The 51,521-nt window shown below is 72.4% G+C and carries 43 protein-coding genes (1 of these 43 cut by a window edge); 14 read left to right on the forward strand and 29 right to left on the reverse strand.

Annotated elements, in window-relative coordinates; all coding sequences use genetic code 11:
• The 5 genes in view from ACZ61E_RS00250 to ACZ61E_RS00270 are tightly spaced (at most 48 nt apart) and all read left to right on the forward strand, a layout consistent with a single transcriptional unit that may run on beyond the window.
• On the forward strand, nucleotides 1-3,674 hold the 3' portion of the coding sequence (locus ACZ61E_RS00250) for a beta-ketoacyl synthase N-terminal-like domain-containing protein (protein ID WP_469696215.1). 871 nt of this gene lie to the left of the window's left edge; the window shows 3,674 of its 4,545 coding nt (coding positions 872-4,545); the start codon falls outside the window, past its left edge; the stop codon is at nucleotides 3,672-3,674.
• Entirely contained in the window at nucleotides 3,671-3,982 is a 312-nt protein-coding gene (locus ACZ61E_RS00255) for an acyl carrier protein (RefSeq protein WP_469696217.1), read from the forward strand. The genes ACZ61E_RS00250 and ACZ61E_RS00255 overlap by 4 nt, the downstream gene beginning before the upstream one ends.
• Nucleotides 3,983-3,986: 4 nt before the next feature.
• On the forward strand, nucleotides 3,987-4,799 hold the full coding sequence (locus ACZ61E_RS00260; RefSeq protein WP_469696219.1) for an alpha/beta fold hydrolase: 813 nt from the start codon (nucleotides 3,987-3,989) through the stop codon (nucleotides 4,797-4,799).
• Nucleotides 4,796-5,980 carry a glycosyltransferase gene (locus tag ACZ61E_RS00265; protein ID WP_469696220.1) on the forward strand — a complete coding sequence of 395 codons (1,185 nt, stop codon included), beginning with the start codon at nucleotides 4,796-4,798 and terminating at the stop codon, nucleotides 5,978-5,980. The genes ACZ61E_RS00260 and ACZ61E_RS00265 overlap by 4 nt, the downstream gene beginning before the upstream one ends.
• 48 nt (nucleotides 5,981-6,028) lie before the next feature.
• Nucleotides 6,029-7,957, forward strand: a complete 1,929-nt coding sequence (locus ACZ61E_RS00270) for an ABC transporter ATP-binding protein (RefSeq protein ID WP_469696221.1) — start codon at nucleotides 6,029-6,031, stop codon at nucleotides 7,955-7,957.
• An 84-nt stretch (nucleotides 7,958-8,041) separates the two neighbouring features.
• On the opposite strand, the gene ACZ61E_RS00275 is transcribed toward ACZ61E_RS00270, so the two are convergent.
• Complete coding sequence (locus tag ACZ61E_RS00275; RefSeq protein WP_469696223.1) at nucleotides 8,042-8,812, reverse strand: SGNH/GDSL hydrolase family protein; 771 nt, start codon at nucleotides 8,810-8,812, stop codon at nucleotides 8,042-8,044.
• A gap of 195 nt (nucleotides 8,813-9,007) precedes the next feature.
• Here ACZ61E_RS00275 and ACZ61E_RS00280 point away from each other — a divergent pair, with 195 nt between their 5' ends.
• Nucleotides 9,008-9,364 (forward strand): DUF779 domain-containing protein, encoded by a 357-nt coding sequence (locus ACZ61E_RS00280; RefSeq protein WP_469696225.1) that lies wholly within the window; start codon nucleotides 9,008-9,010, stop codon nucleotides 9,362-9,364.
• Between the two features lie 36 nt (nucleotides 9,365-9,400).
• Here ACZ61E_RS00280 and ACZ61E_RS00285 read toward each other — a convergent pair whose 3' ends face one another.
• The 12 genes from ACZ61E_RS00285 to ACZ61E_RS00340 form a co-directional block, all read right to left on the reverse strand.
• On the reverse strand, nucleotides 9,401-9,595 hold the full coding sequence (locus ACZ61E_RS00285; protein WP_469696227.1) for a hypothetical protein: 195 nt from the start codon (nucleotides 9,593-9,595) through the stop codon (nucleotides 9,401-9,403).
• A 101-nt stretch (nucleotides 9,596-9,696) separates the two neighbouring features.
• Nucleotides 9,697-10,551: a phosphatidylinositol-specific phospholipase C/glycerophosphodiester phosphodiesterase family protein gene (locus tag ACZ61E_RS00290; protein ID WP_469696228.1), complete on the reverse strand. Its 855-nt coding sequence runs from the start codon at nucleotides 10,549-10,551 to the stop codon at nucleotides 9,697-9,699.
• A 111-nt stretch (nucleotides 10,552-10,662) separates the two neighbouring features.
• On the reverse strand, nucleotides 10,663-11,325 hold the full coding sequence (locus tag ACZ61E_RS00295) for an ABC transporter ATP-binding protein (protein ID WP_469696229.1): 663 nt from the start codon (nucleotides 11,323-11,325) through the stop codon (nucleotides 10,663-10,665).
• The gene (locus ACZ61E_RS00300) at nucleotides 11,318-12,346 is read right to left on the reverse strand and encodes an ABC transporter ATP-binding protein (protein ID WP_469696230.1); all 1,029 of its coding nucleotides are present in this window, start codon (nucleotides 12,344-12,346) and stop codon (nucleotides 11,318-11,320) included. The genes ACZ61E_RS00295 and ACZ61E_RS00300 overlap by 8 nt, the downstream gene beginning before the upstream one ends.
• Nucleotides 12,343-13,260: an ABC transporter permease gene (locus ACZ61E_RS00305; protein WP_469696232.1), complete on the reverse strand. Its 918-nt coding sequence runs from the start codon at nucleotides 13,258-13,260 to the stop codon at nucleotides 12,343-12,345. The genes ACZ61E_RS00300 and ACZ61E_RS00305 overlap by 4 nt, the downstream gene beginning before the upstream one ends.
• Nucleotides 13,253-14,218 carry an ABC transporter permease gene (locus ACZ61E_RS00310; RefSeq protein WP_469696234.1) on the reverse strand — a complete coding sequence of 322 codons (966 nt, stop codon included), beginning with the start codon at nucleotides 14,216-14,218 and terminating at the stop codon, nucleotides 13,253-13,255. The genes ACZ61E_RS00305 and ACZ61E_RS00310 overlap by 8 nt, the downstream gene beginning before the upstream one ends.
• Nucleotides 14,219-14,241: 23 nt before the next feature.
• Complete coding sequence (locus ACZ61E_RS00315) at nucleotides 14,242-15,840, reverse strand: ABC transporter substrate-binding protein (RefSeq protein ID WP_469696235.1); 1,599 nt, start codon at nucleotides 15,838-15,840, stop codon at nucleotides 14,242-14,244.
• 110 nt (nucleotides 15,841-15,950) lie between these two features.
• Nucleotides 15,951-17,162, reverse strand: coding sequence for an acyl-CoA dehydrogenase family protein (locus ACZ61E_RS00320; protein WP_469696237.1), 1,212 nt, complete (start codon nucleotides 17,160-17,162; stop codon nucleotides 15,951-15,953).
• Nucleotides 17,159-18,403 (reverse strand): acyl-CoA dehydrogenase family protein, encoded by a 1,245-nt coding sequence (locus tag ACZ61E_RS00325; RefSeq protein WP_469696238.1) that lies wholly within the window; start codon nucleotides 18,401-18,403, stop codon nucleotides 17,159-17,161. The genes ACZ61E_RS00320 and ACZ61E_RS00325 overlap by 4 nt, the downstream gene beginning before the upstream one ends.
• On the reverse strand, nucleotides 18,400-19,386 hold the full coding sequence (locus ACZ61E_RS00330) for an NADPH:quinone oxidoreductase family protein (RefSeq protein ID WP_469696239.1): 987 nt from the start codon (nucleotides 19,384-19,386) through the stop codon (nucleotides 18,400-18,402). Before ACZ61E_RS00330 ends, ACZ61E_RS00325 begins: the two co-directional genes overlap by 4 nt.
• Before the next feature lie 45 nt (nucleotides 19,387-19,431).
• Nucleotides 19,432-20,571, reverse strand: a complete 1,140-nt coding sequence (locus ACZ61E_RS00335; protein ID WP_469696240.1) for a PP2C family protein-serine/threonine phosphatase — start codon at nucleotides 20,569-20,571, stop codon at nucleotides 19,432-19,434.
• Nucleotides 20,572-20,669: 98 nt separating this feature from the next.
• Nucleotides 20,670-21,410 carry a PIG-L deacetylase family protein gene (locus tag ACZ61E_RS00340; protein WP_469696241.1) on the reverse strand — a complete coding sequence of 247 codons (741 nt, stop codon included), beginning with the start codon at nucleotides 21,408-21,410 and terminating at the stop codon, nucleotides 20,670-20,672.
• Nucleotides 21,411-21,608: 198 nt separating this feature from the next.
• Between ACZ61E_RS00340 and ACZ61E_RS00345 the strand changes: the two genes are divergently transcribed.
• Complete coding sequence (locus tag ACZ61E_RS00345) at nucleotides 21,609-22,394, forward strand: VOC family protein (RefSeq protein ID WP_469696242.1); 786 nt, start codon at nucleotides 21,609-21,611, stop codon at nucleotides 22,392-22,394.
• On the opposite strand, the gene ACZ61E_RS00350 is transcribed toward ACZ61E_RS00345, so the two are convergent.
• A complete protein-coding gene (locus tag ACZ61E_RS00350; protein ID WP_469696243.1) occupies nucleotides 22,381-23,208 on the reverse strand; it encodes a M55 family metallopeptidase in 828 nt (275 codons plus the stop codon). The genes ACZ61E_RS00345 and ACZ61E_RS00350 overlap by 14 nt on opposite strands.
• Before the next feature lie 108 nt (nucleotides 23,209-23,316).
• Complete coding sequence (locus ACZ61E_RS00355; protein WP_469696244.1) at nucleotides 23,317-24,615, reverse strand: alpha/beta fold hydrolase; 1,299 nt, start codon at nucleotides 24,613-24,615, stop codon at nucleotides 23,317-23,319.
• A 147-nt stretch (nucleotides 24,616-24,762) separates the two neighbouring features.
• Between ACZ61E_RS00355 and ACZ61E_RS00360 the strand changes: the two genes are divergently transcribed.
• Nucleotides 24,763-25,926: an ATP-binding cassette domain-containing protein gene (locus tag ACZ61E_RS00360; RefSeq protein ID WP_469696245.1), complete on the forward strand. Its 1,164-nt coding sequence runs from the start codon at nucleotides 24,763-24,765 to the stop codon at nucleotides 25,924-25,926.
• A 72-nt stretch (nucleotides 25,927-25,998) separates the two neighbouring features.
• Here the strand turns inward: ACZ61E_RS00360 and ACZ61E_RS00365 are convergent, their stop codons facing one another.
• From ACZ61E_RS00365 to ACZ61E_RS00390, 6 genes are all read right to left on the reverse strand, one after another.
• Entirely contained in the window at nucleotides 25,999-27,099 is a 1,101-nt protein-coding gene (locus tag ACZ61E_RS00365; protein ID WP_469696247.1) for a hypothetical protein, read from the reverse strand.
• A gap of 27 nt (nucleotides 27,100-27,126) precedes the next feature.
• Entirely contained in the window at nucleotides 27,127-28,407 is a 1,281-nt protein-coding gene (locus tag ACZ61E_RS00370; protein WP_469696249.1) for a TRAP transporter large permease, read from the reverse strand.
• 4 nt (nucleotides 28,408-28,411) lie between these two features.
• On the reverse strand, nucleotides 28,412-29,065 hold the full coding sequence (locus ACZ61E_RS00375; RefSeq protein WP_469696251.1) for a hypothetical protein: 654 nt from the start codon (nucleotides 29,063-29,065) through the stop codon (nucleotides 28,412-28,414).
• Nucleotides 29,062-31,191 carry a hydantoinase/oxoprolinase family protein gene (locus ACZ61E_RS00380; protein WP_469696253.1) on the reverse strand — a complete coding sequence of 710 codons (2,130 nt, stop codon included), beginning with the start codon at nucleotides 31,189-31,191 and terminating at the stop codon, nucleotides 29,062-29,064. The genes ACZ61E_RS00375 and ACZ61E_RS00380 overlap by 4 nt, the downstream gene beginning before the upstream one ends.
• Nucleotides 31,192-31,327: 136 nt before the next feature.
• Nucleotides 31,328-32,941, reverse strand: a complete 1,614-nt coding sequence (locus ACZ61E_RS00385) for an FAD-dependent oxidoreductase (protein ID WP_469696255.1) — start codon at nucleotides 32,939-32,941, stop codon at nucleotides 31,328-31,330.
• A 114-nt stretch (nucleotides 32,942-33,055) separates the two neighbouring features.
• Nucleotides 33,056-34,156 (reverse strand): LacI family DNA-binding transcriptional regulator, encoded by a 1,101-nt coding sequence (locus tag ACZ61E_RS00390; RefSeq protein WP_469696257.1) that lies wholly within the window; start codon nucleotides 34,154-34,156, stop codon nucleotides 33,056-33,058.
• 207 nt (nucleotides 34,157-34,363) lie between these two features.
• On the opposite strand from ACZ61E_RS00390, the gene ACZ61E_RS00395 reads away from it, so the two are divergent.
• Entirely contained in the window at nucleotides 34,364-35,335 is a 972-nt protein-coding gene (locus ACZ61E_RS00395; protein ID WP_469696259.1) for an acetylxylan esterase, read from the forward strand.
• A gap of 23 nt (nucleotides 35,336-35,358) precedes the next feature.
• Here the strand turns inward: ACZ61E_RS00395 and ACZ61E_RS00400 are convergent, their stop codons facing one another.
• The 4 genes from ACZ61E_RS00400 to ACZ61E_RS00415 form a co-directional block, all read right to left on the reverse strand.
• Nucleotides 35,359-36,360 carry an ABC transporter substrate-binding protein gene (locus tag ACZ61E_RS00400; RefSeq protein ID WP_469696261.1) on the reverse strand — a complete coding sequence of 334 codons (1,002 nt, stop codon included), beginning with the start codon at nucleotides 36,358-36,360 and terminating at the stop codon, nucleotides 35,359-35,361.
• Nucleotides 36,357-37,031 (reverse strand): ABC transporter permease, encoded by a 675-nt coding sequence (locus ACZ61E_RS00405; RefSeq protein WP_469696262.1) that lies wholly within the window; start codon nucleotides 37,029-37,031, stop codon nucleotides 36,357-36,359. The genes ACZ61E_RS00400 and ACZ61E_RS00405 overlap by 4 nt, the downstream gene beginning before the upstream one ends.
• Nucleotides 37,028-37,717, reverse strand: a complete 690-nt coding sequence (locus tag ACZ61E_RS00410) for an ABC transporter permease (RefSeq protein ID WP_469696264.1) — start codon at nucleotides 37,715-37,717, stop codon at nucleotides 37,028-37,030. Before ACZ61E_RS00410 ends, ACZ61E_RS00405 begins: the two co-directional genes overlap by 4 nt.
• Before the next feature lie 156 nt (nucleotides 37,718-37,873).
• Complete coding sequence (locus ACZ61E_RS00415) at nucleotides 37,874-39,202, reverse strand: aminotransferase-like domain-containing protein (RefSeq protein ID WP_469696630.1); 1,329 nt, start codon at nucleotides 39,200-39,202, stop codon at nucleotides 37,874-37,876.
• A 177-nt stretch (nucleotides 39,203-39,379) separates the two neighbouring features.
• On the opposite strand from ACZ61E_RS00415, the gene ACZ61E_RS00420 reads away from it, so the two are divergent.
• The 5 genes from ACZ61E_RS00420 (at nucleotide 39,380) to ACZ61E_RS00440 (ending at nucleotide 45,273) form a co-directional block, all read left to right on the forward strand.
• Complete coding sequence (locus tag ACZ61E_RS00420; RefSeq protein WP_469696266.1) at nucleotides 39,380-40,297, forward strand: alpha/beta fold hydrolase; 918 nt, start codon at nucleotides 39,380-39,382, stop codon at nucleotides 40,295-40,297.
• On the forward strand, nucleotides 40,294-40,743 hold the full coding sequence (locus ACZ61E_RS00425) for a hypothetical protein (RefSeq protein ID WP_469696268.1): 450 nt from the start codon (nucleotides 40,294-40,296) through the stop codon (nucleotides 40,741-40,743). Before ACZ61E_RS00420 ends, ACZ61E_RS00425 begins: the two co-directional genes overlap by 4 nt.
• 70 nt (nucleotides 40,744-40,813) lie before the next feature.
• Nucleotides 40,814-41,257, forward strand: a complete 444-nt coding sequence (gene cynS, locus ACZ61E_RS00430) for a cyanase (protein ID WP_469696269.1) — start codon at nucleotides 40,814-40,816, stop codon at nucleotides 41,255-41,257.
• An 83-nt stretch (nucleotides 41,258-41,340) separates the two neighbouring features.
• Nucleotides 41,341-43,509 (forward strand): alpha-galactosidase, encoded by a 2,169-nt coding sequence (locus ACZ61E_RS00435; protein WP_469696270.1) that lies wholly within the window; start codon nucleotides 41,341-41,343, stop codon nucleotides 43,507-43,509.
• Between the two features lie 51 nt (nucleotides 43,510-43,560).
• Nucleotides 43,561-45,273 (forward strand): glycoside hydrolase family 13 protein, encoded by a 1,713-nt coding sequence (locus ACZ61E_RS00440; RefSeq protein WP_469696272.1) that lies wholly within the window; start codon nucleotides 43,561-43,563, stop codon nucleotides 45,271-45,273.
• Here ACZ61E_RS00440 and ACZ61E_RS00445 read toward each other — a convergent pair.
• From ACZ61E_RS00445 to ACZ61E_RS00460, 4 genes are all read right to left on the reverse strand, one after another.
• Nucleotides 45,215-45,916: a GntR family transcriptional regulator gene (locus tag ACZ61E_RS00445; RefSeq protein ID WP_469696273.1), complete on the reverse strand. Its 702-nt coding sequence runs from the start codon at nucleotides 45,914-45,916 to the stop codon at nucleotides 45,215-45,217. The two genes, ACZ61E_RS00440 and ACZ61E_RS00445, sit on opposite strands and share 59 nt — an antisense overlap.
• 157 nt (nucleotides 45,917-46,073) lie before the next feature.
• The gene (locus ACZ61E_RS00450) at nucleotides 46,074-47,801 is read right to left on the reverse strand and encodes a ThuA domain-containing protein (RefSeq protein ID WP_469696632.1); all 1,728 of its coding nucleotides are present in this window, start codon (nucleotides 47,799-47,801) and stop codon (nucleotides 46,074-46,076) included.
• 20 nt (nucleotides 47,802-47,821) lie between these two features.
• The gene (locus ACZ61E_RS00455; RefSeq protein ID WP_469696275.1) at nucleotides 47,822-50,701 is read right to left on the reverse strand and encodes a carbohydrate-binding protein; all 2,880 of its coding nucleotides are present in this window, start codon (nucleotides 50,699-50,701) and stop codon (nucleotides 47,822-47,824) included.
• 532 nt (nucleotides 50,702-51,233) lie between these two features.
• On the reverse strand, nucleotides 51,234-51,512 hold the full coding sequence (locus ACZ61E_RS00460; RefSeq protein ID WP_469696634.1) for a tetratricopeptide repeat protein: 279 nt from the start codon (nucleotides 51,510-51,512) through the stop codon (nucleotides 51,234-51,236).
• Nucleotides 51,513-51,521: the final 9 nt, after the last annotated feature.

Raw genomic sequence — 51,521 nt, forward strand, 5'->3', positions numbered from 1 at the left:
GTGACGGCGACCGGGTGTACGCGGTGGTCTCCGGTACCGGGGTGGCCAGTGACGGGCGTTCGGCGAGTCTGTTCAATCCCGATCCGGGCGGGCAGGTCCGTGCCGTACGGCAGGCGTGGGACGCGGCGGGTCTCGATCCGCGGGCGGCCGACGCGATCGGTCTGCTGGAGGCGCACGGTACGGCGACACCGGCCGGCGACCGCGCCGAACTGACCACGCTGGCCGAGGTGTTCGGCCCGGCCGTGGGCGCGCGTGCCGCGATCGGTTCGGTCAAGTCGATGATCGGCCACACGATGCCCGCGGCGGGTGTCGCGGGTCTGATCAAGGCGGCGCTCGCGCTCCATCACGGAGTGCTGCCGCCGACGCTGCACTGCGACGAGCCGAATCCCGCCCTGGAGGCGACGAGGTTCGCCCCGCTGGCGCGGTCCGCGCCGTGGGAGGACCCGGGCACGGGCGCGCCGAGGCGCGCGGGTGTGAACGCGTTCGGTTTCGGCGGGATCAACGCGCATGTGGTGCTGGAGCAGGCGGCGCCGGCCGCCTCCGTACCGGGCCCGGCCGGTGGGGGCGTAGCGGTCGGCCGGCGTACGGCGCGGGCGACGGCGACCGTCACCGAGCCGGAGCGGGTGCTGCGGCTGGCGGCTTCCGACCGGGAGTCGCTGGCGGCGCTGCTGGACGCGGACGACTCGGCGGTCCTGGCGGCCGGTCTGGACGAGCGCGACACCGCGGACGGGCCGGTCAGGCTGGGCATCGTCGACCCGACGGCCCGCAGGCTGAAGCTGGCCAGGAAGGCGGTCACCAAGGGCGCGGCCTGGCGCGGGCGAAGCGACGTGTGGTTCAGCCCGCGTCCGCTGCTCGGGCCCGGCGGCGGCACGACGGCTTTCGTCTTCCCCGGTCTCGAAGCGGAGTTCGAGGCCCGGGTGGACTCGCTGGCCGAGCGGTTCGGGCTGACATGGTCGCCGGGGCAGGACGCCAGGGTGGGCGATGTGGGCCGGCACGGCACGGCGGTGTTCCAGCTCGGGCGGCTCCTCGACACGGCGCTGCGCCGGCTGTCGGTGGTGCCGGACTCGGTCGCGGGGCACAGCGTCGGTGAGTGGACGGCGATGGCGTGCGGCGGGATCCACGCCTCCGACGAGGTCGACACGTTCCTCGCGGGGTTCGACCCGGACGCGCTGCGGGTGCCCGGTGCGGCCTTCGCCGTGCTCGGAATGCCGGCCGACCGGGTGCTCGCCGCGCTGGCGGGCCGCGACGACGTCGTGCTGTCGCACGACAACGCGCCGAACCAGTCGATGATCTGTGGTCCGCAGGAGGCGGTCGGCGAACTGGTCCACCGGTTCCGGACCGAGGGCGTGATCGGGCAGGTGCTGCCGTTCCGTTCCGGCTTCCACACCCCGATGCTCGCCCCGTTCCTGGACCCGATCAGGCGGGCCGCCGAGACGTACACGCTGCATCCGCAGTCGACGCCGGTCTGGTCGGCGACGACCGCCGCCCGCTACCCCGGGGACCCGGCGGCGGTACGGGAGTTGTTCGTCCGGCATCTGCTCGAACCGGTGCGGTTCCGGCAGTTGGTCACGGCGATGCACGACGCGGGTCACCGCGCGTTCATCCAGCTCGGCGCCGGTCAGCTCGGCTCGCTGATCGACGACACGCTGGCGGGCAGGGACCGGCTGGTGGTCTCCGCGCACTCCTCGGCGCGCGACGGTCTGGCGCAGCTGCGCCGGGTCGTCACCGCACTGTGGGTGGAGGGCGCGGCTCCGGACGCGGGCCCGCTGCTCGGGACCGGTTCCCCCGCCACCGGGGCGGCGGCTCCGGCGGGCGCGGGGCGCGGACGGCCCGGCGTGCGGCTGGACCTCGGCGGGGCGCTGGTGTCCCTGCCCGAGCAGGCCAGAAAGCTCCTCGCCGACAGCATCGGCCATCCCCCGGCCGCCCGCTCCCTCGGTGACGGCGGCGCGCTGGCACGGCTGGAGGCGCTCGGCCGGGACGGTGCCGGGTTCCCGATCGCCGCGGAGCTGTCGGCGCTGATGAACGACACGGCGGCCGTCGCGGACGAGCTGATCGCGGCACGTCGCGCGGGGCGGGCCGGACTTCCGGCGTGGCCGGCGCCGCCGGCCCCGGCCCCGGCGCCTCCCGCCGTGCCGGCCTCGCTGCGGGTGGACGTCGCCACGATGCCGTACCTGCTGGACCACTGTTTCTTCCGGCAGCGTCCCGGCTGGCCCGACGAGGGCGACCGCTGGCCGATCGTCCCCGCGACCACCGTCATCGGTCATCTGATGGGGATCGCCGAACGCGTCGTGCCGGGCACCCGCGCGGTGGCGGTCCACGACGTGCGCCTGCTGAAGTGGATCGAGGCGATGCCCGCCGCCGACGTGCCGGTGGAGGTGCGGCGACTGGCGGCGGACCGGGTCGAGGTGTCGCTCACCGGCTACTCGCGCGCGGTGGTCGAACTGGCCGCCGCGTACCCCGCGCCGTCCGTGCCATGGCCGGTGGACACCTCCGCCGAACGGGTGCCCGAACTGAAGGCCCGGCAGCTCTACGACGAGCGGTGGATGTTCCACGGACCGCGTTTCCAGGGCGTCAGCGAGCTGTCGGGGGTCGGCGACCGGTGGGTGCGGGGTGTGCTGACCACTCCCGCGGCTCCGGGCGCCCTGCTCGACAACGTCGGCCAGCTGCTCGGTTACTGGATCATGGCGACGCTCACCGAGCGCACGACCGTCTTCCCGGTCCGTATGGAGCGCATCCGTTTCCACGGGCCGCACCCGGGGCCGGGCGAGCGGCTGACCTGCCTGATCCGCATCACCGAGGTCACCGATCTCACGCTCACGGCCGACATGCAGCTGATCGGTCAGGACGGCGCCGTGTGGGCCGAGTTCACGGGCTGGCAGGACCGGCGTTTCGACACGGACGCCAACATCCGTGCGGTGGACCGTTTTCCGGGCGACAACACCCTGTCCACGGAGCGGCCGGGCGGCTGGACGATGGTCCACGAGCGCTGGCCGGATCTCGCGACGCGTGAGCTGATCATGCGCAACATGCTCGGCAGCACCGAGCGGGCCCGTTACGACGAACTTCCGCCGGTGCACCGCCGCCAGTGGCTCCTGGGGCGCATCGCGGCCAAGGACGCGGTGCGCGGGCTGCTGTGGCGGGAGGGCGCGGGCGAGATCTATCCGGCCGAGATCGCCGTACGCAACGACGGGACGGGGCGCCCGGTGGCCGAGGGGGTACACGGCCGTGAGCTGGGCGGACTGACGGTCTCGATCGCGCACCGCCGCGAGACGGGGGTGGCCGTCGCCGCACGCGGGAGCTGTGGCATCGACGTCGAGGAGATCGCGGACCGGCCGCGCGCCACGGTCGAGACCTCGTGCGACACCAGCGAACTGGCCCTGCTCGACGGGCTGGTGGCGCGTGCGCCGGGGAGCGGCGCGCTCTGGTTCACCCGGTTCTGGACCGCGAAGGAAGCCGTCGCGAAGGCGCGCGGCACGGGTCTGCGGGGCCGCCCGGCGGAGTTCCGGGTGGTGTCCGCGGACGAGCGGCGCGTACGTGTGATGGCCGGGGGCCGGCTCTACGAGGTGCGTGTGGAGGAGACAGCCAATCCGCCGGGGCTGCCGGATCGGCGGTACGTCGTCGCCTGGACGACGACCGAGCACAACGAGACAGACCAGACAGGAGATCCGACATGACCACCGAAACGATCGCGGGTACGGCGGCGGCCGTGCAGAGCGACATCATCGCGATGCTGCGGACGATGCTGGAGGAGGACGGTCTCGACGACGCGGAGATCACGCGCGAGACCAGCTTCCACGACGATCTCGAACTGGAGAGCATCGATCTGGTGACCCTGGCCGGTTCGCTGCGCGAGCACTACGGCGACCGGGTCAACCTCGCCCTGTTCATCGCCGATCTGGATCTGGAGGAGATCATCGCGCTCACGGTGGGCGAGCTGATCGACTACGTCGCCGCCTCCCTGCACGCCGACGGGAAGGTCTGATCCGATGGCGAAGATACGCACCGGGGAGATCACCACCCATGTCCAGCGGCTGCCCGCGGCGAACCCGCCGGCCGACGGCGGCGAGCCGCCGGTCGTCGTGTTCGTCCACGGGCTGCTCACGGACAGTCTGGCCAGCTACTACTTCACGCTCGGACCGGCGTTCGCGGCGGCGGGCATCGACGTGATCATGTACGACCTGCGGGGCCACGGCCGCAGCGAACGCCCGCCCACGGGCTACCGGCTCGAATCGTTCGTCGGGGACCTCGTCGGCGTTCTCGACGCGCTCGGCGAGACGCGCCGGGTGCACGTGGTCGGCAACTCCTTCGGCGGCACGATCGCGACCGCGTTCGCCGCCTGGCACCCCGACCGGGTCGCCACCGTCACCATGATCGAGTCGGAGCCGCCGGTGGCCGAGTGGACCCGGCACATGGCCGACGGGCTCGGCGACGCGAAGAGCCAGCTGGCCCGCGAGGAGGTCATCGGCTGGATCTCGGCCAACCACGGCGCCCACACGGCCCGGCTGTCCCGGGGAGCGAGCCGCATCCTGGCCACGACCACCCTCGCCGAGGACGTCCCGGCCGGGCGGATCATCGACGACGGCCTCGACGCCCTCGACGGCTGCCCGGTGCTGGCGATCTTCGGCGACGAGTCCGGTCTGAGCGCGCAAGTGCCGGACCTGGAAGCCAAGTTGATGTCGTGCCGCACGGTGGTCCTGGCCGACCAGGGCCACTCGGTGCTGGTGGAGCGCACCGAGGAGACCCAGGAACTGATCCTGCGCTGGGTGCGGGAGCACACCCTGACCGAGGCCGTGCGGTGACACGGTTCCTGCTGGTCGGCCCCCCACTGGTCGGGCACACCAACCCGCTGGCCGCCGTCGCCGGTGAGCTGCTCCACCGGGGCCATGAGGTGGCGTGGGCCGGCTACGGCGATCAGATCCGGGCGCTCGCGGGCCCCGGGGCCGAGGTGTTCGAGTGCGCCATGCCGGACAGCGGGCTGAGCCGGCCCCCGGGCCTCGCGGGGCCCGCGGCCTTCCAGCACCTCTGGGAGAAGTTCTTCATCCCGCTCGCTGATCTGATGGCGCCCGGTGTCGAGGCGGCGATCGACGCGTTCCGGCCCGACGCCGTGTTCACCGACCAGCACGCCGTCGCGGGCGCGCTGGTCGCCGAACGGCGCGGGATCGTGCATGTCACATCCGCGACCACCTCGGCCGAACTCGTCGACCCGCTGGCGGAGTTGCCCAAGGTCGGTGCCTGGCTGGACGGTCTGCTCGGCGGGCTGCGGGCCCGTGTCGGCGATCCGTCGCTGTCGGGCGACCCGCGCTTCTCACCGCACGGGGTGATCGCGTTCACCGGACGGGAGCTGGTCGGCGACACGCCGCTGCCGGGCGGGCACGTCCATCTGGTCGGCCCCGCCGTCGCCCCCCGCGCGGGCGGTCCGGACTTCCCCTGGGAGCTGCTCGACCCGGCCCGCCGCCTCGTTCTCGTCTCGCTCGGCACGGCCAACGCGGACGCCGGGGGTCGCTTCCTCACCGAGGCGGTGGCCGCGCTCGACGCCCTCGGCGACGGTGTGCAGGGGGTCGTGGTCGATCCCGGCGGCACCCTCGGAGCCGTGCCGCCCGGGGTGATCGTGCGCCCGCACGTGCCCCAACTCGACCTGCTGGCACGGGCCGACGCCGTCGTCTGCCACGCCGGGCACAACACGGTGTGCGAGACGCTGTGGCACGGCCTGCCGCTGGTGCTCGCCCCGATCCGCGACGACCAGCCCATCGTCGCCGGGCAGGTGGTCGACGCGGGCGCCGGTGTGCGTGTCCGCTTCCGCCGCGTGGACGCCGCCCGGCTCGGCTCGGCGATCCGGACCGTGCTGGACGACACCGGCGGCCACCGGACCGCCGCCGAGTCCATCGGCCGCTCGCTGCGCGCGGCCGGCGGCAGGTCGGCCGCCGCCGACCACCTCGAACGGATCGCGGCACGGCACGCGCCCGTCCCCGCGTCCGGCTGAGCCCTCCGCCTCCCGCCGAACTCCCCCACCGCTACCACGGGACCCCCCATGACATCGGCATCCGCCCCCACCGAATCCCCCGCCGGACCCGCCGGCGGGACCCGCGCCACTGACGACCCGTCGGGGAGAACTCCCCTGCGGGTCCTGCTGGGTTACGCCCGGCCGCACCGGCTCGTCCTGTGCGCCACCCTGTTCCTCCTCCTCGCGGCGAGCGGGGCCGGTCTCGTACAGCCGCTGGTGGCGCAGCACGTACTGGACGGACTGGCCGACGGCGACGGGGTCATGGGGCCGGTACTGCTCCTGGCCGCGCTGGTCGTCCTCGGTGCCCTGCTCACCGGGCTCCAGTCCTGGTGGCAGCAGCGCACCTCGGAGCGGGTGGTCCGGCAGATCCGCCGGGACCTGGTGTTCCGGCTGATCCGGCTGCGGGTGCCGGAGCTCGACCGCCGCGCGCCGGGCGACCTCATCTCCCGTGTCACCTCCGACAGCACCCTCGTGCAGAACGCCGCGACCGAGGGCCTGGTGATGGTCGCCAACGGGGTGCTCAGCATCCTGGGGGCCGTGGTGCTGATGGGGCTGGTGCATCTGGGACTGCTCGGAGTGACGGTGGGGGTGCTGCTGGCGGTCACGCTGGTGATGGTGCTCATCCTGCCCCGGATCCGTGAGGCGGTCGCCCGCTCGCAGGAGTCGATCGGCTCCGTCGGCGCGGCGCTGGACCGGGCACTGGGCGCGGCCAGGACCGTGAAGGCCAACGGCGCCGAGGGCAGGGAGACGGCGCGCGCGGGCGAGGCGGTCGACGGCGCCTACCGGGCGGGACTGACCGGCGCGCGGTACGTGGCGATGGTCAAGGTGCTGTCGGGTGTCTCCATCCAGGCGGCGTTCCTCGCCGTGCTCGGGGTGGGCGGCGCGCTGGTCGCCTCGGGAGGCCTGGAGGCTTCGGCGCTCATCGCGTTCCTGCTGTACGTGTTCTATCTGGCGAGTCCGATCGGCTCGCTCGTGGCGGGGCTCGGCATGCTTCAGCAGGGGCTGGGCGCGGTGGGGCGCATCGAGCAGGTCGGGCGGATGCCGATCGAGGACGACGTCGACACCGATCGTGACGGTGGAGCCGACAGTGACGGGCGTGCGGGCGGGGGCCGTTGGGACGGGACGAACGCGCCGCCGGTCGAGTTCCGGGACGTCCACTTCTCCTACCCGGACCGGTCCCCCGCGCTGCGCGGCGTCTCGTACACGGTGCGCGGTGGCACCCAGACCGCGCTGGTGGGTCTGTCGGGAGCGGGCAAGACCACGATGTTCGCCCTGCTCCAGCGGTTCTACGAGCCCTCGGCCGGCCGGATCCTGATCGGCGGTGCGGACATCGCCACGCTGCCCCGCGCCGAGGTGCGCCGCCGGATCTCCTACGTCGAGCAGGAGTCACCCGTCATGGCGGGGACGATCGAGGACAACCTCACGTACGCGGCGTCGGACGTGTCGGCCGGGGAGGTGGCGGAGGTCCTGCGGCTGACCCGGCTCGACTCACTGATCGAACGGCTGCCGGACGGGCTGCGCACGGAGGTCGGCAGCCGGGGTGTCGCGCTGTCGGGCGGTGAACGGCAGCGGCTCGCCATCGCGCGCGCCCTGCTGCGCGGTCCCGAGGTTCTGCTGCTGGACGAGGCGACGGCGCAGCTCGACGCCAGCAACGAGCGGGCGCTGCGGGAGGCGGTCGAGCAGGCGGCGCGGCGCTGCACCGTCATCCTGATCGCGCACCGGCTCTCCACGGTGACCGGGGCGGAGCAGATCGTGGTGCTCGAACACGGCCGGGTCCGTGGCACGGGGACGCACGAGGAGCTGGTCGAGGCCGATGTGCTGTACCGCGAACTCGCCGCCTCCCAGATGCTGGTCGGCGACGGCGGTGACAACGGTGCCGGCGACCTCCCGGAGGTCGCGGGCTCCCCGGTCGCCGGCAGCGGCCCGGCCGGGGGGCCGGTGCCGGTGATCCGGTGAGAAGCGGTGAGGGCATTCCGCTCGGAAGCGGAATGCCCTCACTTATCTCAGCCGTTCTCAGCGTTCTCGATCAGTGCGACCGAGTCAGCCGGTAATGGCGTTCAGGGACGCGAGATATCCGTCCCTGTGTCCTTCCACATTCGGGTGGTAGGACTCATTGATCTTGTCCCATTCCAGACTCGTCACCCATTCCGACCCGCCCGAGCAGAGCGCGTGCTGGTCGAATGAGGGGCGCGGGTCGAGGAAGGTGAATCCGGCCTCGGATGCCCGGCTCGACATAATGTCGTTCAGTACGTCGGCCGCTGAATTCATGGCCGCACGCTCCGCGTCGCTGAGACCGAGGATTCCGCAGTTCCCGCCGATCTTGTAGAGGCGCGGGTAGCCCACGACGACGACCTTGGCCGACGGCGCGGCGGCCCGCACCGCGCCATAGGTCTGCGCGAGCGCGGGAGACAGGGCGCCCTGCGCGGCCTGCTTCGCGAGCTCGACGCCGGCGATGCAGTCCGCGTCGTCGATCGTCAGGATGCAGTTGGTCAGGACATCGACGAAACCGACGTCGTTGCCTCCGACCTGCACCGTTACCAGTGTGGTGTCCGCCGTCAGCTGCGGTATCTGGGTGCTGGCGACATCGGCCGTGGTGGCGCCGGAGCACGATGCCTCGACGAAACCGACGGACGGGTGCTGGGCGGCCCAGAGCCGGGGGTAGGTCAGCGGACCGCGCCGGCACGGGTCGTCGGGGTTGTCGTAGGTACGCGTACCGGGAGCGACGGCGTAGGAGTCGCCGATGGCGACGTACTTACCGTCCGCCTTCGGGGCCGCGGTCGCTGTGGGGGCGATGGTTGCGGCTACGACCATTGCCAGAAGTGCGGCGATGATTGGTCTTTTTGAGCGCACGAATACTTCTCCGATGAGTGGGGTCATGGACTCTATATAAATAGCACCGGCGGACACTCTGCGGAATAGGTAGCCATAAATTAACTGATGGCATTTCAGGGACGGCCGGTCAGGCACGCAACCTTCATGCAACGTTGCGTCCTGTTCACTGGCGGGATGAGTCAAGAGGAGACCGCGCGCGTGGAGGTGACACCCGCGGCCGCCGATCTGATACGGCGGCTGCGGGCGGACCACGGACCGCTGATGTTCCACCAGTCGGGCGGCTGCTGTGACGGCAGCGCGCCGATGTGCTACCCGGACGGCGAGTTCCGTACGGGGAACTCGGACGTGCTGCTCCAGTCCCTGGAGGTGGAGGGCGTCACCGAGCCGGTGCCGTTCTGGATGTCGGTGAGCCAGTACGAGGCGTGGCGGCACACCCGGTTGATCGTGGACGTCGTGGAGGGACGCGGCAGCGGCTTCTCGCTGGAGGCGCCGGAAGGGGTGCGGTTCCTCATCCGCTCACGGCTGGCCTGAGCCCCGCCGATCATGGCCGGTCCCCGGGGCGTCTCCTCATGGCTGGAGGCTGCTCACCACGTTCGCCGTGGAGTTGATCCCGTCCTGGATCGTGGGGGCCATGCTCGTGCCCGCGAGGAAGAACCCGAGCAGCACGCAGACGATCGCGTGCCCCATCTTGAGTCCGCCGTTGCGCACGAAGATCACGGCCAGTAGCAACAGAAGCAGGACCAGTGAGATCGAAATGGCCATCGTCAACCTCCTCCGCCGCGCCGGAATTGCGGCATTCGGCCGTCAGTCTGGCGGAGCGGAGGGGCTGTTCGGGCAACTGGCGTGTAGGCCGTACGGGTTGACTACCGGTCGTTCGCGGTCAGGAAGCGCTCCAGGCCGGCGAGGTCGTCGGTGTTGACGTGGTCGACGCCCACGTCGAGCAGCTCGGTCCAGACGGCGTCGCGGGCGGGCCCGGCGAGGTCGGGGGTGGCCCAGAAGCGGACGCGCTGTCCCCGCCGGTGGGCGGCGCGGACGATGCGGTGCAGCTCGGCGCGTTCGGTGGCGGGGAAGGCGCCGACTCCCTGCCAGGTGAAGCTCGTTGTCCAGTTGCTGCTGATGAGCGGGATGAACGAGGCGCGTGCCGTGCTGCCGAGGTCGTCCAGCCGGCCGTCGTAGAACGCGTGGCGCACCTGCTGCGCCTCCATCGGGACGCGGGCGGCGCGGTCGCCGGAGATGACCGGGGTGACGGCTCCGTACCGCACCGAGCCGTGGGAGTAGGTGCTCAGCATCGAGCGGTGGGCGCGCAGTTGGCGGTGGAGCTCCAGATAGGCGGCGGCGCCGTCCGCCTTGATGTCGATGAGCAGTTGCACCGGCCGGTGGTGGCCCCGGTAGACGGCCCCGCCGTTGGCCCGCACCCGCTCGCGCAGCGGGTCGAGGTAGAGCGAGCGGAGCGTACGTGTGGGGTCGAGCGTCTCCGGCTCGTGGGCGACCAGCAACTCCCCGTCGACCAGGAAGACATCGGCCTCGACGCTGGTGAAGCGGTGCGACAGCGCGTCGTGGAGGGGCCGCTCGTGCAGGTAGTCGTTGTGCGCGTGGGCGCGTCGAAGCGGCGCGGGACCGCCGCGCTCCGTCGCCCGCGCGTACGAGGGGACGGCGACTGCTCCGGCGAACGCGGCGGCGAGGGTGGTCACCGCTCTGCGTCGGGTGGTGAGGGCCATGATGCCTCCGGGGTGTGAGGGGCGGACGACTGGAGCCTGGGCGAGTATCCGCCGCCGACGGCCTCAAGGGGCAGGGGGCCAACCAGAGTTCGGCGACCCGACGGCTGTGGTTCAGACAGCCCCGGTGATCTCCGGCCAGCCGACCGTACGGTCGCACCAGCGCTCCAGCAGCACCCGGTCGTGGCCGACGGCCAGCAGTCCGGCGCCCTGGGCGCGCCGGTACTCCTCGACCACCGTGACCAGTGCGGCCGTGGTCGACGCGTCGAGCATCGCGGTCATCTCGTCGCAGACCAGCCAGCGCGGGCGCAGCACCAGCGCGCGGGCCAGACAGGCACGTTGCAGCTGACCGTCGCTGACCTCGTGGGGCCGGCGGCCGAGCAGATCGTCCGTGAGCCCGACGGTGCCCGCCAGCTCCCGCACCCGGTCGGCGGCCTCGTCGCGCCTGCCGCCCGCGCGCAGTGGTTCGGCGATCAGGTCGCGCAGCCGCATCCGGGGGTCGGCCGACAGCCGGGGCTGCTGGAAGACCACACCGATCGCGGTGCGTCGCGCCCTCGGCGCGCGGTGGCGCCAGCCGGTGACGCGCTCGCCGTCGAGGGTGACGGTGCCCGCGTCGGGCCGGTGGAGCAGGGCGGCGACGCGGGCGAGAGTGGACTTGCCGCAGCCGCTGGGGCCGAGGAGTCCCACCGACTCACCGGGGGCGACGGTGACGGACGCTCCCCTGACGACGGGGGCGCCCCGCCCGTATCCGGCGGTGATGCCGAGGAGTTCAAGCATCGACGCGCTCCTCGGCGTGGTGGCAGGCGACGGACGAACCGTGACCGGGTGTCAGGACGGGGAGCACGGCGCAGCTCTCGGTGGCCCGGGGGCAGCGGGCCGCGAAGGCGCAGCCGTCGGGGAGGTCGCCCAGCTCCGGCGGCATCCCGGGGATGGCGGTGAACTCCCGCTCGGGCAGCGCGTCGAGCAGACCGCGCGCGTAGGGGTGGCGCGGTCCGGGGGCGCCGAAGAAGCGTGCGGCGGGGCTGAGTTCGACGATCCGGCCCGCGTACATGACGGCGACGCGGTCGGCGATCCGTTCGGCAGCCGCCAGATCGTGAGTGATCATCAGCAGGGCGCGGCCGTCGTCGGTGTGGCGTCGCAGTTCGTCGGCGGTGCGGTCGACCAGTTCGCGGTCGAGTCCGGTCGTCGGCTCGTCCGCCAGCAGCAGCGGGGCGTCCCCGATGAGCGCGAGGGCCGTCGCGGCGCGCTGCGCGAGACCGCCGGAGAGTTCGTGCGGGTAGCGGTCGAGATGGTCGGCGGGGAAGGCCGCGCGTCCGGCCGCGGTCTCGGCGGCCTTGGTGAGCGCGGGGCCCCGGACGCCTGTCAACTCGCGCAAGACTTCTACGAGTTGGGAGCGCACGGTGCGTACGGGGGTGAGGTGTGCGGCGGGGCTCTGCGGTACGAGGCCGATCCGCCGGCCGCGTACGGTACGGGCCAGGGTCCGTTCGTCGGCGGCGAGCAGATCGGTGGGCGCCGCCGGGCCGGGACCGGCGAGCAGGGCGGCTCCGGTGGTCTGCGCGTTGCCGGGCAGCAGGCCGAGCAGCGCCGACGCGAGGACGGACTTCCCGCAGCCGCTCTCACCGACGAGCACGAGGCATTCGCCCGCGGCGAGGTCGAAGGTGGCGTCGGTGACGGCCGCGATGTGCCGTCCGCCGCGCATCCGGAAGCGGACGCCGAGGCCCCGTACGGACAGTACGGGTGACGTCCCGGCCGAGGGGGCCGGATCCGGCGTCCGGGCCGGGGACGAGGGGGTGGTCACAGCATCAGCTCCGATCGGCGGCGCGGATTGATCCGTTCCCGCCACACCCCGGCGAGGCCGGCGATGGCGAGCGTCGGGACGATCAGGAACAGACCGGGGAACAGCGTCGGCCACCAGTCCCCCGCGAGCAGCGAACCGCGCGCCGTCTGCACCAGGTTGCCGAGGCTCGCCTGGTGGCTGGGCAGTCCGAGGCCGAGGAAGGAGAGCGCCGACTCGTGCCACATGGCGTGCGGCACCATCAGCACGGCGGCGAGCCCCGCCTGCGGCAGGACCCCCGGCAGCAGATGGCGCACGGTGACCCGCCACCGCGATGAGCCGCCGGAGACCGCGGCGTCCACGTAGGGCCGCGAGCGCAGCGACAGGACCTCGGAGCGGACGATCCTGGCGGTGGAGAGCCAGTGGGTCAGCGCGACGGACACGATCACCGGCCAGACGCCGGGCCGGAACATCGCGACGATGAAGATCCCGAGGAGCAGGTGCGGCACCGAGGAGAAGGTGTCGACGAGACGCATGACGACGCGGTCGGTCCAGCCGCCGAAGGCCGCGGCCGCGGCCCCGACGGCGGTGCCGATGACGGTGGCCACGAGGGCGGCGACCAGCCCGACGAGGAGGGAGACGCGGAGCCCGTACACACAGCGCAGCAGCAGATCGCGGCCGACGTCGTCGGTGCCGAACGGGTGGGCGAGGGACGGTGGCTGGAGTTTGAGCGCGAGGTCGACGGCCTGTTCGTCGAGCCGGACGACCGGCGGGACGATCAGGACGGCCAGCACCACCGCGGCGACGATCACGGCCGAGGTGGCCGCGCGGACGTTCCGGGTCGAGCGGCGGCTGCGCCCGCGTGAGCGCCACAGCGGGTCGCCCGCCGTCTTCGGCGCGTTCCCGGGACGCGGCGTGCGCGTGGTGGTGTCAGCCATCGAAGCCCACCCTCGGGTCGGCGAGTCCGTACAGCAGGTCGGAGAGGAGGTTGCCGATGAGCACGGCGACCGTGGCGAGCACGGTCAGCGCGGCCAGCAGCGGGAAGTCCACGGAGGTCGCCGCCTCGACGGTCGCCGCGGCGATCCCCGGCCAGCTGAAGACCGTCTCGATGAGGAGCGCGCCGGTGATGAGTTCGGGGACGCGGGAGCCGATGAGGGTGAGCATCGGCAGCATGCCGGAACGCCAGGCGTGGCCGAGCAGTACGGTGCGTTCGCCCAGTCCGCGGGCGCGCGCCCCGCGTACGGGGTCCTCCTCCAGCGCGTCGGCGACGCCCTGCCGTACGTAGAGGTAGAACCACGGCATCTGCGAGACACCGAGCACCGCGGCGGGCAGCACCAGGTGCGAGGCGACCTGGCCGAAGGTGACGGTGTCGCTCCCGGAGTCGGTGAGCCCGCCGGCCGGCAGGACACCGAGCCGCAGGGCGAAGAACCAGATGGCGAGCAGTCCGAGCCAGAAGGCGGGCGCGGCCTCCAGGGTGTACGCGGTGGAGCTGACGCAGCGGTCGAGCCAGCCGCCGGGGCGCCGGGCCGCGGCCACCCCGAGCGCCGTGCCGAGGAGGATCGCGAGGACGAAGGCGGAGGTGGCCAGGAGCACTGACCAGCCGAGGCGTTCGGTGATCACGTCGGCGACCGGCCGGCGCATGACGCCGGAGTCGCCGAGATCGCCGGTGACGGCCGATGTCAGCCACTCCCACCAGCGTGCGACGAGCGGCCGGTCGACGCCCAGGTTGGCGCGCAGCTGGTCGAGGGTCTCCTGCGAGGCGGTGAGGCCGGCGGTGCCGGCGTACGCCTTGACGGGGTCGAAGGGTGAGGCGGCGGCGACGGCGAAGACGCCGAAGGTGACGACCAGCAGGACGGGGGCGGCGAGGAGCAGCCGCCGCCCCGTCATTCGGGCCATCGCCCCCCACGGGAGGCGTCGGTTCACGGTGTGCGGGCCCACTTCTCGACGTTCCACCACGGGCCGGACGCGAGTCCGTGGTCGTGCGGCTCGACCTGGGTGGTCAGGGTGCCCCAGGTGTCGTCGACGACGTACACGTGGTCGACGTGGGTGAGGAAGGTGTAGCCGGGGTCCTTCGCCAGCTCACGCTGGACGGTGTCGTACGCGGCCTTGCGCTCCTGCTTGTCCCCGCTCTCGCGACCGGCGTCGAGGGCCTTGTCGACGGCCGGGTTGTCGTACCAGGCCATGTTGTTGAAGCCGTCGCCCGCGAGGCCGGAGTTGAGCAGGCCGAACTGGTCGAAGTCCGGGTCGCCGGGGGCTCCGCCGCCCGCCAGGACCGCGTCGGTCTTCATCCGCGGCTCGATGACCTCCCAGGTGCCGGCCTGGGTCTTGATGTCGATGCCGGCCTTCCTGGCGTCGGAGGCGTAGGCGAGCGCGTGGTCCTGGCGGAGTTTGTCGCCGGTCAGGTACCAGAGCGGGAAACCGGCGCGCACCCCGTCCTTGCTGCGCACGCCGTCCCGGCCGGTCCGCCAGCCCGCCTCGTCGAGGATCCGCTCGGCCTTCGCGAGGTCGTGTGCGCGCTCGGTGCCCTTGGTGAACCACTCGCTGCCGGTGGGGACCGGGCCGTAGGCGGCCCGGCCGGCACCGTCGAGGATCTTGTCGACCATGGTGTCGCGGTCGACGGCGACATCCAGCGCGCGGCGTACCGCGTTGTCGCCCGCGACCTTGTTGTGGGTGGGGAGGGTGACGGTTCGGTAGTCGTAGGACGTGGCCGAGTAGGTCCGCCTGCCCTTGTCGTTCTCGAAGCCCTTGGCGAGGTTGGGCGGCAGGATCGCGCCGTCGAGGTCTCCGGCGCGCAGCCGGGTGGCGCGGACGTCGTCGTCCTTGATGATCGCCATGGTGAACTTCTCCACCTTGGGCGCGCCGTCCCAGTAGTCCGGGTTGGCCTTGAAGCTGATCTTCTCGCCCTTGGACCAGTTGGTGAGGACATAGGGCCCCGTACCGACGGGCTTGGTGGTGAACGGGCCGGTGTTGACGTCCTGTCTGCCCGCGAGATGCTCCGGCGCTATCGGCAGCACGGTCCGCTGGGCGAAGGGCGCGTAGGGGTACTTGAGGGTGAAGACGACGGTGTGCTCGCCCTTGGCCGTGACGTCCTCGATCGCCGCCAGCTCGGTCTTGGACGGGTTGTTGGTCTTCGCGTCGAGGATGGTGCGGTAGGTGAAGACGACGTCCGCGGCGCTGAAGGGCTTGCCGTCGCTGAACTTCACGTCGTCGCGCAGCCGGTAGGTGTAGGTCGTGCCGTCCGCGCCGACCTCGGGAAGCGCGGAGGCGAGCGCGGGCTTGAGGTTCATGTCGCGGTCGACCGCGAGCAGCCCGTCGAAGAGCTTGGAGTTGCCGTCCTTGCCGAAGCCGAGCAGCGGGCTGAGGCTGTCCGGCTCGTAGGCGATCCCGACGACCGCGGACTCCTGGTCCGCGCCGTCGGGGCCGGAGCCGCTGTCCGGGTTCGAGCAGGCCGCGGCGGCGAAGGCCAGCGAACCGGCCAGCGCCGCCGCGGCCGTGCCGCGTATCGAACGGGCGGTCATGGATTCCACACCCCTACTGAAGATCACACGTTATTGCGAACGACTCGCAATTAAACAGTATGTAAAGGGGTGCTTGTCCAGGGCGCGGGGGAGCCGGCCGGCGGCCGGAACTACGGTGCCGGGGCGCCGGGCGCGGGCAGCGCGGCCAGGGTCGCGACCCTCTCTTGGTGCGATCCGGTCGAACCCAGCGCGATCTCACCGGACTTGGCACGCTTGAGAGACAGATGCGCGGGGTGCTCCCAGGTCATGCCGATGCCGCCGTGGAGCTGGACGCACTCCTCGGCCGCGTGCACCGCGACCCGGCCGCAGTACGCCTGGGCCACCGCCACGGCGAGCGGCGCCTCCGGGCTGTCGGCGGCGAGCGCGTCGGCGGCGCTCCGGGCGGCGGCGCGCGCCGACACGACCTCCAGCCAGAGCTGGGCCATCCGGTGCTTGAGCGCCTGGAAGGAGCCGATGGGCCGGTTGAACTGGTGCCGTTCGCGGGTGTGCCGCACCGTCTCCTCCAAGCACCACTCCGCGAGCCCGAGTTGCTCCGAGGCGAGCAGTCCCGCGCCCGCGAGCAGTCCACGGCGTACGGCGGCCTCCGCTGCGCCGGGACCGGTCCCCCGGTCTGCGAGCCGTGTCCCGGCGGCGAGGGCGGCGGGGTCCACGGTGACGGTGGCCAGCGGGCGCGTGAGGTCCAGCGGGGTACCGGGGCGGACGGTGACGCCGGGCGCCGACCTCTCGACCGCGTACAGCCCGTCGTCGCCCGGGACGAGCAGGACGTCGGCGATCGTGGCGTCGGCGACGGCCCTGACGCCGCCGCTCGCGGTGGCGGTGGGGAGCGGGGCGTCCGGACCGGTGGAGAGCGGGACGGCGAGCACGGCGACCTTACGGCCCGTGGCCAGCGCGCCGAGCAGCTCCGCAACGGCAGCGCTCCCCGCGCTCCCCGGGTCCAGGGCGAGCAGCGTCTGCGTCGCGATGACTGAGCTGGTCAGATAGGGCGCGGGCGTGACCGCCCGGCCCAGCTCCTCCAGCACCACCGCCGCCTCGCGGTGGCTCGCCCCCTGACCGCCGAGGGCTTCGGGGACGAGCAACCCGGCCGCGCCGATCCCGGCGGCCAGCGACGTCCAGAGGGCGGTGTCGTAGGGCGCGCCCGATTCGGCGCGGGCGAGCGCGCCGGGGAGGTCGGCGCGGTCGGTGAGCAGGGACCGTACGGCGGCGCGCAGGTCGTCCTCGGCCTCGGAGTACAGCAGGTCGGGCGCGGGCCCGGCCGTCCCGGTCCCGGTCGCCGCGTCCGCGTCCGCGTTCGTATCCGTCTTCGTGTCGTTCACCGTGCTCATCGGGCGAGGTCCTTCCATGCGACGTCCTTGTCGTCGCGCGGCTCTGCGGGCAGCCCGAGGACGCGTTCGGCGACGATGTTGAGCAGTACCTCGCTCGTACCGCCCTCGATGGAGTTGCCCTTCGAGCGCAGATAGCGGTAGCCCGCCTCGCGGCCGGTGAAGTCGACCAGCTCCGGGCGCCGCATCGTCCAGTCGTCGTACAACAGGCCCTCGTCGCCGAGAAGTTCGACTTCCAGTCCGCTGATCTCCTGGTTGAGCCGGGCGAACGACAGCTTCAGGCCCGAGCCTTCGGGTCCGGGCCTGCCCACGGCGAGCTGCTGGCGCAGGCGTTCACCGGTCAGCCGTGCGACTTCGGCCTCCACCCAGAGCGTGAGCAGACGCTGGTGGAGGTCGTGGGTGCGCAGTTCGGGACGCTCGCGCCAGGTCCGGGAGACCGGGCCGATCATGCCGCCCTCACGGGGCAGGCGGGCGCCCCCGATGGAGACACGTTCGTTCATGAGGGTGGTCCGCGCGACCTTCCAGCCGTCGCCGACCGGGCCGAGCCGGTGCGCGTCGGGGATGCGGACGTCGGTGAGGAACACCTCGTTGAACTCGGCCTCGCCGGTTATCTGGCGCAGCGGCCGGACCTCGACGCCGGGGGCGGTCATGTCGCAGATGAAGTAGCTGATGCCCCGGTGCTTGGGCAGGGCGGGGTCGGTACGGGCTATGAGGATGGCCCAGCGGGCGAGATGGGCGCTGGAGGTCCACACCTTCTGCCCGTTGACGATCCAGTCTCCGCCACCCGGACCGTCGGCATCGCCCGCGCCACCGCCCACACCGTCCTGACCGCCCGCGCCGTCGCGTACGGCGCGGGTCGCGAGCGCGGCGAGGTCGGATCCGGCGCCGGGTTCGCTGAAGAGCTGGCACCAGACCTCCTCGCCGACCCACAGGGGCCGCAGGAAGCGGCGCTTCTGCTCGTCGGTGCCGTACGCGAGGATCGTCGGCGCGGCCATGCCCAGGCCGATGCCGATACGGCGCGGGTCGTTGTCGGGGGCGCCCGCGGCGGCCAGTTCGGCGTCGACGACCGACTGGAGCGAGCGCGGGGCGCCGAGTCCGCCGAGTCCGGCCGGGAAGTGCACCCAGGCGAGCCCGGCGTCGAAGCGGGCCTTCAGGAAGTCGCCCGGTGCCGTGCCGGTCGGCGGGTGCGCGGCGAGCAACTCCTCGGTGCGGCGGCGCAGTCCGGCCGCGTCGGGCGCGGTCACCGGGCGCCCGCCCCGGGTGCGGCGGCCAGGCCGGGGAGGACGACCAGTCGCCCGGTGGTGGTGCCGTCGGCCACGCGCTGGACGGCCGAGGCGCCCTCGGCCATCGGCACCCGCTCGCTGATCAGGGGCTTGACGACGCCCTTGGCGGCCAGTTCCGTCAGTTCCCGGTGGCAGCGGAGGATCGCGGCGGGATCCTTCTGGTTGTACAGGCCCCAGTGCAGCCCGACGATCGAGTAGTTCTTCACCAGCGCGTGGTTGAGTGCGGGAGCCGGGATGGTGCCGCTCGCGAAGCCGATGACGAGGATGCGCCCCTCGAAGGCGACGCACTTGGCGGACTTGGTGTACGCGTCGCCGCCTACCGGGTCGTAGACGACATCGGCGCCGCGCCCGCCGGTGAGGTCCTTGACGGCGATGACGATGTCGTCGGTGCGCCGGTCGATGACATGGTCGCAGCCCAACTCCCGCGCCACCCGCACCTTGTTGCGCCCGCCGGCCACGCCGATGACGGTGGCGCCCGCGGCCTTGCCCAGCTGGACGGCCGCGCTGCCGACGCCTCCGGCGGCGGCGTGCACGAGCAGCGTCTCGCCCGCCTGGAGGCGGGCCCTGCGGTGCAGTCCGAACCAGCCCGTCTGGTAGCCGATGTGCAGGGCCGCCGCCTCCGCGTCGTCGAGCGCGTCCGGCGCGGGGAGCACGGCGGCCTCGTCCGCGACGACGTACTCGGCGAGTCCGCCGTCGGGCAGCGCGGGTGTCGCGATGACGCGCCGCCCGTCCGGCGTCTCGCCGCAGACCTCGACGCCGGGTGTGAAGGGCAGCGGCGGCCGGACCTGGTACTGCCCCCGGCAGAGCAGGGCGTCGGGGAAGTTGACGTCCGCGGCGAGGACCTTCAGCAGGAGCTGACCGTCGCCGGGCGTCGGCCTGTCCACCTCGTCCAGCCGCATCACCTCGCCCGGCTCGCCGTTCCGGTGCACTCGCCATGCCTGCATTCGGGGGCCTCCACAGCTGGGGGTCGGTACGCGCTCCCTCGCATACTAAGCGGTCGCTTGCCCTGGGGGAACAGGCTCGTCGGTGTCGTGACGCGCGACCGCGAGCACCGCCACGTCGTCGTCGCGCCCGCCCTTGGCCCACCGGCCCACCGACGAGAACAGGGCCCCGATCAGCCGCTCCGGGTCCGCGTCCGGGACCGGCTTCAGATCGGTGCGGGGGTCGTAGAAGGTCCCCTCCGCGTTCCGCGCCTCCGTCACCCCGTCCGTGACACAGAGCAGGGTGGCGCCGGCGGGGAAGTCGTACGAGCGGGTGCCGCCGATGCCGGGCGCGAGGTCGCGCATACCCAGCGGAGGCGTCGGCTGACCGGTGTCCAGCCGGCTCACCTCACCGTTCCGTACGAGATAGGGGGCGGGGTGGCCGCAGCTCAGCAGCCGCATCGTGGTGCCGGGCCGGTCGATCTCGACGAGCAGCGCGGTGGCGAATGCCTCGGCGGCGTCGACGGCGAACGGGTCGGCGTACTGCTCGACGGAACGGACGATGGCGCGGTCGAGCCGTTCGGCGAGTCCCACCAGGTCGGGCTCGGACTCGGCGCGCTCACGGAACGCGCCGACGATGATGGAGACGGCGGACACCGCGCCGAGCCCCTTGCCCCGTACATCGGCGATGAGCAGCCGCAGCCCGAAGGGCGTCTCCTCCACGGCGTAGAGATCACCACCGATCCTGGCTGCGGCGTCCGCCGCCTCGTAGCGGCAGGCGACGGTCAGCGGGCCGACGATCCTGGGCAGCGGCGGCAGTACGGCGCGCTGCAACTGCTCTGCGGTGGATCTCACCCGGGAGAAGCGCGCGCTCTGGCTGTCGAGCATGCGCCGGACGGCCAGCGCGAGCGCCGAGGCGATCACGATCTCCAGCAGCTGCACGGTCGCCGACGCGTAGCCGTGGTGACTCTGGATCGCGGAGACGCTGGTGAGCCCGATACCGATGGCCACGATCAGCAGGGTGTAGCGGAACGTGCCGCTGATGGCCGCCGCCATGGCGGCGACGGCGATGAGCGCGGCGCCGCTGACGATCTTGGGCGTCACCAGTTCGAGGCCGACGGAACCGACGAGCAGCACCGGGGGCAGCCAGGGATACTGCTGGAGGCGGGAGTGCCGCTCGTCCATGTCACCGGTCGTTCCGCGCCGCACCCGTCTCTCCATCCGGTAACCACATCACGGGAGCGATGCGCTCGCCGTGCTGCGAAACCACCAAAAACCGTCGGGACGGCCGCGTGCGGGGTGCCGGGTCAGCGGCCGAAGACCTCGAAGGCCACCGCGGGCCGACCGCCGAAGCGCGCGGCCACCTCCCGCGCGTTGGCCATGAGGAACGTACGGCAGTACGCCTCGGGGTCCTCGTCCGTCAGCACCTCGATATAGCTGCGGTGTTCGAGCAGCGACTGTACGGAGCGCTCCAGCCCGGCCGTCGCGTCGACGGCGTGCGTCGGGGTGGCGGATCCCGCGACGGCCACCCAGCGCACCCCGTCCCACGGCTGGAGCCCCTGCTCCGCGAGTTCGGGGAAGATCCACCGGTTGCCCGCGTCCCCGGCCGCGTCGAGGGTCGCGCGCCCGACGGCACGGTGGTCCGGGGTGTTCCAGGCGGCGGCGCCCCAGGTGTCGCGGTGGTTGAGGGTGATGACGAGTTCGGGCCGGTGGCGGCGGATGGCCGCGGCGATGTCGCGGCGCAGCGCGAGCCCTTCCTCGATCACACCGTCCCTGTGGTCCAGGAAGACCACCTCGGACACACCGACGACGGCCGCGCTCGCCCGCTGCTCCCGCTCGCGCAGCGGGCCCGCGGCGGCGGGGTCGATCGTGTCGATCCCCGCCTCGCCCCGGGTCGCGAGGAGATACGTGACCTCGCGGCCCTCATCGGTCCAGACGGCGACGGCGGCCGAGCAGCCGTACTCCAGGTCGTCGGGGTGGGCGACCACCGCGAGGGCGCGTCGCCAGTCGGCGGGCATGGGCGCGAGCTGTCCGGTCGAATCAGTCATGCCCGCAGGTTAGGTCCTGTCAGACGCCCGACGGGTGACGCCGGCTGACGCACCGTGCCGTTCGGCAGGCGCGTCGTCTCGGGGCGTCCGGGGGCTCCTCCGGGGCCGGAAACCCGGATGCGGTGCCGTACGGCTGCCCCTAGGCTGCGCCCGCGGGCGGGGCGTGCCGGCCGTCGGCGGATCGGAGAGACACGGGGTATGACCAGTCAACTGTTCGCGATCTGTTTCAACGCGACCCGGCCGCCGGACCTCGCGCGGTTCTGGTCCGGTGTCCTGGGCTGGGAGCCGGCTGCGGGTCCGGACGACGGCATCGCGCTCCTGCCGCCCGGCTCCGCGGGGTTCCGGATCCGCTTCCTGCCGAGTCAGGAGCCGAGGACCGGGGAGAACAGGGCGCACTTCGACCTGACGAGCACATCGCCGGAGGATCAGCGCCGGACGGTGGCCAGGGCCCTGGAACTGGGCGGGAACCACATCGACGTGGGCCAGCTCCCGGAGGAGGGGCATGTGGTGCTCGCCGACCCGGACGGCAACGAGTTCTGCGTCATCGAGCCGGGCAACGAGTTCCTCGCCGGCACCGGTTTCATCGGTGCGCTGGCCTGCGACGGTACGCGGGAGGTCGGTTACTTCTGGAGCGAGGCGCTGCGGTGGCCGCTGGTGTGGGACCAGGACGAGGAGACCGCGATCCAGTCGCCGGACGGCGGGACGAAGATCACATGGGGCGGTCCGCCGGTGGCGCCGAAGACGGGCACGAACAGGCTGCACTTCGAGCTGACGCTCCCCGCCGACGCCGACGCCGACCCGGGCAGTGGAACCGACGCGGGCTCGGGCGCCGGTCTGGAGGCGGAAGTCGACCGCCTGGTCTCGCTCGGCGCGACACGCACCGACACCGGCGGGGACGACGGCGACCGGGTGTCGATGCTCGACCCCGACGGCAACGAGTTCTCGCTGAGGCGGCCCCGCCGGACAGGGCCTACGGGGGCGTGACGCGGGCGAGCTGCACGAGCAGCAGGACGAGCCGGTAGGCGTCGGCGAAGTCGGCGGCGGTGAAGCCGACCGTCCGGCCGCCCGCGGCGCGTGAGACACCCGGCACGAGTGTCGCCAGGTCGACCGTGTGGGCGCCGTGGAGGTCGATCTCGACGGCGAGCGGCCCGTCGAGGACGAACGGCTCGACCCGCGCCCGCTGTTCGACGGCGACCGCGGCCGCCTGCCGCAGCCGCTCCCGGGCCTCCTGCGGATGCAGCGCCACGGCGGCGGACTGACCGAGGGCCTGTTTGACCGCGACGGTGACCGCCGGGGGCACCAGTTCGGCGAGTTCGGCGCAGGCCGCGTCGTCGCCGCTGAGCAGCAGGACCGGCGCACCCGCGTGCCCGGCCATGGCGGCGTTCAGACCGATCTCGCCGAGGGAACGCCCGCCCACCCGTACGTCCAGTACGGCGTCGCTCATGGTGTGGGCCAGCACGGCCGGGCCGCCGCCGGCCCGGGCGTGGTAGCCGACGAACATCACCGCGTCGGTGTGCTCGTCGAGCCCGCCGAGCATGCCCATGGGACGGGGTTTCCCGCGGACCAGCCCGACCCGCCGGTCCAGCTCCTCGGGCAGCAGGTTACGGAACGGCCCGTGCGCGTCGGCGACCAGGATCTCGGCCGCCGGGTCGGCGTCCAGGACGCCCGCGATCACGGCGTTCACCTCGGCCGTCATCAGAGCGCGGCCCCGCTCGTAGTCGTGGCGATCCGGATTCGTCTCGGCGGAATGCACGATTCCCGAGACGCCCTCCATGTCGACGGAGATCAGAACCCTCATGAAGCCGGGAGCTTATGCGCTGTGCGGGCGGACCGACAGTGCGCGCGGGACGCCCGGCCGGGGGCGTCCCGCGTCGGAGGCGTCCCGCCGTTCCCGCCGTCCCCGCCGTCAGATCTCGTCGCGCGCCAGTGCCAGCAGTCGGTCGAGCACCCGGGGGCCCGAGGCCCGGACGCCGTCGTGCTCGTACTCGTCGGTGACCCAGGTGCGCAGTCCCCGGACGGCGCGTGCCGTCTCCAGCGAGTGGGCCGTGTCGACGTACATGTCGTCGTGGTAGACGGCGGCGGCGACCGGGACCTCGTTGGCGGCCAGCCGGTCCGGGTCGTACAGCGCCGGCCAGTCCTCGCGGGCGGCGAGCAGCTCCGCCGTCTCGCGCAGCGGTCGCAGCGCGGGGTCGGCGGTGAAGTGCCAGGGATGGATGGTCTCGCCGGTGAAGACCAGCGGGGTGTCGCCGGCCAGGGTCCGCGCCGCGTCGAAGCGGGGGAACTCCGCGCGCACCCGCTCGGCCGACCAGGCGGTGGGCCGGTCGCCGTGGGCGTAGATGGCCTCGTGGACGAGTGCGTACAGCGGGTGCCCGGCGAACGAGAGCTGGGCGGCGACGTTCTCCTGGAAGGTGTCGGAGAGTTCGGGGCCGCCGGGGGTGGGGACGAAGGCGTTCTCCAGCAGGTGGTGCAGCTGGTGGGTGCCGTCGCCGACGCCGAGGAGGATGCCGAGGGACTGGAACGCCTCGGGTGTGAGGGTGTAGCCGTTCGGCAGGACGGGGTGGTGCTCGGTGATGTGTCCGGCGATCCGCCTGGCCTGTTCGACGTCCTGCGGGTAGCGGGCGTAGTGGGCGGCGACCTTGCGTTCGATGCGCGGGTAGGCGGCGCGGTAGACGTCGTCGGGACCGCCGTCGAGGGCGGGCAGCCCGCCGGTGATCAGCACGGTGCGCAGGCCCTCGGGCGCGACGGAGAGATAGCGGACGGCGCAGAAGCCGCCGAAGCTCTGGCCCAGGAGGGTCCACGGGGCGCCGCCGGTGACCTCGCGCCGGACGGCCTCGCAGTCCCGCACGATGTTGTCGGACCTGAAGTGGGCGAGGTAGCCGGCCTGTTGCCGGGCGTCGCCGCGCGCCGGGAGTGTCTGGCGGTTGGCGGGCGTGGAGAGGCCGGTGCCGCGCTGGTCGAGGAAGAGCACCCGGAATTCCTCCAGGGCGCGCCCGAGCCATGCCTGCCGGCCGATGAAGCGGCGGGCTCCGAAGCCGGGTCCGCCCTCCAGATAGAGCAGCCACGGCAGGTCGTCGCCGGCCTTCGCGGTGGCCACGGCCTCGCGCCCGTACAGCTCTATCCGCTCCCCCGCCGGGTTCGCGTGGTCGAGCGGGACCGAGAAGCGGTGGTCGGTGAGGGTGACGCCGGGCTGGCGGTAGCTGGTCAAGGGTGCTCCAGGTTCGGTGCGGTGGTCGGTCAGGTCCGGATCCGGGGCCGGGGCCGGGGCGGTGGTCGGTCACGGGTCCGTGGTGGTCCGCGACCGTTCGGCCGCGGACCGTGTGCGGGCGCCCCCGCCCGCTTCTAGCGTGAGCCCATGATCCGGTTCGAGCAGGTGAGCAAGGTCTACCCGGACGGTACGGCAGCCGTCGACGACCTGTCCTTCGAGGTCGGCGAAGGCGAGCTGGTGACCCTGGTCGGCCCGTCCGGCTGCGGCAAGACGACCACGATGATGATGGTGAACCGGCTGATCGAGCCGACCTCGGGGCGTGTCTTCCTGGCCGGGGAGGACATCTCCACCGTGGATCCGGTGCGACTGCGCCGCCGTATCGGCTACGTCATCCAGCAGGTGGGGCTCTTCCCGCACCGCACGGTTCTCGACAACACCGCGACCGTGCCCGCACTGATGGGCTGGAAGCGGTCGGTGGCGCGCGGGCGGGCGGCCGAGCTGCTGGACCTGGTGGGGCTCGATCCGAAGCTGTACGGGCCGCGCTACCCGGCCCAGTTGTCGGGCGGGCAGCGCCAGCGGGTGGGCGTGGCACGCGCGCTGGCCGCCGATCCGCCGGTGCTGCTGATGGACGAGCCGTTCGGCGCGGTGGACCCGGTGGTGCGCGAGCGCCTCCAGAACGAGTTCCTGAGGCTCCAGGCGACCGTCCGCAAGACGGTGCTGATGGTGACGCACGACATCGAGGAGGCGGTGCGGATGGGCGACCGTATCGCGGTGTACGGGGAGGGGCGGGTCGAGCAGTACGACACCCCGGCCGCCGTGCTCGGCGGGCCGGCCACCCCGTACGTCGCGGAGTTCGTCGGCGCCGACCGGGGGCTGAAGCGGCTGTCGGTCACCACGATCGAGCCGGCCGACCTGGAACAGCCGCCGGTGGCACGGCTCGACGAGCCGGCCGCGGGCGCCGCGCGGCGGCTGCGCGAGGGCGGCGCGCGCTGGGCGGTGGTGCTGAACGGCGGGGGCGAACCGCACGGCTGGGTGTCGGCGGAGGCGCTGGAGGCGGCGGGCGGGAGTGGCACGGTGGGCGAGGCGGCGCGCCGTATGGAGGCGTGGGTGCCGGTCGGGGCGCCGCTGAAGCGGGCGTTCGGCGAGATGCTCCAGCACGACGCGGGGTGGGTGGCGGTGGTGGACGGTCCGCGGTTCGCGGGTGTGCTGACGCCGGCGAAGCTGCACGAGGCGCTGCGCCGGTCGGTCGGCGCGGACGCGCACGGGGTCGCGCGCGGCGAGGTCGAGTTCGAATCGGTGTCGGACGCCTGAATCGTGTCCTGCCGGTCGGGCCGGGCCGCCGGGCGGGGCGCCTGGGAGGTGCTCCCGCCCGGCGGCGGTGGCTCAGCCGCGGGCCACGGCGATCGAGCCCTGGAGCCGTTCACCCGCCTCGTAGACCATGTACGGCACACCCCGGTCGGTGCCGAAGGAGGGTGAGGCGCTGCGCCCGTTGTCGGGCGGTGTGGTGGCCGAGTCGTAGAAGATGCCGAGGTGGTTGCGGCGGCTGAAGTCGTTGCCGACCTCGGTGATCAGCAGATTGCCGCCGTTCTCCTTGCCGGTGTTGTAGACGACATAGGTGCTGCCGTCGCGGCTGAGCAGGTGCGGGCCGCCGATGTTGTTCGCGCCGACGTCGGAGTGCCGGACCAGCGGTGTCCGGTCGAACGTCCAGTTGCGGCCGTCGCCCGACCAGCCCCAGGCGATGTCACGGTGGTTGGACTGGTTGTTGAGCATGAAGAGCATCACGTAGTGCGCGCCGCGTGAGGGCAGTTCGTGCGCGAACACGCGGGCGTACGAGGTCTCGGTGCTGCCCGCGGGCATCATGGCGGTGGTGAGGACCACCTTGTCGTACGTGAAGGTGATCCCGTCCTTGGAACGGGCGAGGCGGGTCGTGCCGTTCTCGCCGTGGAAGTAGAGCCACAGCTCCTTGAGGTCCGCCCGCCAGATGACGTGCGGCGAGGCGACGTGGCTGACCTTGTAGTGCGGCTGCCAGTTGTTGGAGACGATCGGGTTGGCGGGGTACTCGGTGAACGGCCCCTCCAGTGAGTCGCCGTAGGCCAGGCAGATCCCGCCGGGCGCGTCGTGCGGACCGTAGTAGAGGTAGTAACGGCCCAGCGGATTGGCCAGTTTGTCGTAGACGCCCCGGACGCACGGGAAGATGATCTCGCCGGTCGGGTTGTACTTGAGCTGAGACGGCGTCAGAAGCGTCTTCAGATAACGGTAGTTCGGGAATCCGCCGGGCGCCGCCGCCACCGCCGGGGCGGCGGGTGCTCCGGCGGTGGCCGCGGCGGCGCTGCCCGCCGCCGCGCCGGTGGCCACCGCTCCGGACGCCACCGCGGCGGTCGCCGCCGCCGCGCGCAGGAACATCCGCCGGCCCGGATCGCGCGGCTCGTCGGCGGCGCGCCGCCGCCCGTCGTCGTGCTGCCCGTTCGTGTCGTGCTGTGTCATGTCGTTCTCCGTCCCGGGAGTGAGAGATCACAGATAGGTCGCGGCGGTGACGCAGAATCCGCCGAGGGCGACGGCCCAGACGTACGGCAGGGTCCGCAGCATCACCTGCTGCGGTGTGACCCCCGCGTACTGGGCGCTCCATACGGTCTGGGTGCTGGTCGGGTCGGACACACCGAAGACCTGGTTGTACGAGGTGGCCAGCCCCAGTACCGCGACGGCCGGGTAGATGCCGGCGGCGATGAGGACACCGGCGATTCCGGCGCCGAGGCCGAAGACGTTCAGCGGTCCCCGGTAGAGGCAGAGCGGTACGAGGAGGGTGAAGACCGCGACGAACAGCACCGGGTTCTGCGGGCTGACCGCCTTGATCAGCGGCTCCAGGGCCTCCACCGCGCCGGGCAGCTTCACCGCGGCGAGCAGGATGCCGATGGCGATGAACAGCACGATCGGCGCCGCCGCGATCTCGAAGCCGCCGTACAGGGTGCGCAGCAGCCGCTTGTTCATCTCGCCCGGCCGGGTGGTGGTGAACAGCGCGTACAGGACACCGGCCAGCATCGACGGCAGGATCGGGATCTCGAAGCCGAGGGCGAGGACCAGCGGCACGAGCGGGGTGAGCAGCGCGTACCACGGTGCGTCGCCGAGCTGCTTGCGGCGTGGAACGGGCTTGGCGGAGGCGGACTTGAGCGACCACGCGTGTTCGACGCCCCGTCGCCGCGTCTCCACGAGGACGAAGACGACGGCCGCCGCCAGGGCGAACGGGAACAGCTTCAGCATGAAGCCGCGCACCGTCTCGACGGGCAGTTCCAGCGCGGTCGAGAAGAACTGCCAGATGGGCAGTTCGAAGGGCATGCCCGCGGCGATGCCCATCAGGATGGTGCCGGCGGCGGTGACCTTGGGGATGCCGACGGCGATCATGGCGGGGATGCCGATGATTCCGGCGAGCATCGCGGCGGGTGCCGAGCCCGTGACCGTGCCGACGAGGGTGGAGACGCCGAGGACTCCGAGGGCGACCACGACCGGGCGGTCTCCGCCGAATTCGACGATCTTGCGGACGAGGGTGCCCGCGATGCCGGTCTCGTCGAGGAGTTTGCCGAGCCAGGAGCCCAGCAGGATGGCGATCATCGTGGCGGCGAGGGCCGGGGCGCCCTCCTGGACGACCGTGTCCAGGACGCTGTTCTCGCCGGTCAGCGGGGCACCGGCGAGGAAGGCGATGGCGACGGCCAGGATGACGAGGGCGAAGGCGGTGGGGAGTCTGCGGGTGAGCATCGCGGCGACACCGGCCGCCATGACGAGAAGGATGACGACGCCCATGGCGTTACTTCTTTCTTCCGTGCGGGGGCCTGTGCGGGGCCCCGTGCTGCGGTTCGGCCACGGCGGCGAGGGCGGCCGTCAGCATGAGCGGGCTGCGGCCGAGGCCGCAGACGGTGCGGGCGTAGGCGTGGGCGGCTATCTCGTCGGCGCCCGCGACATGGCCGTGGAGGCGGTGGCGTCCCGCGCGCAGCACGACATGGCCGAGGGACCGTTTCAGCGCCGTCTTGGCCGGGCCGTGGTGGAGCCGTTCGTGCACGGCCTCGTGGGCGATCGCCGCCGCCCGCAGCGAACCGGCGGGATACCAGTGGCGCCAGCCGAGCCGGTCGGTCAGCTCCTCGGCCAGGGCCAGGGTGTCGGTGAACAGTTCGACGGTCGGCACCGGCCGGGAGGTGTAGCGGGCCAGGAGGCCCTTCGCCAGGCCGTCGCCGCTCTCCACCACTCGGGCCGTGGCGGCGGGGGGCTCGGGTCCGAGCGCGAGCGCGGCGCCGAACTCGTCGGCGGTACGCGCCCATCGGCGCAGCCGCTCGGGGTCGCGGCCCTCGTGGGTGGGGGTGTTCGCGAGCAGCCGGACGCCGAACTCCGTGTCGTCGGTCGCCACGAGCGCGCCGAGTTCCTCCAGCGTCCCCGGACTCACGCGGCCGAGCGGGGAGGCGGTCATGACCGCACCTCCAGCACGGCGACGACCGGTTCGTCGGCGGCGCGTGCGCGCAGTTCGCTGCGGGCGAGCGCCAGCAGGGGCCCCGGGTCGAGCACACCGGAGAGGTCGGCGATCCGGGAGCCGAGCAGGAGCCGCAGGGCGGGGGCGCGGACGCCGCCGTCGCCGTACGACGTGGCCTCCTTCACCAGCCCGGCGAGGACCTCGGGGGCGCGGCCGACGGTCGTGGTCTCGACCCGGGCGTCCGGCGCGTGGAGCCGTACGACCCCGTCGGCGTCCACGACCCGTACGGGGTGCCGGTCCGCGCGGAACCGCCGGCGCACGTCGGTGCCGTACACGGTGTGCGCGGGGGTGCCCGCGAGGACGCGCACCGACGCCGGGTCGGTCCTGAGGCTGTCGGCGGCGGCCCGGAGCCGGTCGGCGTCGTCGGCCCGGTGGGCGCGGTCCTGCGTGCGCAGTTCGGTGGCGCCGGTGGCGACGGCCCGTACGGTGCTGGTCTGCGGGTCGACGGTGACCTCCACCTCGACACCGTCGGCGGCGGCGCCCTGGGCGACCACGGCGGCCTCGGCCTCGGCCCGTACGGCGAGGATCTGTTCCTGTCCGGCGCCCGGGATGATGCGTTCGACCTGCTCACGGATGAGGGCGAGGGCGACACCGATGGGGCTGATGACCTCGTTGTGGCGGGCGATCCTGCCCTCCTGGCCGGAGACGGCCGCCAGGTGCGGGGTGACGGAGGCCGCGCCTCCGCCGCCGCCGACGAGCACGGCGGTGTCCTTGTCGAGGCGGTAGTCGCGGATCATCGCGTCGACCACGGACTTCACCTGGTCGGTGCCGGCGTCCAGGACGCGGGCCGCCGCCGTGGCGACGTCGGTGCCGAGCGTGGCCGCCAGGGGTTCGATCGCGGCCTTCGCCACGGCCGGGTCGCAGTGCGCGAAGTCGCCTTCGGGGACCCGGCCGAGCGCGTTGGCGGCGCAGGTCATGGTGATCGCGAAGCGTCCGCCGGCGGCGTCGAGGACCGCGTAGTCGGCGGGGTCGTCGTCCATGGGCCGGACGGTGGTGACCTTCGCGTCGCGCAGGTCGTCGAGCGTCGCGTAGCAGGCGTACGGGAGCCCGGCGATGTGCGCGCTGCGCGGTCCGGCGCCGGTGACCTTGCCGCCGCCGATCCGGACCATGGAGCCGCCGCCGACGCCGACGGTCCGTACGTCGAGCGCGGACAGGTACGACGTCCTGCCGAGGATGGTGGCGTGCCGGACGGCGACCTTGCCGCGCCGTACGACGCTGATGTCGGTGGACGTGCCGCCGGTCTCCAGGAACAGGCCCTCGCTGATGCGCTCCTGCATGAGCGCCCCGGCGACACCCGCCGCCGGGCCGGACAGCACGGTGAGCAGCGGCCTGCGCCGCATCTCGTCGAGGGACATCACTCCCCCGTCGCAGCGCATCACCATCAGCGGCGCGCTCACGCCCGCCTTGACGACGGAGGCGTCGACGAGGTCGGCAGTGGCGAGCATGCGCGGCAGGATCGCGGCGTTCACGACCGCGGTGCGGGTGCGTTTGTGGAGCCCGTACAGGGAGGTGATCTCGTGCGCGGCGGTGGTGGGCAGCCCCCGCTGCGCGGCAGCGGCGGCGACGGTGTCCTCGCCCTCGGGGCGGTCGACGCTGAACGGCTGGCTGGTGACGACGACTTGGGCGCCCTCCTGGACGACCGCGTCGAGGGCGGCGCGTACGGCGGGCGCGTCGTCCGGGTCGGGCACGTGCGCGTAGGCGAGCGGAAGCCGTTTGCCGGGGGTGAGTTCGAGCTTGCGGAAGGCGGCGAGCCTGCGGGTGAACGCGGCGCTCGGACCGGTGCCGATGCCGATCAGACCGACGGTGGCGACGTCGCCCTCCAGCAGGGCGTTGGTAGCCTGGGTGGTGCCGTGGGCCAGGAAGGCCACGTCCTGCGGGGCGTGTCCGGTCTGTTCCAGCAGGCGGTCGAGAGCCTCGACGATGCCGTGGGCGACGCCGTCCTCGTGATGGTGGCTGGTGGGGACCTTCACCTGCCCCAGAAGTCGCAGGGTCGTGGCGTCTACGGCCACGGCGTCGGTGAAGGTTCCGCCCACGTCGATGCCGACGCGGATGCGGTGGGTGTTCATGGCTTGGGCACCTCCTTGTGCAGGGTGGGCATGGCGCGGGCGGTGAGGCCGGGCGGGGCAGGTGGAGCTGCTCCTGCCCGGCTGTCCGCCGCCGTTGTGGTGCGCTGGGCGGCCGCTTCGCCGGCAGCCGCTTCCGTCAGTAGCCGCGTACGTCCGGCCAGTGGCGCTGAACTCCTTCACGGTCGAGCAGCCGGGCGAACCGGTCGAACCGCTTGTCCTCGGCCTGGACCTGGTGGGGTTCGACGCCCTCGGCGACGCAGTGCGCGGCCAGTGCGCCCGCGACCTCGCCGATGTTCCATTCCACCGGGTGGAGCCGGTAGCAGCCGTTGGTGATGTGGGTGGTGCCGATGTTCTTTCCGGCGGGCAGCAGATTGCGGACGCGGCGCGGTACGAGGGCGCCGAGGGGAATCTCGAAGGGCACCGATCCGATGTCGATGTAGTTGTCGCCGCCGGTCGAGGGGTGCAGGTCGATGCGGTAGTTGCCGACGCCGACGGAGTCCCGGTAGCGGGTGCCGCCGTAGGGTCCGACGATGTCGATCGCGACGTCGTGCTCGGTGACGGTGGTGACCGCCTTGATACGGCGGGACTCGCGGACGTACGGCGCCTTGGCCAGCCCGTCGGGTGTGCCGGTGACGTCGGGGCGCGGTCGCAGCCCGGGGAATCCCTTGCCCCCGTCGGGGCGGGGCGCCTCGGTCTGGAGCCAGTAGAGGACCGACAGCGACAGCTGGCGGGCCTCGGCGAGGGCGGCCGCCGACGTCTCCTCGCCGGCCCCGATCAGGGGCTTGAGCCAGTAGTCGTTCAGGGGCCAGTTGACGAGCGTGATGTCGGAGTCGAACGCGCCGGGCCGGTGCAGCTTGCGGGCGAGGATCCGGCGGAAGCCGAACAGTTCCTTGTCGCCCGCGTCGGCGGACTGGTCGGCGGTGACGTCGAGCGGGTCGAGGTCCGGATTGGGGACGAAGGTGCGCGGTACGGCCTCCAGGGTGCGGGGGTCCGGCGCGAGGAAACCGAGGAGCGGTCCGGGCCAGAAGTCCGGCTGGTAGCTCCGCCAGAAGTCGTAGTCGGCCGGTCGCTCGATGGTGTGGTCCTCGCCCTCGTGGTGGGAGAGCGCGAAACACACGGTGATGCCCTGCTGGTTGAGGGGCTGGGCCTCGTCGGGGGCGTGCGGCTCGTCGAACTCGCTGCGCGCCTCGGCGCCGATCACGTGCTCCACACCGGCGAGTTCGAGGAGTTCACCGGTCTCCGTCGCGTCGATGACGTAACGGGCGGTGATCGTACGGCACCCGCCGTCGCGCAGATCGGTGAGCGTGACGGAGCGTACGGTGTCGTCGTCGCCCGCCTCGGCGGCGACGGGACGGTGCTCGGTCAGGAGCGTGAGCCGGCCCGACGAGCGGTGCGGCGCGAGCATCGCGTCCAGCACCGCGAGCGCGACGCGCGGTTCGTGGCAGAGCTTGCTGACGCGGCCCGCGCCCGGGTTGAGGTCGGTGAGGGCCAGCGCCTCGGAGCGCAGCGGATACCACTGCCGGTAGTGGTCCCTGATGGAGTCGCGCAGGGTGCGGTAGGAGGCGGTGGTGCCGAACTGCTCCACCCACGGGTGCTCGTCCGGCGGGACGGCCTGGGAGGTGAGCTGGCCGCCGATCCAGTCCGTCTCCTCGGTGAGGACGACGGTGCGTCCGGCACGGCAGGCGGCGAGGGCGGCGGCCACGCCGCCGAGCCCGGAGCCCACGATGAGGATGTCGGGTGCGGATGTCACGGGTCTCCTTGAATGGCTGGGTGGTACCTGGTGCGGTGTTTCGTTCGCCGGGGCGGGCCCCGGACGATCGCCGGGGCGGGCTCCGGACCGGCCCGTTCGCGGGTGCGGACCGGGTCAGGGGTGGGCGGGTGGCGGTCCGGCCGTCGTGCCGGGTCTGAAGGCGCAGGCGACGAGCGGTTCCATGGCCTGCTCCCCCGCGACCAGCGCGGCGAGCATCCGCACGGCGGCGGCGCCCAACTGCGGTCGGGGGATGTCGAATCCGGTGGGTGTCGGCCCGTCCGACAGGTCCGGCGGCGGGCTGCCGAGCAGCGCGAGCGAGGCGTCGCGCGGACAGTCGATGCCGACGAAGTGCGCGGCGCCGTACAGCGCCCGCCAGGCGTCGCCGGTGTCGGTCTCCTCGGCGACGAACGCGGTCACGCCGTCGTCGAGCCAGCCGCGCAGCCGGGCGGCGGTGAGGTCGTGCTCCGGGTCGGCGGAACGGAAGACGGCGTCCGGGCCGCCGGGCAGCCCCGCCTCCTCCAGCCCTTTGAGGAAGCCGTGCTCACGGTCGGTGGACGCGGGGGCGTCGTCGTCCTCGCGTACGAGCACGATCCGCCGGTGGCCGAGTTCCGCGAGGTGCGCGACGACCTCCCGGCTGGCGCTGATGTAGTCGGCGCCGACCCAGGCCAGCCCTTCCAGCTCGTCCCTGCGGCCGAGGTGGACGACGGGGAAGCCGTCGGCGACCAGCCGCAGCAGGTCGTCGGCGGGCGCGTGGCGGCCGAGGAAGAGGCAGCCGTCGGCGAGCCGCACACGGCCCAGGGCGTGCGGTCCGGCGGCGCCCGCGCCGCCCGTGCTGGAGCCGGTGAAGAGCACCAGGTCGTAGCCGCGGGCCGCCGCCTCCTGCTCGACGCCGACGAGGAACGGGTAGTACGAGTGCTGCACGTCGGTCGGGAAGGTGGACGTGAAGCTGAAGACCCCGAGCAGGTTGTTGCGCGCGGCGGCCAGCCGGCTGGCCGCCGGGTCGGGGACGTATCCGAGGATCCGCACCGCGTCGAGCACCTTGCGCCGGGTCTCCTCGGAGATCGTGGCGCCCTGCTTCCGGGCCCCGAGCACCAGCGAGACCGTGGCCTGCGAGACCCCGGCGAGCCTGGCGACCTCGGCCTGGCGGGGCCGTGACGTCCGGCCCGCGGGCGCGGGGGTCCGGCCCGGCCGGGCCCGCTTCCTGGGTTCCTCCACCGTGTTCCTCCGGATCGTTAATGCGTATTACTAATGCGCATTAGCGAGTACTGTGGACCCTTCGGACGGCACCGGTCAATAGATCGAGCCGGACTTCTTTCGCCCACGTCCGCGCCTCCCCTCCGGTCCCCCACCGGCTCTTCTGCGACGGTGGGACGGGCCGTACGGTGTGGTCGTCCGCCCGCGAAACCAGAGGTGATCCCGCGCATGGCCCTGTTCGATCTGCCCCTCGACGAGCTGCGGAACTACCGCAGCCGGTCCGTGGAACCGGCCGACTTCGACGCCTTCTGGGCGACGACCCTCGGCGAGGCCCGCGGCCACGATCTGGACGCCCGTTTCACACCTGTCGCGACGGGACTGTCGACCGTGGAGGTGTACGACGTGACCTTCGCCGGCTTCGGCGGCCACCCGGTGAGGGGCTGGTTCGTGGTGCCGGCCGGGACGAGCGAACCGCTGCCCCTGGTGGTCGAGTTCGTCGGTTACGGCGGCGGGCGCGGTATGCCGTTCGCCCGGCTGCTCTGGGCCTCCGCCGGGTTCGCGTACTTCGTGATGGACACCCGGGGGCAGGGCGCGGGGTGGGGCGGCGGTGACACCCCCGACCCGGTCGGCAGCGCGTCGGCGTTCCCCGGTTTCCTGACCCGGGGCATCGAGGATCCCTACGAGTACTACTACCGCCGTGTCTTCACGGACGCGGTCCGCGCGGTGGAGGCCGCCCGCTCGCATCCGCTCGCCGACGCCTCCCGGACGGCCGCGATCGGCCGCAGCCAGGGCGGCGGGATCACGCTGGCGGTGGCCGGGCTGATACCGGATCTGGTGGCGATCTCACCCGACGTGCCGTTCCTCTGCGACTTCCCGCGGGCGACGACGCTCACCGACCGCGACCCGTACCGCGAGGTGGGCAGGTACCTCAACACCTACCGGCGCCGGGGCGAGCAGGTCCGGCGGACGCTCAGCTACTTCGACGGAGTGCATTTCGCGGCGCGCGGCCGGGCGCCGGCGCTGTTCTCGGCGGCGCTGGAGGACCAGACCTGTCCACCGTCGACGGTGTTCGGGGCCTTCAACGTCTATCCGCACGCGGACCGGACGATCGAGGTGTACGAGTTCAACGGCCACGAGGGGGGCCAGGCGTACCAGGAGGAGCTCCAACTTGCCTGGCTGCCGCCTCGTCTGACGGGGTGACAGGTCGGCGTTCCGGGCGGCCCTCAGCCGGCGGGGATCAGCCCCTGACTCCTGAGATAGTCCTCGGCGACGTCCTCCGGCAGCCGCCGCCAGCTGTCGACCCGCTGGTTCATCGCTGCCAGGTCCCGGGTGGTGAGCACGGTGTTGAGCTTGTCGAGCGCGTTCCGTACCCGTGCGGCGCCCGCCCTGGACCGGTTGACGACGGGCACGACGTGGTCGGCGTTCTGGAGTCTTCTGTCGTCGGTCAGGATGACGAGCCCGAACTCGTCGAGCGTCCCGTCGGTGGTCGTGGTGACCACCATCTGGTCCCGCCCGTTCCGCACGGCCTGTTTGGACGGTGTGGTGCCCACGCCCTTGGGGTCGACGGAGGTGATACGGATGCCGTACGTCTTCCTCAACCCCGGTGCGCAGTAGGGGCGCCGTACACACTCGTCCCCCGCCGCCAGCCGTACGGGCAGCTTGGACCGCCCGAGGTCGGAGAGGGTCCTGAGCCGGTGCTCGCGCGCGTAGGCGGCGCTGACCGCGTACGCGTTCTGGTCGACGGCGCGGCCCGGTCTCAGCACGTCGAGCCCGCGCCTGCCCGCCAGTTCGCGCAGCACCTTCATGGTGGCGGCCAGGTCCGGTGAGCCGACGGTCGCCGCGTCGGCGCCGTTGGCCTTGGCGTTGAGCCAGTCGGCGAAGGTGGCGGCGTACTCCGGCACGACGTCGATCTGACCGCTCTCCAGGGCGGGTTCGTAGAGTTCGCGGTTGGTGACGGAGAGGACGCGGGTGCGGTAGCCCTCCCGGCCGAGGAGGATCGCGTACATCCGGGCCAGCAGGTCGCTCTCGGTGAAGCCGGCGGATCCGATGGTCAGATCCTGGCTGTCGCCGGGGGACGCGGTGACCGCGCCCCGGTTCTCCAGGGACGGTCCGGTGGCGCAGCCGCCGGCGGTCGCGGTGCCGGTCAGCGCGAGGAGCAGGGCGAGGGCCGGCGCGACGGGAGCGCGGAAGACCCTTCGGCGCGGGCCCGTCCGGCGCGGGCTCATCCGGCGCCCCCTCTCAGCCACCGCGGCCCCAGCCGCCGCGCCACCTCGAAGACGGCTTCCGCCAGGAGCGCCAACACCGCCACGAGCACGGCGCCGGCGACGACCATCGGCGTGGACGCCAGGTTGAACCCCGCGGTGATGATCCTGCCGAGCCCGCCGCCGCCCACCAGCGCGGCGATGGTCGCGGTGGCCACGAGTTGGACGGCCGCGATCCGTACCCCGGTGAGGATCAGCGGTGCCGCGAGGGGCAGTTCGACCCGCCACAGCGACTGACGCCCCGTCATGCCCATTCCCCGCGCGGCTCTCACCACGTCGGGGTCCACACCGCGCATCCCGACGTAGGCGTTGGTGAGCAGCGGCGGGACGGCGAAGAGGACGAGCGCGACGACGGTCGGCCAGACACCGTGCCGCCCGATCGGGGTGAGGAGCAGCAGGACCAGTACGGCGAAGGTGGGGACGGCCCGGCCCACGTTGGAGATGTTGACGGCGAGCACGCCGCCCCTGCCGAGATGGCCGAGGACGAGGGCGACGGGCAGCGCGACGGCGCAGCTGATGAGCAGGCAGACGACGGTGAGGAAGAGATGTTCGCCGAGGCGGTTCCAGATGCCGTCGGAGCCGGACCAGTGGGAGCCGCTGGTGAGCCAGGACCAGGCGTCGGACAGGGTGTTCACGCGCTTCGCTCCCCCGGCCGTCTCGTCCACGGGGTGAGGACCCGCTGGATCGCGAGCAGCAGCAGGTCGGCGGTGATCGCGATGAGCACGCAGAGGACGGACGCGGTGAGCACCTGCGCGCGGAAGAAGGTGTTCATCCCGGCGTAGATGAGATTGCCGAGTCCGCCGTGGCCGACGATCGCTCCGATGGTGACGAGGGAGACGGCCGAGACGGTGGCGATGCGCAGGCCCGCCATGACGGCGGGCAGCGCCAGCGGCATCTCGACCGCGAGCAGCAGTCTGACCGGGCCGTATCCCATGCCGCGCGCCGCCTGCCGGGTCTCCTCGGGTACGGCGCGCAGTCCGGCCAGGATGTTCCGTACGAGCAGGGTGAGCGAGTAGAGGACGAGCCCGGCGACGACGAGCGAGGCGGAGAGCCCGTACACGGGCAGCAGCAGCGAGAACATCGCGAGCGAGGGGATCGTGTAGAGCACGGTGGTGCCGCCGAGTACGGGGGCCGACGCCCACCGCCACCGCCGGGCCGCGACGGCGAGGGGTACGGCGAGCGCGAGCCCGATGAGCACGGCGGCGGCGGTGAGCTGGAGGTGCTGGAGGACGGCGTCCCAGAGGAGCTCCCGGCGGCTGGTGAGGTAGGCGCCGCAGATCCAGTCGTTGCGGGCGAGGCAGTCGTCGGGGGGTGCGGTCACCCGCCCATTCCAGCGCTGTTCCGGGGGTGCCGCGCGTGGGGTTGGCCCGTACGTGCGGCCCGGCTTCCGGGGCGGGGCGGGTGCCCGGCGTCGTATCTGAACCGGGGGTCCGGGACCGCGGTCGCGCTCGGGGAGGGGTGGCCGGTAGGCCGGGGGTCATTCGGGCGCGGCGTCCTCGGGGGTGCCCCGGGCCAGGCCCGCGAGCAGGTCCAGGGCGTCGGTGAGGGTGCGGTGGGAGGGGGTGCCCAGGGCGAGCCGGACGGCGTTCGGGGCGCGGCCGGTGCCGACGGTGAACGCGGCGCCGGGCGCGATGGCGATGCCCTGGCGGGCGGCCGCGGCGACGAAGGTCTCGGCGCGCCAGCGCTCGGGCAGCTCCCACCAGCAGTGGTAGCCGTGGGGGTCGGCGCGCACGGTGGAACCGGCCAGGCTCCGGGCCCTGATCCGCTGGCGCTCCAACGCGTCGGCCCGCTTGGCCCGGCCGATCGCCGCGGCGGTGCCGTCGGCCATCCACTGCGTCGCGGCGTCGAGGGCGAACCGGCCCGCGGACCAGGCGCCCGACCGCAGGGCGGAGGCCAGACGCTGCTCGAACGCGGGCGGGGCGACGGCGAAGCCGAGCGTCAGACCGGGCGCGAGCCGCTTGGACATGCTGTCCAGGACGATGGTGCGTTCGGGGGCGAGAAGGGCGAGCGGCGGCACGTCGTCACGGAGGAATCCGTAGATGGCGTCCTCGATGATCCACAGGTCCGACGCCCGGATCGTCTCGACGAGTCGCGCCCTGCGGTGCGGGGGAATCGTCATGCCCAGCGGGTTGTGGAGCGTGGGCTGGAGATAGACGGCCCGCAGCGGCGGGGCGTCCGCCAGGGCTTCGGGCAGGAGTCCGTCCTCGTCCATGGCGAGCGGGACGAGGGTGATGCCGAGGTGGGCGGCGATGCCCTTGACGACGGGGTAGGTGTACTCCTCCACGCCGAGCCGCTCCCCGGCGGGGACGGAGGCGGCGAGGGCGGCGGCGATCGCCTGGCGGCCGTTTCCGGCGAAGAGGATCCGGTCCGGTCCGGGCGTCCAGCCGGCCCGTGCGAGGAGGGGCGCGGCGGCCTCGCGGGCGGCGAGGGCGCCGGACCGGCCGAGGGGCCGCAGGCTCGCGGCGAGCACGTCGGGACGCTGGAGGCGCGCCATCCCAGCGGCGAGCATCCCGGCCTGCTCGGGCAGTACGGGGAAGTTGACCTCCAGATCGACCCTGGCCTCGCTGGGCTCGGTGAGCACGGGCTGCGGTCCGGGCGGCGCGGCGCGCACGAACGTCCCCCGGCCCACCTCGCCGACGGCGAGTCCGCGCCGGACCAGCTCGCCGTAGACCCGGGCGGCCGTGGAGTTGGCGATGTGCCGGCTCCGGGCGAACGAGCGCTGCGGCGGCAGCCGCTCGCCGGGGCGCAGCCGGCCGGCCCGGATGTCGGCCGCGAGCTGATCGGCGATCAGCCGGTAGTCCTCCATGGCGCCCCTCTCCCGCGGCAGCTCGTGGCCGCTTGCCACTTGCCGCACGACATTGCACCGAGCTCAATTCCATTATTGCATCGAGATATTGCACCACTTAGCATCGAGAAAGCAAGAGGGACCGCACGGACCCGAGCACCCGGGCCGAGCACGGGACGAAGGACGGAGGACGCGCACATGAGCACCATGACGCTGCACGACATCACCCTCGCGTACGACGACGAGGGCGGGAAGGCGGGTGCGGGCGGCGAACGGAACGGGGGCGGCGCCGAGGTACTGGTGCTCGTGCACGGCCACCCGTTCGACCGCTCGATGTGGCGCCCCCAGATCGAGACGTTCGCCGGCCCCAGGCGGCGCGTGATCGCCCCGGATCTGCGCGGCTACGGCGGCTCCACCGTCCTGCCGGGCAAGACGACACTCACCACCTTCGCGTGGGACGTCGCCGCCCTGCTCGACCGGCTGGACGTCGAACGGGTGGTGCTGGGCGGACTGTCCATGGGCGGCCAGATCGTGCTGGAGTTCTACCGGCTCTTCCCGGAGCGGGTCCGGGCCCTGGTGCTGGCCGACACCTTCGCCGCCGCCGAGACGGAGCAGGGCCGGGCGGCGCGCAACACCACGGCCGACCGGCTGCTGCGGGAGGGGATGGGACCGTACGCGGACGAGGTGCTGACCAGGATGGTGGCGCCGCACAACGTCGAGGCCCTGCCCGAGGTGGCCGCGCACGTACGGGAGATGATGCGCGGCGCGCCGCCCGAGGGCGCGGCGGCGGCGCTGCGCGGCCGGGCCGAACGGCCCGACTACGTCGGCATGCTGGCGCGTGTGGCGGTCCCGGCGCTCGTCGTGGTCGGCAGCGAGGACACGTACACGCCGGTCGCCGACGCGCGCGTGATGAGCGACGGGATACCGGACGCGACGCTCGCCGTGGTCGAGGGCGCCGGGCACCTGCCCAACCTGGAGCGGCGGACGGAGTTCGACGCGGCGCTCTCCGCGTTCCTCGACTCCCTGCCGCCCCTTACCTCCGGGGTAATCGACCGGGCCGGCGGCTTGGAGAACCATCAGGGGGGTCGAGCCGCTTCCCCGAGGAGGAACCCATGAGTTCATCGGATTCGTTCGGTGTCCCCGCGCCGGCCACCGATTCCGGGGTCGTGCGCGGTGACACCGGTCTGCTGCGTCTGGCGCTGCGGCTCGACGCCGTGGCCACCGGAGCCGTGGGTGCCCTCGCGCTGACCGGCTGCGCCGCGCTCGGCCCGGTGCTCGGCCTGCCCGTCGCCCTTCTCGCCGGGGTCGGCGCGTTCCTGGTGCTCTACGCGCTGTTCGTGGCGCGGGTCGGTGCCGCCCCGGTCCCGAACCGGAAGGCGGTAAGGGCGGTGGTGGGCGGCAACCTGGCGTGGTTCGCGCTCAGTGCCGTGACGGCCGCCGCGGGCTGGCTCGATCCGACCGGTTCGGGCACGGTGATGATCGTGGTCCAGGCGGTGGCGGTGCTGGGATTCGCCGACATCCAGCTCTACGGGCTGCACAGGGCGCGCAGGTCGGCGGCCTGACCGGCGGGGTGTGCGTCTCCTATGCTGTGGCCGGGTGCGACAGGACCGAAGTCCGGGAATGGGGACGCACATGCTGAGCAAGCACGAAGCCGCCGAGGCCGTCCGTCGGGCCAAGGTGAAGACCGGGGTGACCTGGGCCCAACTCGCCGAAGCCGTGGGCAGACCGCTCGCCTGGACCACCGCCGCGCTCCTCGGCCAGCATCCGATGGGCGAGGACGAGGCGGCCACGGCTGCGGCGCTCCTCGAACTCGGCGAGGACGCGGCTCTCGCCTTCCGACTCCAGCTTTCACGAGGGGCGTTGGACGCGGCCGTACCGGTCGATCCGACGATCTACCGGCTCTACGAGGTCGTCCAGGTCTACGGCCCGACCATCAAGGAACTGATCCACGAGCAGTGCGGCGACGGCATCATGAGCGCCATCAACTTCCGCCTCGATGTCCGGCGCGTGCCCGATCCCGCCGGTGACCGCGTGGTGATCACGCTCGACGGGAAGTACCTCCCCTACCAGTGGTGACCACCATGGGGTGGCCCCGTCAGGTACGAGCGTGACGGGGTCACGGCGCGGCCCGGCGACGACGGACGACCCGAGGAGCCCAGATGCCCACCGGTCACTCCCGTGACTACCTCCACCTGCGTGCCGCCGGCACCAGCCTGGTCCTCGACTGCACCGGTGACCGGCTGCCGCGGGTGGTCCACTGGGGCGACGACCTGGGTGACCCCGGCGGAGCCGAACTCGCCGATCTGGCGACGGCGGGCGCCGCGCGGCAGATGACCAACACCCCCGACCTGCCCGTCCCGCTCTCCCTCCTGCCGGAGCACTCGGCGGGCTGGCTCGGTACGCCGGGACTGACCGGCCACCGCGACGGGGCCGACTTCTCGACGTCCTTCACCGTCCGCTCGATCCGTACCGTCCGCATGCCCGACCTCCTCCTGGCGCATCAGCTCACCGTCGAGGCCGTCGACGGACACGCCCGTCTCGGCCTGGTGCTGGAGATCGAGCTGACCGCCTCCGGGCTGGTGCGCCAGCGCGCCACGCTCACCAACCGGGCCTCGGCTGAGCGGCCGTTCACACTCGACGGGCTGCTGCTCGCCCTCCCCGTCCCGGCCCACGCCACCGAACTCCTCGACCTCACCGGGCGGCATCTGCGCGAACGCAGCCCGCAACGGCACGAGTTCACGCTCGGTACGCATCTCAGGGAGAACCGCCGGGGCCGCACGGGCACCGACGCGACGCTGCTGCACCTCGCGGGCGAGAGCGGTTTCGGGTTTCGTACCGGTGAGGTCTGGGGCGTGCACGTGGCCTGGAGCGGCAACCACCGCACCCTCGCCGAACGCACCCCCGCCGGGGTGTCCCTGCTCGCCGGCGGTGAGACCCTGCTCTCGGGCGAAGTCCTGCTGGCCGGGGGCGAGTCGTACACGAGCCCGTGGCTCGTCGGATCGTACGGCCGCGGACTCGACGAGCTGGCCGGGCGCTTCCACCGGTACCTGCGTGCCAGGACCCGCCATCCTCGGCGGCCCCGGCCGGTCACCCTCAACACCTGGGAGGCCGTCTACTTCCAGCAGGACATCGACACGCTCACGTCGCTGGCGGACGCCGCCGCCGAGGTGGGCGCCGAGCGGTTCGTCCTGGACGACGGGTGGTTCAGGGGCCGCAGGGACGACGGCGCCGGACTCGGCGACTGGTACGTGGACGAGACCGTCTGGCCGGGGGGACTGGGCCCGCTGGTGAGCCATGTCCGTTCCCTGGGGCTGGAGTTCGGACTCTGGGTCGAGCCCGAGATGATCAGTCCCGACTCCGGCCTCGCCCGCGCGCACCCCGAGTGGATCCTCGCGACGGGTGGACGGCTCCCGCCCGAGTCCCGTCGGCAGCAGGTGCTCGACCTCGGCCACGCCGGGGCCTACGCGTATCTGCTGGAACGGCTCGACGCGCTGGTCGGCGAGTACGGGATCGACTACCTCAAGTGGGATCACAACCGGGACCTCGTGGAGGCCGGACACGGCCCGACGGGCGCCCCCGGGGTCCACGCGCAGACGGCCGCCGTGTACCGGCTGCTGGACGAACTGCGCGCCCGGCACCCCGGTCTGGAGATCGAGTCCTGCTCGTCGGGCGGAGGCAGGGTCGACCTCGGCATCCTGGAACGCACCGACCGCGTCTGGACCAGCGACTGCATCGACGCGCTGGAACGGCAGGAGATACAGCGCTGGACGGGGCTGTTGCTGCCGCCGGAGCTGCTCGGGGCCCACGTCGGCTCACCCGTCTCGCACACCACCGGGCGCGCCCACACCCTCGACTTCCGGGCCGGGACCGCCCTGTTCGGGCACTTCGGCATCGAGTGGGATCTCACCGCGGCCGATCCCGGCGAGCGCGCGCGGCTCGCCGAGTGGGTCGCCGCGTACAAGGAGCTGCGACCGCTGCTGCACACCGGCACCGTCGTGCGCGGCGACCATCCCGATCCGGCGCTGCGGGTGCACGGGGTGGTCGCGGCCGACCGTTCGCACGCGCTGTACGCCCTCGTGCAGACGGCGACGAGCGTGATGTCACCGGCGGGACCCGTCCGCCTGCCCGGACTCGACCCGGAGGCCCGGTACCGGGTGCTGCCCCGGAAGCCCGGCGACCGGCCCGAGGGACCACACCGGTCCGATCCCCCCTGGTGGGAGCGTCCGGCGGGCGTGACGCTGACGGGCAGGATGCTGGCGGCCTCCGGGTTACGGGCGCCCACGCTCTTCCCGGAACGTCTCGTGCTCGTGGAGGCACACCAGCTCTGACCGCCGGGACCACCACCGACACCAGTCCGCGATCACACGAGGTTCACGCACATGAGCAGTGACTCCCCTTCCCCGGACGCCTGGTGGAAGTCCGCCGTCGTCTACCAGATCTATCCGCGCAGCTTCGCCGACTCCGACGGTGACGGCGTCGGGGACCTGCGCGGCATCATCGGCCGGCTGGACCATCTCGCCGCTCTCGGCGTGGACGTGCTGTGGCTGTCGCCGGTGTACCCGTCGCCGCAGGACGACAACGGGTACGACATCAGCGACTACCAGGACATCGATCCGTCCTTCGGCACGCTCGATGACTTCGACGACCTGCTCGCCGCCGTGCACGCGCGCTCGATGCGGCTGGTCATGGACCTGGTCGTCAACCACACCTCCGACGAACACCCGTGGTTCACCGAGTCACGGCGGGGGCCGGACAGCCCCCGGCGTGACTGGTACTGGTGGCGGCCCGCCCGGGACGGCGCCGGCCCCGGCACCCCGGGCGCCGAGCCCAACAACTGGCGCTCCTTCTTCTCCGGCCCCGCCTGGGAGTACGACGAGTCCGGCGGCGCGTACTACCTGCATCTGTTCTCCCGGAAGCAGCCCGATCTCAACTGGGAGAATCCCGAGGTGCGCGCCGCCGTGCACCGGATGATGAACTGGTGGCTCGACCGGGGTGTCGACGGCTTCCGGATGGATGTCATCAACCTCATCTCGAAGGACCCGGCCCTGGCCGACCGGACGCACCACGGCGCGGGTCCCCGGATCCACGAGTTCCTCCAGGAGATGCACCGCGAGGTCTTCGCCGGCCGCCCCGAACGGCTCCTCACCGTGGGCGAGATGCCGGGCGTCACCGTCGAGGAGGCCCGGCTCTTCACCGATCCGGCGCGCGCCGAGGTGGACATGGTCTTCCAGTTCGAGCACGTCGGACTCGACCACGGGGACGGCAAGTTCGACGTACGGCCGCTGGACCTGCTCGATCTGAAGGCGTCCCTCGGCCGCTGGCAGGACGGACTCGCCGAGAGCGGCTGGAACAGCCTCTACTGGAACAACCACGACCAGCCCCGTGTCGTCTCCCGCTTCGGAGACGACGGGCCCGCCCACCGGGTCAGGTCCGCGACGATGCTCGCCACCGTCCTGCACCTGCACCGCGGCACACCGTACGTCTACCAGGGCGAGGAACTGGGCATGACCAACGCCCCGTTCACCTCCGTCGAGGACTTCCGCGACATCGAATCCCTCAACCACTACGCGGAGGCGGTCGGCGGCGGCGCCGACCCGGCCCGCGTCCTGGCGGGGCTGCGGGCGATGGGCCGTGACAACGCCCGTACGCCCATGCAGTGGGACGCCTCCCCGCACGCCGGGTTCACCACCGGTACCCCGTGGATCCCGGTCCATCCGAATCACACGGAGGTCAACGCGGCGGCGGCGTACGCGGATCCGTCGTCGGTCTTCCACCACTACCGTCGGCTGATCGAGCTGCGGCACTCCGAACCGGCCGTGGCACACGGCGACTTCACCATGCTGCTGCCCGAGGACCCGTGTGTGTACGGCTTCACCCGACGGCTGGCGGCGGCGGACGGCACGGCGACCGAGCTGCTGGTGCTGGGCAACTTCACCGCGGCCGAGGCCGAGGCCGGGCTCCCGGACGACGGCTGGCGGGACGCGGAGCTGCTGATCGGCAATGTCCCGGAGCCCGGCCCGCTGTCGACGACGGTCACGCTCGCCCCGTGGGAGGCACGGGTCCACCGCCGCCGGACACGTCCGCGGAGCTGACGGGCGGCGTCTCCTCCGGGAAGGCGCGGCGTACGAACGAGGCGATGTGGTGGTGGAGGGCGTCCCCGGCCGCCGTCGCGTCCCCGGCGAGCGCGAGCCGCAGGATCTCCCGGTGCTCGGCCGCCTCGCGCTCCCACGTCGGGACGGCGGCCCACGCCACGGTGGAGACGAGGGCGGCCTGGTCGCGGATCTCGTCCAGCATCCTGGCGAGGAGCGGGTTGCCGCAGGGCAGATAGAGCGCCCGGTGGAAGTCGCGGTTGGCGAGGGACCGCTCCGCCCGGTCGGCCGCCGACTCGGACCGGTCCAGGGCCTCCTGGGCCGCGTCGAGCCCGGCCCGCCCGCTCACCGAGCGGCGCAGCGCCTCCGGTTCGAGCAGCAGACGTACGTCGTACACCTCCCGTGCCATGGCCGCGTCGACATGCCGGACGACGGCGCCCTTGTACTGGCTCATGACAACGAGTCCGGTGCCGGCGAGGGTCTTGAGCGCTTCGCGTACGGGCGTCTTGGACACACCGAACTGCGCGGCGAGTTCGGCTTCGACCAGCGCCTGTCCCGGTGGGAGCCGCGCCGTGAGGATGGCGTGCTTGATCGCCTCCAGCACGTACTGGGTGCGGGACGGTATCGGCGTGGGCGTAAAGGTCATGTGTCATATATGACGTATGAAGTACGACGCGTCAACGCGGTTGACGGAACACATGCGTGAAAATGGGGTCGGCCCCGGGGGTGTGTCATCCCCCGGGGCCAATTCTGCCTTGCCGCCGGTCACTTACGGCCCGCCGGCCGAGCCGTCGGACCGGCGGCTATGTCCCGATGGTGAAGGTGTCGATGTCGAACAGGGAACCCGCTCCCCCGGTGAAGGTGAGGAACACCGGTCCGGTGGGTGTGCCCGACAGCGTGGTGGACACGGTGCGGAAAGTCTCCCAGCCACCGGTGTTCGGCACCGCGACCGTACCGAGGACCGGTCCGGTCGCCGACCCCGAGCGGATCTGCACGGTGCCTCCGGCGCCGGCCGACGAGACCCTCGCGGAGAAGGTCTTCGCACCGGTGAGCGACGCCTGGGAGTATCCGGCCCAGTCGCCGTTCTCGATGTAGCCGAGGGTCCGGCCGCCGCTCGCCGGCGCGTGGTCGGCGGGCTGGACACCCTGCCCGGATGTGTAGGACTCCCCCTCGTAGATGGCCGACTGGGGCGGTGTGGTGCCGCCCAGTTCCTTGATCCGGATGTTGCGGAAGGACACGTCGTCACCGGTACCGTGGTTCTGGATCCCGATGTGCCCCTGCTTCAGGGAGCGCACCGGATCGGTGTTGGTGAAGTCGTTGATCCGTACGCCGTTCAGGAAGACCTGGAGCCGCTCCCCCTCCACCCGGATCTCATAGGTGTTCCAACTGCCCGGCGGGTTCAGGGCGTTGTCGCGCGCCGTGAGATCCGCCGCCTTGAAGCCGTAGACGGAGCCGGTGGTCCGGTCGGCCGCGTCGGTGGCGTCGATCTGGATCTCGTAGCCCTGGTTCACCGAGATGTTGACGTCGTCGGAGGCCGGGAAGCCCACGAACACACCGGAGTTGTCGTCCCCGGCCATGCGCCAGTCCAGCTTGAGGGAGTACGAGGCGTACTCCTTCGCGCGGTACCAGTACAGGCCCATGCCGCCCTGCGAGTTCAGCGTGGCGTCGGTGTTGGTGAAGCTGCCCGGTCCCGCCTGGGACCAGCCGGTGGTGGAGCCGTTGTAGAGGGTGGTGTAGCCGGTCTCCGCGCGGCAGTCGGCCTTGGCGAAGCCCGCCGCGTAACGGATGCCGCCGAGCAGCAGGGACCGGAACGCGGGGTCGGCGTACGACTCCTGGGTGTGGCCGTGTCCGGTGTAGAAGGAGCGGCCGTTGCCCTGCGGGTGGCACCAGGTGATCGGGTGGTCGCCGCCCATCTCCCCGCCGCTGTAGCTGGACTCGTCCAGGCTCTGGAGGACGCGGACCTGCGGGCGGGGATTGGTGCGGTAGTTGTACCACTCGTCCGTACGGGACCAGGTCTGGCCCAGGTGGGAGGTGGCCGCGTGCGACCGGTCCTCGTTCTTCACCGTGGCCCGCTGGATCGCCGGGTGGCTCTTGAACCAGGCGCCGACGAGCTGCTCGTAGTGCGGCCACTCGTACTCGGTGTCGGCCGCCGCGTGGACACCGAGGTAGCCGCCACCACCGTCCACGTACCCCTGGAGCGCCGACTGCTGACTGGTGTTCAGCACGTCGCCGGTGGTGGAGAGGAAGACGACGGCCTTGAAGCCGGCCAGGTTGGACGAGGTGAAGGCGTTGCTGTCCTCGGTGGCGGTGACGGTGAAGTTGTTGGCCGCGCCGAGGTCGCGGATGGTCTGGATGCCGACGGGTATGGAGTCGTGGCGGAAGCCCGCCGTCTTGGAGAAGACGAGGACCTTGTAGGCGGGGTCGGCGGCCTGGACCGCCGTGGCCGGTGCCACGAGCGACGCGGCGAGGCCGAGGGTGAGGGCGAAGGCCGCCGCGGCGGTCTTCGGCAGGGTGCGGAGCTGACGGAGCATCATGGTCTCCTTGACTCGCGTCACTTGGTGAGAGTGAGGGTGTCGATGTCGAACAGGGAGCCGGCCCCGCCGGAGAAGGTGAGGAACAGCGCCCCGGAGGATCCGGTGCCGGTCAGCGTGGTGGAGACGTTGCGGAAGGTCTCCCAGCCGCCGGTGTTGGGTACGGCGACGGTGCCGAGGACGGCCCCGGTGGGAGAGCCCGAGCGGATCGTCACGGTGCCGCCCGCGCCCGCCGACGACACCTGCGCGGAGAAGGTCTTGGTCCCGGCCGTCGGGACGGAGGCGTACCCCGCCCAGTCGCCGTTCTCGATGTAGCCGAGGGTCTTTCCGCCGCTCGCCGGAGCGTGGTCGGCCACCTGGACCCCCTGCCCCGAGCTGAACGACTCGCCCTCGACGGTCTGGCTGGAGCCGCTCCCCCCGGTGGTGAAGGTGAAGGCGTCGACGTCGAACAGGTTCCCCTGCCCGGTCACGCCCTTGAAGACGAGGAACAACTCCGTGGACGCGGACGGGGCGTTGGCGACGTTCGCCGATACGTCGACGAAGTTCTCCCAGCCGCCGGTCGGGGCCACGGCCACCGAGCTGAGCAGGGTGCCGGTCGCGGAGCCCGCGCGGACCTCCAGGGTGCCGCCGACGCCGCCGGAGGCGACCCGGGCGGTGAACCGGGTGGCGTTGGAGAGGTTGTACGGCTTGAAGGAGACCCAGTCGTTGTTGTCGGTGAAGCCGACGGTGCTGCCGCCCTCGGCGTTGCCGTGCGCGGCGACCTGGATCCCGGACTGGGCGCCGAAGTGCTCGGCCTGGCGGTGCCGGGGCTGGAGGATACGGGCGCTGTGCGTGGTCAGCCCGGCGCCGTCGGTGTACTCGGCGTCGAAGACCCCGTAGATGTTGGCCGCGCTGTCGTGCTCACCGTCGGCGGGCACGTTGAGATTGCCGGAGCAGCCGGTGGCCTGGGTGATCTGGTGCCGGTGCTCGTCGTGGCCGAGCAGATAGGTGACCTTGACCTTGGAGCAGTCGATGGTCCCGTCCTCCGGGTCGCTGACGGTGACCTGGAAGGGCACGGTGTCACCGAAGGAGAACAGCTGGCCGTCCTTGGGTGTCTGGAGGGTCACGGTCGGCGCGGTGTTGCCCGCCGTGACGACCAGGCTCGCCGTACCGGTCAGCCCTTCCGGGTCCCGGACGGTCAGCGTCGGCCGGAAGGTGCCCTTGGTGGTGTAGGTGTGGCTCGGGTTGGCGGCGGTGGAGGTGGTGCCGTCGCCGAAGTTCCACGAGTAGGTGAGGGCCTTGCCCTCGGGGTCCGCGCTGCCGGCCGAGGAGAACGCGACGGTCAGCGGGGTGGGGCCGGAGACCTTGTCGGCGGCGGCTTTGGCGACGGGGTTGCGGTTGGCGCCCGCGAGGTACTCCACGCGGTACAGGGCCTGGTTGTTGGAGCCGGTGCCGTAGTCGAGGACGTACAGCGCGCCGTCCGGGCCGAAAGCCTGGTCCATGACCTGGGTACCGGTCCAGGGGAACGCCTCGATGACGCCCGGCGTGCCGTCGGACTTGACCTCGATGGCCTTGATCCACTTGCGGCCGTACTCACCGGCGAAGAAGCGGCCGTCGAGCGACTGCGGGAACTTCACGGCGGAGTTGAGGTTGGGGTCGTAGCGGTACACGGGGCCGCCCATGGGCGACTCGGAACCGCCGCCGAACTCGGGCGGGGAGCCCGCGTCGCCGCCGTACTTGATCCAGCTGGACTTGGCGGCGGGCAGGGTCGGCAGCCCGGTGTTGCGGAAGGAGTTGTTCGCGGGCGCGGCGCAGTTGTACTTGGCCGCGGACGGGCCGCTCGGGAAGGTGAACTCGCTGTAGGTCTCGGCAGCCGTGTTGGTGCCGGTGCAGTACGGCCAGCCGTAGTTGCCCGGTCCGGTGATGCGGTTGAACTCGACCTGGCCGCTGGGTCCCCGGCTCGCGTTGGTGACTCCGGCGTCCGGGCCGTAGTCGCCGAGGTAGACGATGCCGGTGGCCTTGTCGACGGACATCCGGAACGGGTTGCGGAAGCCCATCGCGTAGATCTCGGGACGGGTACGGGCGGTGCCGGGTGCGAAGAGGTTGCCGGAGGGCACGGTGTAGCCGCCTGCCGCGGTCGGCTTGATCCGCAGGACCTTGCCACGCAGGTCGTTGGTGTTGCCCGAGGAGCGCTGGGCGTCGAACTGCGGGTTGCGGTCGGTGCGTTCGTCGATCGGCGAGTAGCCGGAGGACTCGAACGGGTTGGTGTCGTCGCCGGTGGTCAGATAGAGGTTGCCCTGTGCGTCGAAGTCGATGTCACCGCCGACGTGGCAGCACTGGCCGCGGTCGTTGGGGACTTCGAGCACGACCTTCTCGCTGGCCGGGTCGAGTGTGTTGTCGGCCTTGAGCGTGAAGCGGGAGAGGTTGAGATGTCCCTTCCACGGCTCGAAGGCCGCGGCGTTGCCGGTGACGGGGGCGTCGCCGCCCGGCGTGTTCAGCTTGGGCGAGTAGTACAGGTACAGATAGCGGTTGCTCTGGAAGTTCGGGTCGGCGGCTATCCCCTGGAGACCTTCCTCGTCATGGGTGTAGACGTCCAGCTTGCCGGCCGATTTGGTGTTGCCCGCGGCGTCCGTGTACCGGACCGTTCCGTCCCTCGCCGTGTGCACGACGGCGCGGTCGGGCAGTACGGCGAGTGACATCGCCTCCCCCAACTCGGCTGAGCCGAGGGCGAGTTGTACCTGCTGGTAGTCGCCTGCCGGAATGGCGGCGGGTGCGGCGGGTGCTGCCTCGTGGCCGGGGTGACCGGGATGGGCGGCGGCGGTGGGAACGCTGATCGCGCCGCCCCCCACCACCAGACCCAGCACCGCGAGCCACCGCAGCCACTTCTGTCTCGGGCGCGGCCGTCCTGAGAGTCCTGACATCGAGCTTCCTTCCTTACCTGATCCAAGGGGAGCGAGGCAGGCGGAAGCGCGGGCGAGCGCGCCACCGTGTCTCACTCAGGGAGGAACCTGCCGACCGGGTGATGTCCCGTCACCCGGTGAGCAGCCGTGCGTCCGTGCAAGGGCATGTGATGCGGCACCGAACATTCGCGGGAAACCCACGAGAGTTTTGCATGCTGGCAACGGGATCATAATTTGTCAAGATCCTATCCAAATAGCTGTGACCTGCCGCTGTCCGGACTCGGCGGGTGCGGGCTTCAGGCTGAGGAGGTAAGGCGTTTGACGATCGGCCCGGATCGCGTTCGCACACTGAACAAATGTCACGAGGCGGTGCGCTCGGGGGGATGCGGCTAAGGGTTGTCCCGTGATCCCCGGTGGATCAGCGTGCGGCGTCGGATGCGGTGCGTCGCAAGGCGGAGGGTCGTCCTCCTACTGGGCGTATTCGGGCGATCCGACAACGCGGCGAGGCGCCGTAGCCGTCGTCGCGCGCCCGCCGGGGATCACGGGACAGCCCTTAGGGACGGTTCGCGTCGCGCTGTCGGCGGAGTTCCGCGAGCCGGCGCCGCGTGCTCACGGTGTTCTCGTGGTCCGGGCCCAGGATCCGGGACCGCGACTCCAGCACCGCCTCGTACTCCGCTTCGGCTTCGTCGCAGCGCCCGAGTCCCTGAAGCGAGTGGGCGAGGTTGTGGGGGGGGGGGGGGGGGGGGGGGGGGGGGGGGGGGGGGGGGGGGGGGGGGGGGGGGGGGGGGGGGGGGGGGGGGGTGGTACCTTCTCGGATGGTGGGGTGGTGTATTTTAGGGGC

It is taken from the genome of Streptomyces sp. NPDC104581 (genome assembly GCF_055583685.1).

What these genes read in the sequence shown, in the direction of transcription:
- ACZ61E_RS00255 (WP_469696217.1), top strand. Translation starts at nt 3,671, where the DNA reads ATGACCACCGAAACGATCGCGGGTACGGCGGCGGCCGTGCAGAGCGAC.
- ACZ61E_RS00260 (WP_469696219.1), top strand. Translation starts at nt 3,987, where the DNA reads ATGGCGAAGATACGCACCGGGGAGATCACCACCCATGTCCAGCGGCTG.
- ACZ61E_RS00270 (WP_469696221.1), top strand. Translation starts at nt 6,029, where the DNA reads ATGACATCGGCATCCGCCCCCACCGAATCCCCCGCCGGACCCGCCGGC.
- ACZ61E_RS00275 (WP_469696223.1), bottom strand. Translation starts at nt 8,812, where the DNA reads ATGGTCGTAGCCGCAACCATCGCCCCCACAGCGACCGCGGCCCCGAAG.
- ACZ61E_RS00280 (WP_469696225.1), top strand. Translation starts at nt 9,008, where the DNA reads ATGAGTCAAGAGGAGACCGCGCGCGTGGAGGTGACACCCGCGGCCGCC.
- ACZ61E_RS00285 (WP_469696227.1), bottom strand. Translation starts at nt 9,595, where the DNA reads ATGGCCATTTCGATCTCACTGGTCCTGCTTCTGTTGCTACTGGCCGTG.
- ACZ61E_RS00290 (WP_469696228.1), bottom strand. Translation starts at nt 10,551, where the DNA reads ATGGCCCTCACCACCCGACGCAGAGCGGTGACCACCCTCGCCGCCGCG.
- ACZ61E_RS00295 (WP_469696229.1), bottom strand. Translation starts at nt 11,325, where the DNA reads ATGCTTGAACTCCTCGGCATCACCGCCGGATACGGGCGGGGCGCCCCC.
- ACZ61E_RS00305 (WP_469696232.1), bottom strand. Translation starts at nt 13,260, where the DNA reads ATGGCTGACACCACCACGCGCACGCCGCGTCCCGGGAACGCGCCGAAG.
- ACZ61E_RS00310 (WP_469696234.1), bottom strand. Translation starts at nt 14,218, where the DNA reads ATGGCCCGAATGACGGGGCGGCGGCTGCTCCTCGCCGCCCCCGTCCTG.
- ACZ61E_RS00315 (WP_469696235.1), bottom strand. Translation starts at nt 15,840, where the DNA reads ATGACCGCCCGTTCGATACGCGGCACGGCCGCGGCGGCGCTGGCCGGT.
- ACZ61E_RS00320 (WP_469696237.1), bottom strand. Translation starts at nt 17,162, where the DNA reads ATGAGCACGGTGAACGACACGAAGACGGATACGAACGCGGACGCGGAC.
- ACZ61E_RS00330 (WP_469696239.1), bottom strand. Translation starts at nt 19,386, where the DNA reads ATGCAGGCATGGCGAGTGCACCGGAACGGCGAGCCGGGCGAGGTGATG.
- ACZ61E_RS00340 (WP_469696241.1), bottom strand. Translation starts at nt 21,410, where the DNA reads ATGACTGATTCGACCGGACAGCTCGCGCCCATGCCCGCCGACTGGCGA.
- ACZ61E_RS00345 (WP_469696242.1), top strand. Translation starts at nt 21,609, where the DNA reads ATGACCAGTCAACTGTTCGCGATCTGTTTCAACGCGACCCGGCCGCCG.
- ACZ61E_RS00350 (WP_469696243.1), bottom strand. Translation starts at nt 23,208, where the DNA reads ATGAGGGTTCTGATCTCCGTCGACATGGAGGGCGTCTCGGGAATCGTG.
- ACZ61E_RS00360 (WP_469696245.1), top strand. Translation starts at nt 24,763, where the DNA reads ATGATCCGGTTCGAGCAGGTGAGCAAGGTCTACCCGGACGGTACGGCA.
- ACZ61E_RS00365 (WP_469696247.1), bottom strand. Translation starts at nt 27,099, where the DNA reads ATGACACAGCACGACACGAACGGGCAGCACGACGACGGGCGGCGGCGC.
- ACZ61E_RS00370 (WP_469696249.1), bottom strand. Translation starts at nt 28,407, where the DNA reads ATGGGCGTCGTCATCCTTCTCGTCATGGCGGCCGGTGTCGCCGCGATG.
- ACZ61E_RS00375 (WP_469696251.1), bottom strand. Translation starts at nt 29,065, where the DNA reads ATGACCGCCTCCCCGCTCGGCCGCGTGAGTCCGGGGACGCTGGAGGAA.
- ACZ61E_RS00380 (WP_469696253.1), bottom strand. Translation starts at nt 31,191, where the DNA reads ATGAACACCCACCGCATCCGCGTCGGCATCGACGTGGGCGGAACCTTC.
- ACZ61E_RS00395 (WP_469696259.1), top strand. Translation starts at nt 34,364, where the DNA reads ATGGCCCTGTTCGATCTGCCCCTCGACGAGCTGCGGAACTACCGCAGC.
- ACZ61E_RS00400 (WP_469696261.1), bottom strand. Translation starts at nt 36,360, where the DNA reads ATGAGCCCGCGCCGGACGGGCCCGCGCCGAAGGGTCTTCCGCGCTCCC.
- ACZ61E_RS00415 (WP_469696630.1), bottom strand. Translation starts at nt 39,202, where the DNA reads ATGGAGGACTACCGGCTGATCGCCGATCAGCTCGCGGCCGACATCCGG.
- ACZ61E_RS00420 (WP_469696266.1), top strand. Translation starts at nt 39,380, where the DNA reads ATGAGCACCATGACGCTGCACGACATCACCCTCGCGTACGACGACGAG.
- ACZ61E_RS00425 (WP_469696268.1), top strand. Translation starts at nt 40,294, where the DNA reads ATGAGTTCATCGGATTCGTTCGGTGTCCCCGCGCCGGCCACCGATTCC.
- cynS (WP_469696269.1), top strand. Translation starts at nt 40,814, where the DNA reads ATGCTGAGCAAGCACGAAGCCGCCGAGGCCGTCCGTCGGGCCAAGGTG.
- ACZ61E_RS00435 (WP_469696270.1), top strand. Translation starts at nt 41,341, where the DNA reads ATGCCCACCGGTCACTCCCGTGACTACCTCCACCTGCGTGCCGCCGGC.
- ACZ61E_RS00440 (WP_469696272.1), top strand. Translation starts at nt 43,561, where the DNA reads ATGAGCAGTGACTCCCCTTCCCCGGACGCCTGGTGGAAGTCCGCCGTC.
- ACZ61E_RS00445 (WP_469696273.1), bottom strand. Translation starts at nt 45,916, where the DNA reads ATGACCTTTACGCCCACGCCGATACCGTCCCGCACCCAGTACGTGCTG.
- ACZ61E_RS00450 (WP_469696632.1), bottom strand. Translation starts at nt 47,801, where the DNA reads ATGCTCCGTCAGCTCCGCACCCTGCCGAAGACCGCCGCGGCGGCCTTC.
- ACZ61E_RS00455 (WP_469696275.1), bottom strand. Translation starts at nt 50,701, where the DNA reads ATGTCAGGACTCTCAGGACGGCCGCGCCCGAGACAGAAGTGGCTGCGG.